40 protein-coding genes and 3 tRNA genes (2 of these 43 cut by a window edge) are annotated in these 57,671 nt (G+C 37.4%); 27 read left to right on the top strand and 16 right to left on the bottom strand.

Annotated elements, in window-relative coordinates:
• The 5 genes in view from GQR87_RS12175 to GQR87_RS12155 are tightly spaced (at most 48 nt apart) and all read right to left on the bottom strand, a layout consistent with a single transcriptional unit that may run on beyond the window.
• Nucleotides 1–312, bottom strand: partial view of a GGDEF domain-containing protein gene (locus GQR87_RS12175; RefSeq protein WP_158969662.1) — the 5' portion only. Its footprint begins 774 nt before the window's first position; only the first 312 of its 1,086 coding nucleotides appear in the window; its start codon is at nucleotides 310–312; its stop codon lies off the left edge, out of view.
• Nucleotides 313–320: 8 nt separating this feature from the next.
• Nucleotides 321–902 (bottom strand): membrane integrity-associated transporter subunit PqiC, encoded by a 582-nt coding sequence (locus GQR87_RS12170; RefSeq protein WP_158969660.1) that lies wholly within the window; start codon nucleotides 900–902, stop codon nucleotides 321–323.
• A 1-nt stretch (nucleotide 903) separates the two neighbouring features.
• Entirely contained in the window at nucleotides 904–2,565 is a 1,662-nt protein-coding gene (gene pqiB, locus GQR87_RS12165; RefSeq protein ID WP_158969658.1) for an intermembrane transport protein PqiB, read from the bottom strand.
• Complete coding sequence (locus GQR87_RS12160) at nucleotides 2,566–3,729, bottom strand: paraquat-inducible protein A (protein ID WP_158969656.1); 1,164 nt, start codon at nucleotides 3,727–3,729, stop codon at nucleotides 2,566–2,568. It lies immediately after the preceding gene.
• A gap of 48 nt (nucleotides 3,730–3,777) precedes the next feature.
• Nucleotides 3,778–4,446: an ABC transporter substrate-binding protein gene (locus GQR87_RS12155; protein WP_158969654.1), complete on the bottom strand. Its 669-nt coding sequence runs from the start codon at nucleotides 4,444–4,446 to the stop codon at nucleotides 3,778–3,780.
• 262 nt (nucleotides 4,447–4,708) lie between these two features.
• On the opposite strand from GQR87_RS12155, the gene modA reads away from it, so the two are divergent.
• From modA to GQR87_RS12130, 5 genes are all read left to right on the top strand, one after another.
• Complete coding sequence (gene modA / locus GQR87_RS12150; RefSeq protein ID WP_158969652.1) at nucleotides 4,709–5,488, top strand: molybdate ABC transporter substrate-binding protein; 780 nt, start codon at nucleotides 4,709–4,711, stop codon at nucleotides 5,486–5,488.
• Nucleotides 5,485–6,180, top strand: coding sequence for a molybdate ABC transporter permease subunit (modB, locus tag GQR87_RS12145; protein WP_158969650.1), 696 nt, complete (start codon nucleotides 5,485–5,487; stop codon nucleotides 6,178–6,180). The genes modA and modB overlap by 4 nt, the downstream gene beginning before the upstream one ends.
• Before the next feature lie 15 nt (nucleotides 6,181–6,195).
• Nucleotides 6,196–7,275, top strand: a complete 1,080-nt coding sequence (modC, locus tag GQR87_RS12140; RefSeq protein ID WP_158969648.1) for a molybdenum ABC transporter ATP-binding protein — start codon at nucleotides 6,196–6,198, stop codon at nucleotides 7,273–7,275.
• 251 nt (nucleotides 7,276–7,526) lie between these two features.
• Nucleotides 7,527–9,137 (top strand): solute:sodium symporter family transporter, encoded by a 1,611-nt coding sequence (locus tag GQR87_RS12135; protein WP_233267254.1) that lies wholly within the window; start codon nucleotides 7,527–7,529, stop codon nucleotides 9,135–9,137.
• A 61-nt stretch (nucleotides 9,138–9,198) separates the two neighbouring features.
• Nucleotides 9,199–9,969 carry a ThuA domain-containing protein gene (locus GQR87_RS12130; RefSeq protein WP_158969644.1) on the top strand — a complete coding sequence of 257 codons (771 nt, stop codon included), beginning with the start codon at nucleotides 9,199–9,201 and terminating at the stop codon, nucleotides 9,967–9,969.
• Nucleotides 9,970–10,044: 75 nt separating this feature from the next.
• Here GQR87_RS12130 and GQR87_RS12125 read toward each other — a convergent pair whose 3' ends face one another.
• Both GQR87_RS12125 and GQR87_RS12120 read right to left on the bottom strand, forming a co-directional pair.
• Complete coding sequence (locus tag GQR87_RS12125; RefSeq protein WP_158969642.1) at nucleotides 10,045–11,169, bottom strand: endo-1,4-beta-xylanase; 1,125 nt, start codon at nucleotides 11,167–11,169, stop codon at nucleotides 10,045–10,047.
• Nucleotides 11,170–11,443: 274 nt separating this feature from the next.
• Complete coding sequence (locus GQR87_RS12120) at nucleotides 11,444–11,839, bottom strand: DUF3718 domain-containing protein (protein ID WP_158969640.1); 396 nt, start codon at nucleotides 11,837–11,839, stop codon at nucleotides 11,444–11,446.
• Nucleotides 11,840–12,123: 284 nt separating this feature from the next.
• Between GQR87_RS12120 and GQR87_RS12115 the strand changes: the two genes are divergently transcribed.
• The 9 genes from GQR87_RS12115 to GQR87_RS12075 all read left to right on the top strand — a co-directional run bounded on the left by GQR87_RS12115 (nucleotide 12,124) and on the right by GQR87_RS12075 (nucleotide 23,541).
• A complete protein-coding gene (locus GQR87_RS12115) occupies nucleotides 12,124–12,423 on the top strand; it encodes a 4a-hydroxytetrahydrobiopterin dehydratase (RefSeq protein ID WP_158969638.1) in 300 nt (99 codons plus the stop codon).
• A gap of 192 nt (nucleotides 12,424–12,615) precedes the next feature.
• A tRNA-Met gene (locus tag GQR87_RS12110) sits at nucleotides 12,616–12,692 on the top strand.
• Nucleotides 12,693–12,728: 36 nt separating this feature from the next.
• Nucleotides 12,729–12,805: transfer RNA gene (locus tag GQR87_RS12105), tRNA-Met, on the top strand.
• Between the two features lie 439 nt (nucleotides 12,806–13,244).
• On the top strand, nucleotides 13,245–14,975 hold the full coding sequence (locus tag GQR87_RS12100) for a hypothetical protein (protein WP_158969636.1): 1,731 nt from the start codon (nucleotides 13,245–13,247) through the stop codon (nucleotides 14,973–14,975).
• A gap of 60 nt (nucleotides 14,976–15,035) precedes the next feature.
• Entirely contained in the window at nucleotides 15,036–16,517 is a 1,482-nt protein-coding gene (locus GQR87_RS12095) for an alpha-L-fucosidase (protein WP_158969634.1), read from the top strand.
• A gap of 429 nt (nucleotides 16,518–16,946) precedes the next feature.
• On the top strand, nucleotides 16,947–17,774 hold the full coding sequence (locus tag GQR87_RS12090) for a DUF1080 domain-containing protein (RefSeq protein ID WP_158969632.1): 828 nt from the start codon (nucleotides 16,947–16,949) through the stop codon (nucleotides 17,772–17,774).
• A 92-nt stretch (nucleotides 17,775–17,866) separates the two neighbouring features.
• A complete protein-coding gene (locus tag GQR87_RS12085) occupies nucleotides 17,867–19,354 on the top strand; it encodes an arylsulfatase (protein WP_158969630.1) in 1,488 nt (495 codons plus the stop codon).
• Complete coding sequence (locus GQR87_RS12080) at nucleotides 19,341–20,909, top strand: alpha-L-fucosidase (RefSeq protein WP_199271611.1); 1,569 nt, start codon at nucleotides 19,341–19,343, stop codon at nucleotides 20,907–20,909. The genes GQR87_RS12085 and GQR87_RS12080 overlap by 14 nt, the downstream gene beginning before the upstream one ends.
• A 22-nt stretch (nucleotides 20,910–20,931) precedes the next feature.
• Nucleotides 20,932–23,541, top strand: a complete 2,610-nt coding sequence (locus GQR87_RS12075; RefSeq protein WP_158969628.1) for a c-type cytochrome — start codon at nucleotides 20,932–20,934, stop codon at nucleotides 23,539–23,541.
• Between the two features lie 211 nt (nucleotides 23,542–23,752).
• On the opposite strand, the gene rrtA is transcribed toward GQR87_RS12075, so the two are convergent.
• Nucleotides 23,753–24,358 carry a rhombosortase gene (gene rrtA, locus GQR87_RS12070; RefSeq protein WP_158969626.1) on the bottom strand — a complete coding sequence of 202 codons (606 nt, stop codon included), beginning with the start codon at nucleotides 24,356–24,358 and terminating at the stop codon, nucleotides 23,753–23,755.
• A gap of 319 nt (nucleotides 24,359–24,677) precedes the next feature.
• Between rrtA and GQR87_RS12065 the strand changes: the two genes are divergently transcribed.
• The 3 genes from GQR87_RS12065 to GQR87_RS12055 all read left to right on the top strand — a co-directional run bounded on the left by GQR87_RS12065 (nucleotide 24,678) and on the right by GQR87_RS12055 (nucleotide 30,512).
• A complete protein-coding gene (locus GQR87_RS12065; protein ID WP_158969624.1) occupies nucleotides 24,678–26,174 on the top strand; it encodes an alpha-L-fucosidase in 1,497 nt (498 codons plus the stop codon).
• A gap of 601 nt (nucleotides 26,175–26,775) precedes the next feature.
• On the top strand, nucleotides 26,776–28,818 hold the full coding sequence (locus GQR87_RS12060; RefSeq protein WP_158969622.1) for a sulfatase: 2,043 nt from the start codon (nucleotides 26,776–26,778) through the stop codon (nucleotides 28,816–28,818).
• Nucleotides 28,818–30,512 (top strand): sulfatase, encoded by a 1,695-nt coding sequence (locus GQR87_RS12055; protein ID WP_158969620.1) that lies wholly within the window; start codon nucleotides 28,818–28,820, stop codon nucleotides 30,510–30,512. The genes GQR87_RS12060 and GQR87_RS12055 overlap by 1 nt, the downstream gene beginning before the upstream one ends.
• Before the next feature lie 95 nt (nucleotides 30,513–30,607).
• Here GQR87_RS12055 and GQR87_RS12050 read toward each other — a convergent pair whose 3' ends face one another.
• A complete protein-coding gene (locus tag GQR87_RS12050; RefSeq protein WP_158969618.1) occupies nucleotides 30,608–31,339 on the bottom strand; it encodes an IclR family transcriptional regulator in 732 nt (243 codons plus the stop codon).
• Nucleotides 31,340–31,591: 252 nt separating this feature from the next.
• Between GQR87_RS12050 and GQR87_RS12045 the strand changes: the two genes are divergently transcribed.
• The 6 genes from GQR87_RS12045 (at nucleotide 31,592) to truB (ending at nucleotide 40,522) form a co-directional block, all read left to right on the top strand.
• Nucleotides 31,592–33,874, top strand: coding sequence for an FAD-dependent oxidoreductase (locus GQR87_RS12045; protein ID WP_158969616.1), 2,283 nt, complete (start codon nucleotides 31,592–31,594; stop codon nucleotides 33,872–33,874).
• A 485-nt stretch (nucleotides 33,875–34,359) separates the two neighbouring features.
• Nucleotides 34,360–34,818 (top strand): ribosome maturation factor RimP, encoded by a 459-nt coding sequence (gene rimP / locus GQR87_RS12040; protein WP_158969614.1) that lies wholly within the window; start codon nucleotides 34,360–34,362, stop codon nucleotides 34,816–34,818.
• A gap of 65 nt (nucleotides 34,819–34,883) precedes the next feature.
• Entirely contained in the window at nucleotides 34,884–36,377 is a 1,494-nt protein-coding gene (nusA, locus tag GQR87_RS12035; RefSeq protein ID WP_158972995.1) for a transcription termination factor NusA, read from the top strand.
• Nucleotides 36,378–36,402: 25 nt separating this feature from the next.
• Entirely contained in the window at nucleotides 36,403–39,012 is a 2,610-nt protein-coding gene (gene infB, locus GQR87_RS12030; protein WP_158969612.1) for a translation initiation factor IF-2, read from the top strand.
• Nucleotides 39,013–39,110: 98 nt separating this feature from the next.
• Nucleotides 39,111–39,551 carry a 30S ribosome-binding factor RbfA gene (rbfA, locus tag GQR87_RS12025; RefSeq protein WP_158969610.1) on the top strand — a complete coding sequence of 147 codons (441 nt, stop codon included), beginning with the start codon at nucleotides 39,111–39,113 and terminating at the stop codon, nucleotides 39,549–39,551.
• An 11-nt stretch (nucleotides 39,552–39,562) separates the two neighbouring features.
• On the top strand, nucleotides 39,563–40,522 hold the full coding sequence (gene truB, locus GQR87_RS12020) for a tRNA pseudouridine(55) synthase TruB (protein ID WP_158969608.1): 960 nt from the start codon (nucleotides 39,563–39,565) through the stop codon (nucleotides 40,520–40,522).
• Between the two features lie 84 nt (nucleotides 40,523–40,606).
• On the opposite strand, the gene GQR87_RS12015 is transcribed toward truB, so the two are convergent.
• The 4 genes from GQR87_RS12015 to GQR87_RS12000 all read right to left on the bottom strand — a co-directional run bounded on the left by GQR87_RS12015 (nucleotide 40,607) and on the right by GQR87_RS12000 (nucleotide 47,514).
• On the bottom strand, nucleotides 40,607–42,103 hold the full coding sequence (locus GQR87_RS12015; protein ID WP_158969606.1) for a tryptophan halogenase family protein: 1,497 nt from the start codon (nucleotides 42,101–42,103) through the stop codon (nucleotides 40,607–40,609).
• Between the two features lie 92 nt (nucleotides 42,104–42,195).
• The gene (locus GQR87_RS12010; RefSeq protein WP_158969604.1) at nucleotides 42,196–45,033 is read right to left on the bottom strand and encodes a TonB-dependent receptor; all 2,838 of its coding nucleotides are present in this window, start codon (nucleotides 45,031–45,033) and stop codon (nucleotides 42,196–42,198) included.
• A gap of 530 nt (nucleotides 45,034–45,563) precedes the next feature.
• Nucleotides 45,564–46,643 (bottom strand): 6-bladed beta-propeller, encoded by a 1,080-nt coding sequence (locus tag GQR87_RS12005; RefSeq protein WP_158969602.1) that lies wholly within the window; start codon nucleotides 46,641–46,643, stop codon nucleotides 45,564–45,566.
• 256 nt (nucleotides 46,644–46,899) lie between these two features.
• Entirely contained in the window at nucleotides 46,900–47,514 is a 615-nt protein-coding gene (locus GQR87_RS12000; RefSeq protein WP_158969600.1) for a GntR family transcriptional regulator, read from the bottom strand.
• Between the two features lie 464 nt (nucleotides 47,515–47,978).
• Here GQR87_RS12000 and GQR87_RS11995 point away from each other — a divergent pair, with 464 nt between their 5' ends.
• The 3 genes from GQR87_RS11995 to GQR87_RS11985 all read left to right on the top strand — a co-directional run bounded on the left by GQR87_RS11995 (nucleotide 47,979) and on the right by GQR87_RS11985 (nucleotide 52,883).
• Nucleotides 47,979–49,058, top strand: a complete 1,080-nt coding sequence (locus GQR87_RS11995) for a family 43 glycosylhydrolase (protein WP_158969598.1) — start codon at nucleotides 47,979–47,981, stop codon at nucleotides 49,056–49,058.
• Nucleotides 49,059–49,280: 222 nt separating this feature from the next.
• Complete coding sequence (locus tag GQR87_RS11990; RefSeq protein WP_158969596.1) at nucleotides 49,281–50,492, top strand: DUF6786 family protein; 1,212 nt, start codon at nucleotides 49,281–49,283, stop codon at nucleotides 50,490–50,492.
• Nucleotides 50,493–50,519: 27 nt separating this feature from the next.
• On the top strand, nucleotides 50,520–52,883 hold the full coding sequence (locus GQR87_RS11985; protein WP_158969594.1) for a beta-galactosidase: 2,364 nt from the start codon (nucleotides 50,520–50,522) through the stop codon (nucleotides 52,881–52,883).
• A gap of 258 nt (nucleotides 52,884–53,141) precedes the next feature.
• Here GQR87_RS11985 and GQR87_RS11980 read toward each other — a convergent pair whose 3' ends face one another.
• Complete coding sequence (locus GQR87_RS11980) at nucleotides 53,142–55,508, bottom strand: alkaline phosphatase D family protein (protein WP_158969592.1); 2,367 nt, start codon at nucleotides 55,506–55,508, stop codon at nucleotides 53,142–53,144.
• Between the two features lie 325 nt (nucleotides 55,509–55,833).
• On the opposite strand from GQR87_RS11980, the gene GQR87_RS11975 reads away from it, so the two are divergent.
• Nucleotides 55,834–55,925: transfer RNA gene (locus GQR87_RS11975), tRNA-Ser, on the top strand.
• Between the two features lie 802 nt (nucleotides 55,926–56,727).
• On the opposite strand, the gene GQR87_RS11970 is transcribed toward GQR87_RS11975, so the two are convergent.
• Entirely contained in the window at nucleotides 56,728–57,102 is a 375-nt protein-coding gene (locus tag GQR87_RS11970) for a prepilin-type N-terminal cleavage/methylation domain-containing protein (RefSeq protein ID WP_199271610.1), read from the bottom strand.
• Nucleotides 57,103–57,606: 504 nt separating this feature from the next.
• Nucleotides 57,607–57,671, bottom strand: partial view of an NAD(P)/FAD-dependent oxidoreductase gene (locus GQR87_RS11965; RefSeq protein ID WP_233267253.1) — the final stretch only. Its footprint extends 1,180 nt past the window's final position; 65 of the gene's 1,245 nt are visible here — the last part of the coding sequence; its start codon lies off the right edge, out of view; it ends in the stop codon at nucleotides 57,607–57,609.

Raw genomic sequence — 57,671 nt, 5'->3', positions numbered from 1 at the left:
TGCATAAATTAAATAAATCATTAACAGCATTAGAGATAAAGTGAGCAAATTAGCTGAAATTCTGTATGGAGAATAAAACCAATTATTTCGAATTATTAGGTGAGCATAAAAAAAGAGAAAACTGATTGACAGTAACATTATGCCTAAATAAATATTACTGTTAGTACAGGCTATGACACCAAAAATTAATGTTAACAGGCTACCAACGGTACTAAATATATTGGCAACTACGATCTTTTGATTGGATTCAGGATCGTTATTATCCTTAACGCCTGTTTTTAAATATTCGACTAATAAATCTCTATATTTCATAGATGTTCTTATTTAAGTAAAAAACTTGTGTCAGACTCAACTAGTTTGGCTGTTAATGTGACTAAATTTCTTAATTGTAATACTGAGTGAGTAAAACCATCTTCAACTAATTCTAGCTCAAAATAAAAGCCTTTATTAATAATGCCCTGATGATTTTTCTTATTGTAGATTGAATATACGCCAGAAACGACAGCCTTTGAACTACCTGTGCTGTGAAAATGCTCAAGTTCTATCAATATGTGCGTTTTTGCAGTGTTTGCAGCAACAGATTTTTTAGAACGGAAGTTATAATGACTATTATTATTTAAATCTTGTATTAATGCTTTGTGGAAGTCGCTAGATAAATCTTCAGCCCACATGTTTGTTGGAGAATAATAGAGTTGATGTTTATCAAGCTGTATGACTAAATTTGTGGGTTTTAGATAATCTGCAACCATAATTGGCAGTAGTATTATGGTTTCCAGTTTTTCTTTAGCAATAAAATCAACAGGTTTATTTGCTGTATATAAATTGTAATAACGCACATCTAAAGGTTGGGATGTACAACTAACTAATAGATAAAAACTAAATAACAGAATTATAACTTTCATCTTAATCAGCTACTCCTCTTTTATTTTTTTGTTTTGCTTTGGGAAATAGCCCAGCAGGACGACTTCCTGTAAAGATTAGACTGTTTGGCGTGTTGTTAAGTTGCAACAATATAGGTCTAAGCTCTTTCATGGTTTGTTGTAGATCTGTCATGGTTTGATTAATTCGTTGATTGGTTTCAGAGTCTTCTGAATATGAACGAGTTAACGCGTTAATACTTTCTAAGGTTAAGCTCATCTTATGGGCTACTCTTTCTTGTTCAACACGGCTGAGTAAAGTATCTATATTTGTACCTGTTAGTTGCAAAGACTCGGCAGCTTTAGTTATTTGCAACAACATTTTATTCGTGTTTTCAGATAAATCTTGAAGTTTTAGAGCATTAATATTATCTAAAATCGAAGAAACCTTGTCGGTAATTTGGGAAAACTCGTCTGATACAAAGGGGAGTACTTTTAAATCATCTATTTCTGTGTTTTTTATCGTCGCTAAATTATCATAATGTTGTAAGTCGACAAATAAAGAACCAGTTAATATATTGCCTGTTTTTAACGTCGCTCTAAGTCCTTTTGTTATCCAATGGTCTATTTGTTGGTGCACAAACTTTAATCCTTCGTCATCATCTGACTCGCCAACTCTACCTGGTTGAATACCGATTAGAATTGGGATGTCGTAGCTATCTTCAAGCAGTCCTTGATGACTTGATAAAGGTATATTTATAGCCAGTACCTTGCCAATCACCAAACCTCTATATTCCACTGGTGCACCAACTTGTAAACCTCTAACCGTATCTTCGACTAATAGAATGTATTTAGCGTTATGTACAAAACGTTCTTCGGCTGCCAATTCATATGAGGAATGAATATCAAAGTAGGAACGTTCAGTAATGATTTCACCAGCAGGCATTTTGTCAGGCACACCAAAGGTAACCCCATTGGTTAATATAGTTTCAATACTCCCTGTATTTACTTTTACTCCATTGGCATTGAGTTCCATTTGGAACCCACTGATATCCCAAAATTTAGTATTGGTTGTAATTAATTCATGGTAGGGGGCTTTAATAAAGGTATTGTAATAGACAATTCTTTCATCAAAATTGAAGTGGATATCTTCAAATTCACCTACTTGAATACCTTTATAAATAACAGGGTCTCCTTTTTTATAAGCAAATTCACTATTGCTGTTTAAAGTCACGTGTAAACCTGGGGTGACGGGAGGGGCGGCTAGGGCAACAAATTCAACACTTGACTGGGAGCTTAAGCCTAGTTCCATATTAATGTAGGGGCCGGATAATATTGTACCTAAACCGGATACCCCGCTTAAGGTGATTCTTGGTGAAACGATCCAAAACTGATTATCGGCATGTAATATAGATTCAACGTTACTGTTCAATCTAGCAGTAACCAATACACCTTCTAAGTCAGAAGTTAATTCTATTGTTTTGACTATGCCTATGTCTACATCACGGGTTTTTATTTTTGTTTTTCCCGCTTCTAATCCTGTGGCCGTAGCAAACTCTATAATAATTAATGGACCTTGATTGCTCCACTGGTGATAGACCATCCAAAGTCCAATCAATAAGGCCGCTATTGGAAATAGCCAAATTTTTGAAATAGTTCTAACAGGTTGTATAACCGCGTCAGTAGCCGCTGTTGTTTCAATAGCCATTTATTGATTAACCCTTATCACTTTAGTTTGTGTATGTTGCCATATTAGCTTTGAATCAAAAGTCATGGCCGCTAGCATGGTGGTTATGACTACACCACAAAATGCTATTGCTGCGTGGCCAGGCATTATATTCATGATATTACCTAATTGAATCAAGCTGACTAAGATTGCCACAACAAAAACATCTATCATGGACCACCGACCAATAAACTCAGTTATGCGATAGTAAAACATTCTTTCTTGCAAATTATGTTGTTGCTGAGTTTGAACTGAATAGTTTAACCAGCAAAGAATAACTAATTTGGCTAATGGAACCATGACACTTGCGAAGAATATGATAATAGCGATAGGGTAGGAGCCCATTTGCCACAAAATAACTACACCACCTAAAATTGTACTCGATTGGCTATCACCTAAAACATTGGTGTACATTATCGGTAGAGTGTTGGCTGGAATATATAACAATATGGATGTAGCGATTAAAGCCCAAGTTGTCTGAATACTTTGCGATGGGGGGGCGGGCATCTTCGTTTGGTTTTCGGATAAATTAATCATCTGTTTGAGTTGGTATTTATCTACATATAATAAACAAATAGTCATGAAAATAATAAACAAGACATATGCATAAAACGATAAACCAATATCAATATCGGCTATCGACATAATTTTAATCAAACTTATTAATACTCCAATGAGGAAAACTTCTGCCATTGCCCAAGGCAGCAATTTAAATATAGCATTTAATATCAGACGGGCTTTAGGTGGCGAATAGCCAAAATGGATAGGTATCAGTAAATAAAGCAAAGATAATAGTATGCAAGCCGGAAGAATTAACATAAAAATCGCTTCTATCAAGGCAAGTAATGCATAATCTTGTTCAACTAATATTATAAAACTGCCTAATAATTCGATGGATTGGGATTGACCATTAGCACTAAAAGACAAAAATTTGAAACTAAGTGCCGCGACTAAAAAAATTAAAGCGCAAAGGGCTAGAGCAATTATTTTCTGTCCAGCATTATCATGGTAAGTGGTTAAGTTAAATCTACATCTTGGACATAGGGCCGCTTGTTTATGACGAAGTGGAGGTACATTTACTAAATAATCACATTGGTGACAATATATTTGCTGACTAGTTGGAGAGGGGTTGTTTGATACTGACACGTTACCCCCTAAATAATATTAATTAATCACAGTTAATGCATAGCTAACTTACTTCTTTTTGGGTGAAAGATCTTTGTTTTTAATGGTTAACTTTAATTTTCTTAGTAGTTTCGTATCTATATTTTTGTTTGCAGCAAGATAACCTGTTAATTCTAATTCCGGAATCGCTATGACATATTCGGCCAAGTTTGTTGGTAATGAATATTTAGCAAGCATACTATCGATTAATTCTGGGGATTCGACTATAAAATCTACTTTGTTTTTTAGTAATAATTGCCAAGAACAACCAATATCTGAACATATAATTAAATGTTTCCCTTCTTCTAAACCCTGTTCTATCGCCCAGTGATGAGCAATGTCATCTCGCTGTACTGCAAGGACAAAGTTTGACAATTGATTTAAATTCTTTATCTTCAAGTCAGCTCTTGCACTCATTGCAACTAAACCAAATTTATAGTGAGCAACAGGAAATAACCAATGAAATAATTCACTGCGCTGCGTTGTTTTAGCCATCGAATAAATTAGGGTGTTGGGTTCATTTAGAGCTTTAGCATAAGCTCTTGCCCAAGGGTACATGTCAAATGATGCTGGGATCTCAGCTGCAGACAAAATATCTTTCACTAGTTGTGTTGCCGAACCAGATACTTGGTTTTTTGTTATTGTTTGATAAGGTGGAGATAACTCAGTCACGACTTGCAGTGATTCATTTTCAGCCAAACAATTTGCTGAAAATGATAAAATGCCTAAAACTAAATAACGAGTAAAAAAAGATATTAAACAACAGTGCATTGTAGAGAAAATTTATAATTTTTAAATTGTCGCTATGATAATAAATTGTTATCTATTTTACCAATTTAACCCAAGTTAGTTTTACTAAAACCATTATTTATCTAATCAAAACTTGTGATAATAGACTGTATAATTCACTATAGGTCACAATAACTTATAATTAATCCTTTGCCTGTTTTTAAGTCCTAAAATGTTTCTAAAAATAATACCTGCCTTTATTTTCCTGTTTATTATCAGCTTTGATATTAATGCTGAAAAGGTGCATATTGCAGTTGCGTCTAATTTTACTCAAACAATGAAAGTGTTAGTAAAAGAATTCGAAACAAACTCAGAGCATACAGTCAGTTTATCTTTTGCTTCGTCGGGTAAATTATATGCACAAATTAAGCATGGAGCTCCTTTTGATGTGTTTTTTTCTGCGGATTCAGATAAACCTTTATTACTTGAAAAAGAGGGGCTAATAGTAACGGGAAGTCGGTTTACTTATGCTTTAGGTCAGTTGATTTTATGGTCTAATAAGCATGATAAATTATTAAATATTAAACAAAAGTTAATGCAAGGGAACTTCACTAAATTAGCGATTGCCAACCCTAGACTTGCCCCATATGGTTTAGCTGCACAACAAACAATTGAAAATCTAGGCTTAACAGAACAAACCTTACCGAAGTGGGTTCAAGGAGAGAATATTATGCAAACGTTGCATTTTATTAGCTCAGGAAATGCTGAATTAGGTTTTGTTGCCTTGTCCCAATTAAAGGATCCAAAAGCTTTGTCCGAGTTTAGTATCTGGCTTGTTCCCGCTGCTTTGTATCAACCAATTCGCCAAGATCTGGTGTGGTTAAATCGAGCTAAACATAATCCGGCTGCAGATGAATTTATGCAATTTATCCATTCTGCTAAAGCGTCTTCTATTATTGCTACTAGTGGCTATAAAATAGCTAAAGATAGTCAGTTGGATACTGATTTATGAATTTAACCCATGATGACTTACAAACTATTTGGTTAACTATACAATTAGCCAGCACAGTAACCAGTTTGTTACTGGTAGTCGGTACTCCTTTGGCATGGTGGTTAGCAAAAACCTCATCTTGGTTAAAAGGCCCCATTTCTGCTGTTGTTGCTTTACCGTTAGTCTTGCCGCCAACTGTTTTAGGTTTTTATTTGTTAATGACAATGGGGCCAAATGGTGTAGTGGGGCAATTCACTGAGTCATTAGGATTAGGCACACTACCTTTTACATTTTGGGGATTAGTGATTGCCTCTATGGTTTATTCGTTACCCTTTGTTGTACAACCCATTCAAAATTCTATTGAAGCCATAGGTAATAGACCGTTAGAGGTTGCCGCTACATTGAGAGCTGGGCCTATAGACCGATTCTTCAGTGTGGTTATACCATTAGCCAAACCTGGGTTTATTACGGCGGCGGTATTAGGTTTTGCTCATACTGTTGGCGAATTCGGTATTGTATTAATGATCGGGGGTAATATTACTGGAGAGACAAAAGTGGTGTCTGTACAAATATATGATCATGTTGAAGCTCTCGATTATTTAAAGGCCCATTCATTATCTGCAGTTATGCTTATTTTTTCTTTTACGGTTTTGTTAGCACTTTATTGTTTTAAAAAAGATGCCAGTGCTTTAACAGTGTGGGATGGCAAATGAAAATTGACTTACATTATGAAAAATTCACAAATAATCGTTAAATTTACATTAGGTGAAGATAAACCGTTTTTAGATATAGATGTCAGCATCCCTTGTCAGGGAGTTACCGCTGTAATAGGTGACTCTGGTTCCGGGAAAACATCTTTTTTACGTTGTATTGCCGGCCTAGAAAAAGCAAAAAATGGTTATTGTTCAGTTAATGGAGATATTTGGCAGGATAATCACACTTTTGTGGCTACCCATAAAAGAGATATTGGTTATGTATTTCAAGAAGCTAGTCTGTTTTCTCATCTTAGTGCGAGACAAAATCTTGCTTACGGACAAAAACGTTCTTTATACAAACATAAGCAAAGTTTTTTCGATAAGGTGATTAATGTATTGGGTGTTGAAGCTGCGCTTGATCAATACCCTCAACAACTTTCTGGTGGAGAACGTCAGCGTATTGCGATCGCGAGAGCGATATTGATGCAACCAAAACTGTTACTGATGGATGAGCCTTTAGCGTCCTTAGATAAAAGTAGAAAACAAGAAATTCTACCTTATTTAGAGCGGCTTGTTATTGAGTTTAAACTACCTATTTTGTATGTCACACATGCAATAGATGAAGTAATACGTTTGGCTGACTATATAGTTGTTTTAAAACAAGGATGCTTAGAAGCAAAAGGTTCTGTGAGTGAATTATTTTCACGTATAGATTTACCATTTGGTATGTCTGAAGAAGTGGGAGTTGTGATTGAATGTAAAGTGATCGAACATGAGCGAAATTGGGATTTGGTTCGCTTCGCATTTGATGGTGGTGTTTTATATGCAACTGATAATCAATATGTACTAGGTGAGAATTTACGTATCAGGGTTTTATCTAGCGATATCAGTATTAGTATTAGCCGCCCTGCGGATTTAAGCGTACTTAACGTCTTTGAATGCAGTGTATTAGCACTTTCAGATGCTCAGCATCCTGCAATGCAATTAGTGACTTTAAAAGTAGGGAATAGCCGATTGATCGCGAGTGTTACAAAAAAATCTGTGCAACAACTAAAGCTTTGTATTAATTCTCGGGTATGGGCATTAATCAAATCTGTCGCTATTGTTCGTTAAGTCCACAATAAATATAAGCCGTTGTCTAGCGAGGTAAATACAATGAGTTAGTTTAGTGATGTATTTGTTTTAGATGAAAAGCTCAGCTTAAATTAATAACTTTATACAGTTTTATCATCATAAAACGATTTTTATATTTTACTTATGCTTGGTTGTTTTTCATATTTGAGATGTTAATATGCTTAACAATAATATTAACCAATGCTTTCAATCTATTAACGTAGATTTTAACAAATTATATAGTGCTTATTATGACGATAGTCTCTTTTTTACTTTTTACACTTTTTGCTGCTGGCCTTACCTGGTATTTAACTCGAAATTACGAAAATAAAAGTAGCGAAGGCTACTTTTTGGGTGGCAGAAGTTTAACCTTCCCAATTATTGCAGGCTCTCTTCTGCTGACCAATTTATCAACCGAACAAATGGTTGGTTTAAATGGTTCTGCTTATAAAAACGGCTTAAGTGTAATGGCTTGGGAAGTTATTGCAGTGCTTGCTTTAGTATTAATGGCCGCATATTTTTTACCTAAGTTTTTACGTTCAGGTATCACCACTGTTCCTCAATTTCTAGAGCAACGTTTTGACGGACGTACGCAAACATTAGCTAACTCAATTTTTCTTGCCGCTTATGCTTTCTTGTTAATTCCTATTGTTTTATACAGTGGCGCCAAAGGCCTAATTAACATGATGGATTTACATAATCTAACAGGCATTGAAAGTGAGTTCACTTTATTAACCGTTACCTGTATCGGAATTGGCCTAGCTGGCATGATGTACTCGAGATTTGGCGGCCTTCGCACATTAGCTGTACTTGATACCATTAATGGCATTGGTTTATTGATTGGTGGCTTCATGATTGCAGCATTTGCACTATATGTATTAGGTGGGGATGGCGGGATCATGGGCGGTTGGGATACTCTAAATACAGTTCACCCTGAGCGTATGGATTCAACAGGCGCTGAAGGATTAGATTCTGAAGTACCGTTTTCAACAATCTTCACAGGGGTTGCTTTACTTAATTTGTTTTATTGGTGTACTAACCAGCAAATTATCCAACGTACATTTGGAGCAAGTAGTTTAGCTGAAGGTCAGAAAGGTGTGCTGTTGACCGGAGCATTAAAATTACTTGGGCCTATTTATTTAGTATTGCCAGGCTTAGTTGCTTATCATTTATACTTTGGTCAAGGTGTAAGTAACGATGACGCTTACGGTAAATTGGTTGCTGATGTCCTTCCTGCTCAATTAACAGGCTTTTTTGCCGCAGTAATGGTTGGCGCTATTTTAAGTTCATTTAACGCTGCGCTTAATTCTACCTCTGCGTTATTCTCGATAGGATTATACAAGCATGTGATAAACCCAACGGCCAGTGATGAACAAACGGTTAAAACCGCGAAACTATTCGTCACAATCATTGCCATTGCAGCTATGTTTGGTGCGCCGTTATTATCTAAAACATCAAGTATTTTCAGTTACTTACAAACTATGAATGGTATTTATGCTATTCCAATCTTTTCAGTAGTTGTAATGGGAATGCTAAACAAACGAGTCCCTTCTGTAGCCGCTTTTTACTCTATGGTAATAGGGTTGGTTGTCATGATCGGGTTATTAATCGTGTACCCAGCTTTAAATGAAGGTGCCAATACCTCACAGTTGACAGGTATTAGTAATTTTCACACTATGGGTATTGTATTTGGTGTTTTAATGTTAATTATGTTTGTTGGCTCTAAAGTTGCTCCACGGGAAGTTGAGTGGGAAATTACTACCAATACACCAATTGACATGACACCTTGGAAAGGCACTAAAATAGCAAGTATTATCCTTGTTATTGCTGTTGTGGCAATCTACGCAGCATTTTCTAAGTAAAACTTAAGTTTGTTATTTATCAGGGTTAACAATTTGTTAGCCCTTTTTTATGGAGAAAATTATGTTGAAAATATTTACTAGGATCCGAATGCTTGTTTTAGTTACTTGCTTATTAAGTACTAGTAGCTTTGCAGAACAGTTTAAAGTGCTTTTGTTTACAAAGTCTGCCGCTTGGCATCATAAGTCAGTGAATGAAGGCGTAGACGCAATTAAATTAATTGCCCAAAATCACCATTTTGAAGTGGTATGGCATGAAGATGCCAATCAGTTCAAACCTGAAAATCTCAAGCAATATCAAGCTGTTATATTTTTACAAACGACAGGTGATATTCTTAATGATCAACAACAAGCGGCATTAAAAGGCTTTATTCAAGCGGGTAATGGTTTTGTGGGTATTCACAGCGCCAGTGATACTGAATATGGCTGGCCCTGGTTTGGTAAATTAGTGGGAAGACGTTTCCATATTCACCCTCAGATACAAACTGCACGTATGTCTGTTATTAATAATAGTTTTCCTGGGTTAGAGTATTTTCCAGAATCAGGTTTATGGACTGAAGAGTGGTACGAATTTGGTGAAGAATTGAGCCCTAACTTACAATATATATTGTCAGTAGATGAGTCTACCTATGATCCTAAGGTACAGTGGGGAGACAAGATCGGTAAAGGTTTAGGCGATTTTCATCCGGTTGCTTGGTATCAAAATATCGAAGGGGGCCGTTCGTTTTACACTGCTTTGGGGCATATGCCCGCTACTTATAGTAATAAAGCCTTTCAAGAACATATTTTTGGTGGAATTTACTGGGCTGCAACAGGTAAAGGCATGAAAAAATAGTGTGATTTCATATCATCAATAAGATAAAAAAATACCGGATTGGATCCGGTATTTTTGATTTAAGAGACGGTTTTGTTATTTTTCTTTATAATTTAAGCCAACATTAATGACTTGTGTTAATGCTTCTTTAGGGCTTGCATCTCGATTAAATAGCAGTGGATAATTTGTTCGACCTGATACCGGCCAGCTATTAAGCCAAGAGTCTGCATCTGTTACTCCCCAAAACGTCACTCTATCGATATTTTTATGGTGTTTAAGAAACATACCAAATATAGCGGCATATCTTGCACCTAAAGCTTTATCTGCGCTGGCAGGGAAATTTCCGTCTGGATACGGATTATTTTCTTTATTCGCAACTCGCTTTTTAATATCTACATTTGCGCCCCATAAGTTTTCGCGGCCTAAATAGTCAATATCTAGTTCAGTAATATGCAGTTGCAAACCAGTAGCAGCCAATGCGGTAAAATTAGCATCGATTTCTGCTAAACTAGGACTGGTCATTGACCAGTGACCTTGAATACCAATTGCATCGATTGGAATGTTTCTCGCTTTAAAATCATTAACCATTTTGATAACTGTGTCTACACGGCCCTTACGAGTCATGCCATAGTCGTTGTAAATTTTTGTTGAGCCAGCGGGTAACTCCTCATTAGCAATAATAAACGCTTGTTCTATGAAATCGTCACCAATGATTTTATTGTAAAGTGAGCGGCGTAAACTGCCGTCATCCTCAATTGCTTCATTTACCACATCCCATACTTTTATTTTATCGCCAAAATTCTCGGCCATAAACTTTGCTCTTTCTCGCATTCTTTGTAATAGAGCTTCTCGCGTTAGAAGGTTGCCTTCACTGTCTTTAAACACCCAATCTGGAGTCTGACTATGCCAAAACAAAACATGTCCTACAGGCGTAATTCCATTGTTATGGGTGAAATTGGCAAAATTCTTTGGCCCAGTTAAGTTATAGACATTTGGCTCAGGATTAAATGGTCCCCATTTAAATGAGTTATCCATAGTGGCAGAAGAAAAGTGATCTTTTACTATTTGAGTATTGGCTAGGGAATGGTCGGCTACCATGTCGTTGTTCATGGTTGCACCTATTAAAAATTTACCTGCGTAGGCATCTTTCAGACTCATTTCAGAGGCCGTATATTCAGATTTCATGTTACATGATGAGGTCATTAAAGTGATTAATGACATAGCTATAATATTTCTTTTTATGTTTGATGATGGCTTGTTGTACATACTTCAATTCTCTTTTTTCAAGTGGAATTCAGTATAACAAGGGGATGAATTCCGTCATCTGCTTTGAGAAATAAAGTAATACCTTTAACTAATTGTTAAAAAAAACGGTATTTTTTTGTTGCGCAAAAAAAAACGGCCTCAAATGAGGCCGATTTTTAAGGTCGGTAGGTTAATACCAACCACCATGTTGAACGGTTTGAAACCTAGGATTAGCTAAGTCTTTGCTCAATTAGATACGATCTTTTAATACAGCGGCAATAGGGGAATTCGCTAGGCCATTTTCGGCGGCCCATGCAGTAATAGTTTTTCCATCATTTTCTGGTGCACTTAAGTCACTTTTAGGCATTTTTTTCACCATTAAGGTACCTGTTTCTACTGCATTGTTAAGCATAGCGGTGCGAATTAAGCTGTTACCACCACAAGAAACACCTGAATAATAATCTTTAATACGTAGGCTAAAGTCAGATTGCACACGTTTCATTTTTTTACGTAGTTCGCCTTTATCGTCTGCTTTAACGATAGTGCAAATATTTTGTAATGCTTCGCCAACATCAGCTTGTGCGTTGCCAGCAAAGATTAAAGAAGTAGTCGCGATTACGATAGATGTTTTAACTATTTTCAACATGGTTAAATTCTCTCTGTTAAATGAATGTAATTTATTTTGAAACTTGACTCAGATGGGAGTTGCCGTTTCGATAGATGTATTAAACACCCATTTAGTTGAATAAAAAATCTACAGGTCGATACTTAGGTATCAGTCTCAATAACTAACTTATCCTCTTAGCGAATGAATTTAGGTAAGCTCCCTAACTAAAAATTAATTAGAAATTTTATTTTGTTTATGTAGGAAGCGAAGGCCGATCCTTTTATGATAAATATGTATCAAGTGATTAACGCGAGGGGATTGTGATGCAACAAAAAACTGAAGCACAAATTATAAAGCAGTTAAATTTACTTAATCAGTCATCTGACAATCAAAATGAATGGTCTTATATTGATGGAAAATTAGTCAAAACGTTCAAGTTTGTAAGTTTTGAGGACGCCTTGAGTTGGATGAATGATGTAGCAATATATATTGAACAGTTAAACCATCATCCTGAATGGTTAAATATTTATAATAAAGTAGAGGTTAAATTAATCACTCATCAAGTGAATGGGGTTACTAGTTTAGACTTTGACCTAGCAGAAATTATGCAAGATCTTGTTTGATAATATTCATTATTCTCGGGATTGGTTGATTAAAATACAAAACCTGTATGTTAATTAAACATAAAGATTTTTTTCTCACTTTTATGCTAAATATTTGCAAGTTAACCTTGCGCCACAGTAATGGCTATGTATAATACGCCCTCCTTTGAGAGAGGGGCCGAAATAAGCCACTAACTTAAAAGAAAATTCAGGCGCGGGATGGAGCAGTCTGGTAGCTCGTCGGGCTCATAACCCGAAGGTCGTAGGTTCAAATCCTGCTCCCGCAACCACTTGAATTTTCAACAGTTTCAAAGGACGATTTCAGACGCGGGATGGAGCAGTCTGGTAGCTCGTCGGGCTCATAACCCGAAGGTCGTAGGTTCAAATCCTGCTCCCGCAACCATATATTAAGACCTACTCATTTGAGTAGGTCTTTTTGTTTGTGCCGCTTAAAAAGTATGTTTATCCAATCCCGATTTATACCTTAATTTATTTCATAAATAACTTCACTGTGCGCTGTTAGCTCAGTTCAAACAGTATTCCTTATAGCCATGATATTCATCTTACTCAAAGTGGAATTATCGGTTTTTACCTATTGCTAACCTCCACAATATATTTTGGTTTCTTATATTTAATTGTACTTCTTTTTTTCGGCGGTACTTTTTTGGTTGTAGGGTTTTTGTGTTTCGTATGTTAAATTTTGTTGCTATTATGAAACGGAATTGTAAGTTGAATAACAATTTGTCCATAAGAACAGGGGTTGTTATTAATTAATAATTATTGATTAATGCAAGTTAAAGCTAAATAACAAGATCACTGTAAATAAATGTGTGGGTTTGATTATGTATAAAATGCCTCTTTTGTTTTTCGCTTGCTTGTCTGCATGCTTAACTAGCATTGCGCAAGAAAACCTTAAAGCTGATGTGTTTGGGCTAACTACGTTAGCTAATCTTGATACTCACGTTTCCTACACAAAGGCATTTACTAATTCTACTTCATACTTTTCATCGTTTACAGATTACCTTGAGCCAACGGTTTTTAGCAGTGAAATTACTTATGCTGGTAGTACTGCCAATGAGTCTTATGTAATGAGGATCGGCAAGGGTGGGCAAATATATTCTTTAACCAGCGCTTTTGGTGAATCGGTTCCTCCACAACATGACAATAACAGCGATGATAATGGTGGACTGACGCTGCGACCCTTTATTGATGAAGTGTGGCAAATGGTTGCTGTAGATGGAACACTAAACGATCGTGATGGTGATAAGTATTTCATTCACCAGGCTGGGGTTTATGTACAACACTCTGAAGGGCAAATTGAACCTTTTTATTCACCTATGTTGGCTGAATATTTTAATTCTAGTGATAACTCACTTACCGTTGTGAACTGGGGACAGCAAGCTCATACATCGGATAACGCTGATATTCTTCATGATGCCAGTGTAATGTATTACACCAAGTACACTAACCTTGGCAAAGGTATTATCCAAGTTGATAATATGATGTATAACTTTGGTCCTGATACTATGAATCATCTGAATGTGCCATGGGGTGGGGTTAGAAATTCAACATTAGGTAATTTCTTTGTATCGAACTCTGATAATACTTATTCAGCAAGTCCTGGGCAATGGGGCTCGGTAAGTACCATTCAAGTTGAGAATACTGGAGGATGGGCTGCTTTTTCGTCAGCAGAAGACGGTACCGGGCCAACATTGGGATTAGTTTTTACTAATGACGAACTAGCGGCAAATGGGATTATTAATTGGGGGCGAGTAGGTAGTAGCACAAACCCAAGAGATTATTTTGTTTTCACTATGATTAAACAACCCTACGACGATATTGATTTTGGTGAATCAATGCAGTTTCGTCACTATTATGTGGTTGGAGCCAGTGTCAATGATGTTAAATCTAAAATTGATACCTATAACTTAAACGATGAAGTATTTGATGTAGGCACAACAACTGTTAAAAGTGATGCAGTAGATATTCATTATCTTATTAGCCAATCAGGAAATATCATTTCTGCGGAATTCAGTACAAGTGCTGAAGCAAACTTCACTATCAAAGCAACGCCTTATGAAAATAGTTATCCCTTAGCTTTAATTACTGGTAATGACGGTTCAGCAGTTATCACCACCAATTTATATCATTATGGAACAGAGCCATTTCGCAGTGCTACAAGCAACTGGAAATTATTAGGTTATGTGGATGCAAAAACAATTGTAAATACCATATATGCAACGATTGATGCTGGTGATAGTTATACTTTTGTCGATGGTTCGACACAAACAAATATAACTGCTAATACTTTTTATAAGTCCAATAGTCAGAGTGTGATTGAGGATACGAATTTTAATGTCATTACTTACACCTACCTAACTGTGACTGCAGAAGAACCTGTTGAAGTCCCTGTTGTGCCGATTGAAGAGCCGGATCAACCTGTAGTCGAAAGCGATTCTAAATCTAGTGGTGGGGCATTGTCATTGATAGCGTTAATACTTCTGTTCATGTTTATATGCCAGCGGCGCTTCGTATGTCATTTGTTTAACAAGGCAATGTTCTGCAATAAATAGTTCAATAAGAAATAATTCTGAATAAAAATAATTTTTAGTAATTTATAGGTAAGTAAAATAATGATAAAAGTTAATAAATTTTTGGTGCTTATGTCAACCGTCATAATAACTGGAATGGGTTTATCAATTCATGCTGTTGCTGCGCCAGTGGAAGAACCATCCTTAGCGGAAGATCCCTTCGCTGTTGCCAGGCAATCCCATAAAACTGTTGTAGAGCGCCCATGGGCTAATCGTTCACCAGAAGAGATGCGTTCATGGGTTAGAGAAAACCTTCATTTTAAACTAAGAGCTAAAACTATTATTGATGAAAAAGAACATCCTGAATGGGCATGGTTTAGAAAATCAGGACTAGGATTGTTTTTACATTGGGGGCCAACTAGTGTGCCACCAAATAATGGTGATGCTTGGGCAATGAAATGGTCTGCCACAAAAGCCAAACATAATCGCAAAATGATGCTGCCTGAAGATATGTTCAAGGTTGCCGAAACTTGGGTTCCTGAACAATATGATCCTGAAAAATGGATGGCTGCTGCAGCTAAGGCTGGTTTTGGATACTCAGTCTTAACCACCCGTCACCACGACGGCTATGCCTTGTGGCCAAGTAAACATGGCACCTGGGATACTGGTGATCACATGGGCGGTAAAGATCTTGTGAAAGGTTATGTTGAGGCTGCTCGAAATAATGGCATTCGTGTGGGTTTATATTATTCAGGGCCGAATTGGCATTATGACTATAAAAACAAAGATTTTTCACAACCTGCAGTAGGGGTTAACTACAAGCACGAAAATGTCGGTCATAAAATTGCGCCATCAAAAGAAAGTGCTCGATTAGAAAAACAAGAATCTGCCAACCAGGTACGTGAGTTAGTCACCAACTACGGAAAAATCGATATGATGTGGTGGGATGGTAACTCCATCATGACAGAGCAAGAACTCGCAGAATATCAACCTGAGATATTTGTCGCCCGTGGCAATATTGCTACTCCCGAAGGAAGTGGTCATGGTAAAAGTGAACATGTAAAAGCCACTAACGAAGCCGGATGGTGGTGGGAGCTGTGCATCAAATCTGAGGCAAAAAACACTCCATTTTGGCATTACAACAAGGCCTTAGAAACCAATCATTGGGATACCAATACACTGCTAACTGAGCTTGTCCGTGTGCGTTCGTTAGGGGGGAACTTGTTAGTTAACATAACTCCTCGTCCTAATGGTGAGATGATGGATTGGTATTATGAAATGACAGAAGAGTTAGCTTTATGGATGGAGCATTCTCGTGAAGCTGTTTACGATGTTGATTTAAATGCACCATTACCTACCTTGGATAAAACCCAAAACTTCACGACTAAGCGAGGAAATACTTGGTATTCAATGGCTGATGATAGCAATACAATTTTTATAACTGAAATCAGTAAGCCAAAATCAGTCACACTGTTACGTACCGGTGAAAAAGTCGCGTCTAAATTTACTGAAGGTAGCTTACATATTGTTTTACCTAAAGGGATGCAGACAACCTTACCTGATTTAGTAAAAATTGTATTTTAGAAGGGCGTTAAATTACTACGGTGTTCTGTTTCTAGCGCCTCTCTATTTCTAGTGCCTCTCTATAGAGAGGACTTTTTATAGATTATTTTTGTTTTCATCCTAAATAGTCTCTACTTTTTAATATAGACAATCGTTTAGTCCACCGGGTTGAGTGAAGTTAATCCTCGTTTCTGTATTTGTGTATATAACTTTATTCTTTATTGGTGTGTCTTGTACCTGGAAAAGAATGAAGTTATTTACGGGGTTAATCTTGATGTTTTTATGGCATCAAGTATTTACAGCAAATAATTGTGTTAAAAATTAAACATAATATATCACAAATATTTACAATTACCCTTCGTTTACTATATAGTGTTTTGTTTTAAATATAAAATAATATATCTTCCTCGTTATGACGAATAAATATGGAAGCTTAAGGAGTGAAACTCTATGCATTATCAGTTAAATAAAGTAATAGTTATGGTATTAGGTTTATGCATTTTTAATGTGCAAGCGAATGAAAAATATTCTGATTTTAAACCTTTATTTAATGGTAAAAACTTTGATGGCTTATATTTAAAATTACGCAGTGGTGACGAAGAAATGGCGAAAAAAGTCTTCGCCATCGAAAATGAAACTATTCACGTATTTAATGATGAATTCCCCCAAGAATACAATCTAAATACTGGTGCCAATGATACCCATGGTTTGTTTTACACTAAGAAAAAATATAGCAAGTATATTCTTCGATTTGATTATAAATGGGGCACTAAAATAGCCAATAATTTTAAACAATGGCAATATGACGCTGGGGTTTATTATCATGTCACCAAAGATAATGTTTGGCCTACAGGCATTGAATATCAAATTCGTTATGATCATAGAACAGATAAGAATAATACCGGAGATTTAATCAGATCAGGTAAAGGTATTGATTATTTATTGTATACCGATCCTAGCAGTCAAGAGAAGAAGAAGACTTTCTTACACCCAAATGAAGGCGGCGTGGCATCAACAGTAAAAGGTTGGTGGCATTTAGCTAAAGACACTCGCAATTTTAATGCCCTTAATGATAAATGGAATCACTCTGAAATTATCGTAATGGGCAATGAATACACTATTCATAAGTTAAATGGTGAGATTATTAATATGGCGACCAATTTAACACCATCAACTGGAATTATAGGGTTTCAGTCTGAAACAGCTGAAATTTTTTATCGCAATATTGAAATCAAAGAAATTGATGAAAGTATTCCCATGGCAGAATTTCTTAAATAGCTTTGGCGTTTGAGACACATTTTTTACTGCAAATAACTAACCAAATATAAAGTCTGCTTTTTAAAAAAAGTAAATTATTAGGAGCCAAAATAATGATAATAAAAAAGATTTTTTTACTTATTTCGCTGATATTAACTTTTGGGGGGGCGAGTGCTAAACCACATGTTAATGAGTTAGCAGGCTCTCGACCCAATATTATTTTAGTGATGACCGATGACCAAGGTTTAGGGGATTTTTCTCATACCGGAAATGAAATATTAAAAACCCCTCATATTGACGACTTTGCTAAAAATGCTGTGCGCTTTAAGGATTTCCAAGTCAGTCCTACTTGTGCTCCTACAAGAGCAGCATTAATGAGCGGTAAAGCACCTTTCAAAGTAGGTGTCACTCATACCATTTTTCAAAGGGAGCGTATGGCACTTGATGTACACACTATGCCTCAGGCTCTGAAATCTGCGGGATACGCAACCGGTTTATTTGGCAAGTGGCACCTTGGAGATGAAGAGGAATACCTACCTCAATCACGCGGTTTTGACGAAGTATTAATGCACGGTGCTGGTGGTATTGGCCAAAGTAATCTTGGGGATTTCCCACCTAATAAAGACAACCTGTATTTTGATAATGTATTACTGCATAACGATACAATAGTGCAAACCCAAGGTTTTTGTACTGACGTGTTTTTTGATTCTGCCTTGGCATGGATAAAGAAACAACATGATGCAAAAAAACCTTACTTTGCTTATGTTTCACTTAATGCGCCTCATGGTCCTCCAGTAGCCCCACAAGAGTATAAAAAACGTTTTTTAGACGAAGGATATGATGACCTAACGGCTGCTCGTTACGGCATGATTGAAAATATTGATGACAATTTAGGTGTTCTAATGAAGAAATTAGAACAATGGCATGCATTAGACAACACTCTAATTATTTTCATGACTGACAATGGTATGTCGATGAAACCTATTGTTAAAGATGGCGTTAAAATAACGCCCTATAATGCAGGTTTAAAAGGCAGAAAAAATTCACCATATGAAGGTGGCTCACATGTTCCTATGTATTGGCAATGGCCAGGTGTACTTAACAAAAATGTCGATATCAACACCCTTACGGCTCATTTAGACCTATATCCAACTTTCAGTGAATTGGCTGGTGTTAAGTTACCTAATGACATGCAAACCTTTGATGGACGCTCATTACTGCCATTACTCAATAATCCTGATGTAAAATGGGATGATCGTAAATTATTTTTTCATATAGGCCGTTGGAAAACCGGTGAAAGAGATGCCGCAAAATACGGTAAATATGCAGTACGAACTCAGCAGTGGCGCTTTGATAATAATAACGAATTGTACGATATTAGTATCGATTCCGGTGAGAAAAATAACCTAGCGGATAAACACCCTGAAATAGTAAATAATCTTCGCAGTAGTTATGAGCAGTGGTGGGATACTGCTGTTCCTTTAATGGTGAATGAAAACCTTCCTAAAGTAGGCAAGGCTGATCAACCCTTAGTTAAACGATACTACAAACAATTAAAAGAGACTGGGATCCCCAACTGGAGTCCAAATGAAGTTAAGTAAAGACAATACTATGCAATCAAAGCTAGCTTATGTAGTGGGGGCGTTATTGCTTACTACTAACGTTCATAATATTTATGCAAAAGATATTACTCGTCATAAAGAGGACGGGAAAATTGCAGCTAACTGGGAATCGATGGCTGAAAACTATAAAGTGCCTGAATGGTTTGTGGACGGTAAAATCGGTATTTGGACACATTGGGGAGTACCTTCCAGTATCGATGAAAACCGTCCACACGATGGCTCTCATTACGGTCGCAGAATGTATGGTACTGAAGGTTTTTTAACGCCTTCAAAAACCCCTGAAAGAGATATGCAGACTACGGCTACCTTAACTGCATGGCATACCAAACGTTATGGCCATCCTTCTGTATTTGGCTATGAAAAATTTATTCCTGATTTTAAAGCTGAAAAATGGGATCCAGATGGCTTAGTTAAGTTTTTTAAAGACAATGGCGCACGTTTTGTTATGCCTGTAGCCACTCATCACGATAACTTTGATATGTACGACTCTTCGCATCCATGGAATTCTGTGGATATGGGGCCGAAACGAGATACTATCCAAGAGTGGAAAAATGCCACACAGAAGTATGGACTTAAATTTGGTGTATCTACCCATTTGTATTGGTCGCCACGATTTTTTAATGCCGCTCGTCAATACCAAAAGCCTAATACTTTAGAATGGCAGCTGTTTAATATGGATTATCATCCTACCGAATTTGCTTCTCAGGAATCTTGGAATAGACATTGGTATCAGCGTAGCTGGGAATTAATAGAAAAATACGACCCTGATATGTTTAACAATGACTCGCCATATCCAGCAGATAGTTTTGGTGAGGTGTCTGGGGTGGGATTATTTTCAGATTTCATCAATAAAGATTTATCAGAGCATCAAGGTAAACAAACTAAGGTGTTGTCGTTTAAAGATTCAAAAATGAATAAAGCGGCGTTTACTTATAACCTTGAACGGGGCATGTTTGGAGAAATACAAACACACCCATGGATGTGGGCAACTGATATATCAGGTAACTGGTTTTATCGTAAAAATAAAATGACGCGTATGAGCGTGCCTGTTTTGATTGGTAACGCAGTAGATGCAATTAGTAAAAATGGCATAGTCATGATGAACGTAGCTTTACGGGGAGACGGTACATTACCAGAAAAGCAAGCTGCATATCTTACCGCGTTTGGTGATTGGATGAAGATTAATGGTGCTGGTATTTATGGCACTCGCCCTTGGAAAACTTTCGGTGAAGGGCCATTAGAAATTGTCTCTAGACGTACCGGAGAAAACTTGCTGGAGTTTTCTGCGCAAGATGTTCGATTTACTCAAAAGGAAGGCCACTTGTACGCTTTTGTTTTGGCTGCTCCTTCACAAGACATTCAAATCAAGACTTTAAAAACTGATGGGCTATTAACTAAGGATATAACCGCTATATCAATGCTGGGCTCTAGCGAGAAGTTAACGTGGCAACGAGATAAGAATGGCTTAACCATAGTGTTGCCTAAAAACATACCTGAACAGCCTGTCATCGGCTTTGATCTTTCAGTTAATTAATATTGTAAAAAGAGATTTAAATATGTTTTTTCAAGCAGCAAAAAATGGTGTGTCATTTTGTGTGATTTTGGCCATGTCATCGGGCTTGGTTAGTCCATTTGTCTTAGCTAAAGATTATGACCCCAAATTGCATGAGGCAATATTGCCTCTATCCCCTGAGGAAAGTTTACAAACCATGGTAGTACAAGATGGCTACTCCATGGAAATTGTAGCTGCAGAGCCTTTGATTGAAGAGCCCGTTACTATGGCTTTTGATGGTAATGGCCGAATATATGTGGCAGAAATGTTAACTTATATGCAAGACGCTGATAGCAGTGGTACTTTTAAACCCACCAGTACAATTAAACGTTTAGAAGATAAAGATGGCGATGGACTTTTTGAAAGTTTCAGCATATTTGCCGACAAGCTATTATTGCCTCGTATGATTTTACCCCTAGATAATGGCCGTATTATTGTTCGTGAAACCAATACCTTAGATCTTTTATTATTAACAGATACGAATGACGATGGCGTTGCCGATTTAAGGGAGATTATCTATACAGGCGGTGCACGTGGCGGTAATCTCGAACATCAACCTAGCGGTCTTATTTATGGAATAGATAATTGGCTTTATGTAACTTATACAGCTAAACGTTATAAATTCATTGATGGTAAAATTATTGCACAAGATATGAAGTACGGTGGTGGCCAATGGGGCTTAGGACAAGATCACCTCGGTCGTTTATATTATTCTGCAGCGGGTGGACAAAATCCAGCTTTTGTCTTTCAAGCACCAAGTGTATATAGCCCTGTCAGCGTAAAAGGAGAACAAGCTGAAGGCTATCGCGAAGTCTTTCCTCTAGACAATACTCCCGATGTACAAGGCGGTTTAAAAATGCTACGTACTGACAACACCTTAAATCATTTCACAGGGGGAGGCGGTCAATCGATTTATCTTGGTGGTATCTTTGATGACATGCAAAATGACTACATTATTGCTGAACCAGTAGGTAACTTAATTCGCCGCTCTAAAGTCACTCGTGAAAATGGTCATACTGTGCTAAGTAATCGTTATCAGCCACAAGGTAAAGAGTTTATTGCTTCAACTGATGCCAACTTTAGACCAGTCTGGACAACTACCGCACCAGATGGCTCATTGATGATTTTAGATATGTACCGAGGCATTATACAAGAAGGTAACTGGACTAAAAAAGGCTCGTATTTACGAGGAGTAATTGACAACTATGGGTTTGATAAAATAATTGGTCGAGGCCGACTATATCGCGTTAAAAAGGAAGGTGTACCTTTAAGTAAATTGCCAGAAATGTTCGCAGCTAAGCCACAACAACTTGTCCAATACTTAGGTCACAGTAACGGTTGGTGGCGTTTAGAAGCACAAAAGCTTTTGGTATTAAGTGGGGATAAATCGGTAGTACCAGCACTTAAAAAGCTGGCAGATGACGAGAGTAATGCTTTGGCGCAAGTGCATGCACTTTGGACACTTGAAGGTTTAGGTGTACTGGATACCAATCTTTTAACTGAACTATTTAATAGTAAAAACAGTGATGTACGGGTAACGGCTATTCGAATTTCTGAACAATTAGTCGCTAAGGGTGATAAATCTATTGCTCAGCAATGGCTTGTTATGGCTTCTGATAACGATGTTGAAGTAGCACAGCAAGCTATATTGTCAGCTTTTTATGTGCTTAGTGATAATAGACATGCTGTATTAAGCAAAGTCAAAAATAATCATGGTCAAAAGAAAGGCGTGTTAGCAATAGAAAACTCTATGATGCAACTAGAAGCCGTTATTGAAAAACGCCATAAATTAGCCGAAGGAAATAAAGAGCTCGCAGCGGCAATTATTGAAGGTGAAAAGTCTTATCAAGCTTTGTGTTATACCTGTCATGGTGATGATGGAAAAGGCGCTAAAGCAGGGAGTAATTTAATTGCCCCTTCGTTTCATAATAATAAGACAGTTCAAGGGAATAGCGCAGCATTGATTAACTTAGTGATGCACGGCATGCAAGGTGAGATTGATGGTGTTGCTTATACAGGTGGCATGATGCCTTCTATCGCATCTAATGGTGATGATTATGTGGCTAATGTGTTGACGTACATCCGTAATGATTTTCAGAATGAAGCTAGCTTGATAACTACTGAAGATGTCGCAAAGGTTAAAGAAATAAATAAAGATCGAGAGCAGATGTGGACTCAAAAAGAACTCCAAACAAAATTTTCAAAAGAACTTACTAATAAACCTAAATGGAAAACTACGGCTAATTTTGAGTCACATAGAAGACTTAACCTTGATAAGTTAATCGACGCAAAATTTGGCCCGCCTTTTAGTACTAAAGGCTTTAAGGAAAAAGGCCAAGCAATCACAATTGAGTTACCAAACATAGCCATTATTTCTGAGGTGGTTATTGATTCTAGTCAAGTGAAAGTTTTCTCTTCCCTGTTTTACAATATTGAGTTTTCCGAAGATGGTGTGAATTGGTATACAGTGATTAAAACCTTAACTGCAACGGAATTCGACCGAAACCAAACACTTGGCCAACAGGCAAAGTTTATTCGAATTACTAATATGCAAGATAGTAATGTCCACCCATGGCGAATAAACGAAATTAGTTTATTTGGTAGTTATTTGTAATCAAATCGGGTTCATTTCGTACACTTGGTTAGGTGATGTGTACGATTTTTAAAAAAGGTAGTAGATAGCACTTACTTGTAGCGCCTAATGGAAAATTTTAAACTGACAAATCAATGGTTAATTGGCTGACAGATGAAGGTTTAGCGAAAATATGGCGAGACTTCGGAAAAATTCAATATGTTAGATTCGCTGACTCTCTTAAGCCGTTTAATCAATTAACGGCTTTGCTTATTTTGATGGTTTGATATAGCCACAGTAGCAAAGAAAATAATAGACCTGAAATAGCTCCCCACATATGTGCATCCACTGCTACAGGTGCTTCAATCAAGGATTGTATGTTTTCTTCAGCCCCGTAAATTTGCTCGTATAAAACTTTTGCTATCACAGCAGTTAATAATACATATCCACCTGGTACTTTTTTGCGAACGTCATAAATAACACCCCAAATAAAGATCCCGTGCAAAACACCTGATAGGCCTACATAAGAATAAATCTTAGGAGAAAATATATAGAGGCATACCCCGGTAAATAGCGCTGAGAAAATGAAAAATATTAAATATTCTACTGTTTGATAATGTTGTCCATGTAGTGCCCAAAGTAACACTAAACCAGCTAGGTTAAGCAATAAATGGTTTAGATTTGAGTGGAAAAAATGGCCTGTTAATAATCGCCAAAGTTCACCTTCGCCAATATAGTTACGTTCATACACTAAAATACCAATTAAGCTGTCTTCATAAATATAAGCAAGCAGAGAAATAATGACTATACAAATCATGACTATAATTTGATGTGGGGCAGTCGGTAGCTTTTTGAACATAAATTATTTTCGTTTTCTTTGTTGAATTAATGATAACTGTATCGGTTAGATATTCTAATATTATTCTTAAATTAGGGCGTTATTAATCCCTTCTTTCTAGATTACATCTCAGCGATTAAAAAACATAGTTTTAGATAAAAACATTTAAATAATAGCATTCAGTAGTTTGAAATTCCTTTTATTGAAAGGGGTTGTTTTATATGTAACTATACTCATTATGGTTTTGTAATTATTAACCTGAATGTCCAATATTTGATAATTCATTTTTTAATAATGTTAAGCATCATTAAGAAATGATTTTACTTTGAATGAGAAAAATATGAAAAAACATATAACACTTTTAAGCAGTTTGTTGTTTGCCACAGCTTCATTTTCAGTTTTTGCTGTGGTCGAAAGAACATGGCAGTCGATGGCGGAAAACTATCAAGTACCGCAATGGTTCGTAGACGGTAAAATTGGGGTTTGGACGCACTGGGGCGTGCCATCAGCAGCTGATGAAAATAGACCGAATGATGGCTCTCATTATGGACGTAGAATGTACGGACCTACAGAAGGCGATAAACCAGGGCAAGTAAAAATGAATGAAGAACTGACTGCATTTCATACTAAGCGTTATGGGCCACCGTCAGAATTTGGTTATGAAGATCTTGTGCCTTTGTTCAAAGGAGAAAACTGGGATCCCGAAGGTTTAGTCAAATTTTTTAAAGACAATGGTGCTCGTTTTATTATGCCTGTTGCTACTCACCATGATAATTTTGATATGTATGATTCTTCTCACCCATGGAACTCAGTAGATATGGGGCCAAAGCGGGATACGTTGCAAGAATGGAAAGATGCGGCTTATAAACATGGTTTAAAGTTTGGGGTATCCACCCACCTTTATTGGTCACCCCGTTTTTTTAATAATGCTCGACAGTATCAAAAACCAGGCACTTTAGCGTGGAAGTTATTCAATATGGATTACGACCCTAAGAATTATGCATCGCAAGATTCATGGAATGAGCACTGGTTTCAACGCTCTTGGGAGTTGATTGATAAATATGATCCAGACATGTTCAACAACGACTCGCCATTTCCAGCAGATAAGTATGCTGATGTTTCAGGATTAAAATTGTTTTCGGATTATATTAACCGTGATTTAACAGAAAATAATGGTAAACAAACCACTGTTTTATCCTTTAAAAATGGAAGAACGAATAAAGCCGCATTTACCTATAACTTAGAGCGCGGCAGTGCCGGAGAGATTAAACCTGAACCTTGGATGTGGGCCACGGATGTTTCTGGAAACTGGTTTTACCGTAAAGGAGCTAAAAACAGTATGACTATACCTGTGATGGTAGGCAATGCAGTTGATGCGATCAGTAAAAATGGTGTGGTTATGTTAAATGTAGCGTTACGAGGTGATGGTACTCTGCCAGAAAACCAAGCAGCTTATATCACTGCTATTGGTGATTTTATTAAAGTGAGTGGTGAAGGTATCTACGGTAGCCGGCCTTGGAAAATTTTTGGTGAAGGTCCTTTGAAAATGAAGGATGGTCGCCAAGGCGAAAACAAAAAGAATTTTACTCAAGATGATATTCGTTTTACTCAAAAAGACGGCAACCTATATGCTTTTGTGCTTGCTCCACCGAGTAAAGATATCAATATTGAAGCGTTAGCTAGTGGTGGTTTGTATAAAGATAAAATCAAAAATATTAGTATGTTAGGTAGTGATGAAGTGCTCGTATTTAAACGTAATAAAGATGGTTTAACCATTAAATTACCTAAGACGTTACCCAAAAATCAATATGTCATCGGTTTTAAAATAAACTCCTAAGCCATTGTTTATTTTAATTACTCCGGTTATTTGTCCAGAGATTCAAAGTCTTTAAAATCTTAAATTTAAAAACCTGACCAATATTGAATTGGTCAGGTTTTTAATAAAGCCGTACCTCAGCTTTTTTTGATAGGGTAGATCTCTTTTTTCATCGTTTTATTTACCCATTCTTTAGTTCTTAAATTTTGCTGCCCAGCATCATTTTGTATCTATATTGAGTCCATTAGTATGTCACTAATAGTGTTGTTTGTTTAAATGAACTCAATGTTTCAGAGAAATAGTTTTGCGGGTGATGCTAATTTGAACAGTTGGAAGTTAATTATATTGTCATCTTAAATTATTCAAATATGTAAATTCCCTGTAAATAGTTTCTATTATAGATACGTTTGTGTTATTTTATTTACCAATAAAAAACAATGTTAGCCAGTACAATATATTGAGTATGGTTATTTAATTATTTTAAAGTTGTTTTAGAAAGCAGCCGTTTAAACAACATAAAATTTTAAATCTAGCCTTATTTAATATTCAAATGGTCCTGAATATAAAAAGCTATTTCAAAAAAATGTTATCTGAATAATGAGTTTACATGTGGAATATTAATATGAGCTGTTCTCGTTATATTAAAAGCGCTAATTACCAATCATTTATATTGATGATAGCTTTACTGTCTTTAGTTTCATGTTCTGCTGTTCCAGCACAAGTAAATAGTACTGATAAAGTACTAAAACCAAATTTTGTGTGGATCATTTCTGAAGACAACTCGCCCCAATACTTACGTTTATATAACCCTGAATTTGGGGCCGTTATGCCTAATGTTGAACAGATGGCAAAACAGGGGATTACCTATGACAATGCCTATTCAAACGCCCCCGTATGTTCTACTGCTCGTAGTACTTTAGCTTTAGGTGTTTATCCTGCTCAAGCTGGCACTATGCATCACAGAGCATTTGTTAAGGCCAAATACAAAAGTGGCCTAAAATCCATTTATCAGTTAATGAAGGACGCTGGCTATTATGTGACTAATAATGCTAAAACTGACTTCAACTTTTCTAATTTCGACAGCATTGATTTTTCGGCATCCAGCCCCTCAGCCAGCTGGAAAAATCGGAAAAATAATCAAGCCTTTTTTCATATCAAAACCCTAAACACTACCCATGAGTCAAAACTTATGTTTCCTGCCTCTGATATGGTAAACAAACCTACACAACATGATCCGTCTAAAGTGAAGTTGGCTTTGTTTCATCCCGATACAGAATTGTTTCGTTATATGCACGCTCGCTATCTAGATCTACATCAAAAGTTAGATGAACAAATTGGAGAAATACTCACAGAGTTAGAAGAGGCTGGGGAGTTGGAAAATACTTTTGTATTTTATTTTGGCGATCACGGAGGGGTATTGCCCGGCTCTAAAAGTTTTGCCAATGAATCGGGTATAAAAATTCCTTTAGTCGTGCGGATCCCAGAAAATTACCAACATCTAGTGACTAACTCCACAGTAAAAAACTCGCGCTCTGATGATTTTGTCAGCTTCGTTGATATGGCGCCTACTTTATTGCATCTGTCTGGTTTGAGAAAATCAAACCTGCACAGTGGCCAAGCCTTTCTAGGAAGAGATCTTGCTGCTAAGAATAAATATGTGTTTGCTTATGCTGACCGTTTTGGCGAGCGATATGATTTAGTGAGAACCTTACGTGTGGGTGATCTTAAATATGTTCGTAATTATTTGCCGATGAATCCTTTGGGATTAGAGCAAAATTATCGTTACAAAAATGTGGCTTATCAGCAATGGCGAAATTTATATAAATCAGGTCAACTGAATGGGATTCAATCTGCTTTTTTTCAACCAAAGGATACAGAAGCACTTTATGATTTATCTAATGATCCAGAAGAGTTGCACAACTTAGCGAAGGAGCCTCAGTACCAAAAGGATTTACGAAATCTTCGTCAGCAATTGCAGCAACAGGTAAAATCAATTGCTGATTTAGGTTTTGTGTCTGAGGCTCATCTTGAACGCTATGAATATCTTGATAGCTTACAGTTAGGAAATGATTTACATACCAAAATCAATAAAATGATTGAGGCGGCTGATTTAATGTTACTGCCATTTGACCAGGCTAGGTCACAACTGATGAAAAATATAACTATTGGCTCTGAAAATGAACAATACTGGTCATTAGTTGCATTAAGTTATTTTGCAGAGCAAGCCAATGAATTAACCCCTCAGATTAAACTTTTATTAAAACAACCTAATACCAGTGATTTGGTGAAAGCCAGAGCAATAGAATTTATGACTCGAACTGGACAAATGGATCCAGTCTCTGCTTTAACTTCATTGATTGAAAATTCACAACAGCAATTAGAAGCGCTAGAAATAATGAATATAGCTGCCTCATTACACGATACTTTGGGCTATGAATTTGATATTTCTGCTCGACCTGAGTGGAGTAGTTTACCGATTAAATCAGCTGTTGATTACACTACTAAATCCTATCAAAACGGCTCAGTTAAAGCTCGAATCGAATATTTAAAAACACCATGGAGCAGTGACTTGGTGAAGCTAAAAAATAAAAACATTAATAAGAATCCGGTACAAGATCCCATAGATGTTATTCCTTCCAATTCCCAAGTTGAGGTGTCGTTATAATGAGAGCAAAACAAAATAGACAAACTTTTCAGTTGTCACTCAAAATAATTGTATTACCCCTGAGCATATTCAGTTTGTCTGCATGTTCATTATTATCATACGTAACTGCGACCAAGTCAGTTACAACGCAAAAAAGACCCAATATATTATTTATTATGTCAGATGATCATGCCTATCAGGCAATTAGTGCTTATGGCTCAAAGTTAATAGATACTCCGAATATAGATAGACTTGCCAAGCAAGGCATGCGTTTTACTAACGCCAGTGTGACCAATTCAATATGTGCACCTTCAAGAGCCACTATACTGACAGGCAAACATACCCATATAAATGGCAAGATAGATAACCGCATGCCATTTGATGACAGTCAGCAAACCTTCCCACAAATTTTTCAGAAAAATGGTTATCAAACAGCTATGTTTGGTAAGTTACATTTTGGTAATAATCCGAAAGGTGTCGATGACTTTATGATTTTGCCAGGGCAGGGCGATTACATTAATCCTGACTTTGTGACTAAACAAGGTACTGTGCGAAAACAAGGTTATGTTACAGACATTATTACTGATGAAACGCTAAAATGGTTGAAACAAGACAGGGACGAATCAAAGCCTTTTATGTTGGCCTATCTGCACAAAGCCCCTCATCGTTCTTGGTGGCCTAGAGCGGATAAATTTGCAGAGTATTATGGTAAACAATTTCCTTTACCAGAGACTTTGTTTGATGATTATGCAACTCGCGGTGCTGCCGCTAAAACTGCAGAAATGACCATTAGTCATTTTATGTTGCCAGTAAAAGATACCAAAGTTTCTGCTGACCGTTATGATCCTCGCTACGAGCCCTATGTTGATGCTAGAGATAACATAGGCGTATTTGAAAGACAATATACCAATAGGGCAACCCCCGAACAAAAAATTGAATACGAAAAAGTACTGAGTCAAATCGCCAAAGACTATAACCAAAACTGGCCTACTATGACCGATAAAGAAAAGACCATATGGAAGTACCAAAGGTACATGCAAGACTATTTAGCCACTATTTCATCTGTAGATGACAATATCGGTAGGGTTTTAGATTATTTAGATGAATCTGGATTAGCCGAAAACACCCTAGTAGTTTATACATCTGACCAAGGATTTTTCTTAGGAGAGCATGGTTGGTTTGACAAACGTTTTGCCTATCAAGAGTCAATGAAAACTCCTTTATTAGTACGTTGGCCAGCAAAAATTAAAGGCAATCAAGTCTCTGATGAATTGGTGCAAAATTTAGATTATGCGCAAACTTTTTTAGACGCTGCAGGCATAGCACAACCCAGTGATATGCAAGGCCAAAGTTTTTTGCCTTTGTTAACCGGTGAAACACATAAGTGGCACCGTAATGGGGTTTATTATCATTATTACGAATACCCTGGTGCCCATGAGGTGAAACGCCATTACGCTATTATGACCAAACAATATAAGTTGATTCATTTCTATCATGATGTGGATGAATGGGAATTATTTGACTTGAAAAAAGATCCAAGTGAGCTGGATAACGTTTATCAGCACCGAGATTATCAGCAAGTAGTGAAGTCTCTTAAACAAGAGTTAAATGAATTACGCAACGAATATAAAGATTCAACGGAACTCGCACAGCAGTTTATTCATAAAACTAAAAATTGGACCAATAATAAAAATAAAAAATCATCAAAACATTGATTTTCAAAGGTAATAATTAGCCATTAAGATCCCCAATAACAGTGTTACTACAAGCAATACTGTTATAGGGATAGCTTATTTATGATTTTTAGAAATTAATGGGTGAGATCACTGATCTCATCAGCTACTTTTTTCAATTCAGTATAAATCTCTTTTACTGATGCTTCCGGGATCCAGCCTGATATACCAATCGCACAAAAAGCCGGTTCGCCTACAGGTATAGCCACAGTAAAATGATCTTTATCTAAGGTTTCAACAAAAGCATAACCATTCGTTCGGATTTTATTTATTTGGATCATTAATTCTTCTATACCATCAGGGTAAGAAGGAATGACAGCATGATGTTCATAGGTTTCTTGGATTTTTTCATCACTTAATGTTGATAAAATAGCCATACCAATACCACCAGAACTGGCCGGATATAAACCTATTCTACCTAAAGCTTGTTCCGAAGGCATACCTGGCAAAGCATGGTATAGATAACTGACGTGGTCACGCCATAACATACCTAAAGCAACAATATGGCCAAACTTTTTTAAAGACTCTAATGGGTCTATAGCATGATTAATGAGACCAGATGCAAATAAACTTTGTGCTGACAATACATGCATGCCGGGACCTGGCGCATATTTACGTTTAGCTGTTTTACGGGCAATACCAATATATTCTAGGGTTTGTAATAAACGATTTACCCTAGTTGGATCCATTTTAAGTCGCCTTGCAAGTTCACGACAACCTATGGGATCACTTGATAAAGCAAGCTCTTGCAATGTAGCTATACCATCTATAAGACTTTGATTTAACTGAGCTTTGGGGGCACCGGACATATATTGTAATTTTACCCATAAAAATAATATTATGCGGGGCACTATATTAAAGTAAGGCAATATTAGCAATGTTTGTGAGGCTGCGTATTACTAGAAAACTTAGCAGATCCTGAGCTTGAATTAAAATAGTGGTTTAACGATGGATAATACAACTGGTTTATGTTTCAATAATAGCTACAAAATTTAATTTTTGACTTAATATTAAGTAAACTCTATTAACGTATTACATTTTGAAGGTTGTTAAAAATCGTTATGTACCAAGAAAAAGTAAGTAAAAATACCCGCACAAATAGACAAGTAACATTAAACACTGATTTTGTCGTTGTCGGTGGTGGCTTAGCCGGCGCTTGTGCCGCTATTTCTGCTGCTCGATCTGGAGCAAAAGTAGTACTTGTCCAAGATCGTCCTGTCCTAGGTGGAAATGCATCTAGTGAGGTTCGTCTGTGGGCTTTAGGCGCCACTTCTCATATGGGCAACAACAATCGTTGGTCTAGGGAAGGTGGGCTTATTGATGAAATCATGTTAGAGAACTTAAGAGCCAACAAAGACGGTAACCCTCTAATATTTGATGCCATCTTATTAGATAAAGTAGTATCTGAAGAAAATATTACTTTATTACTCAATACAGCTGCATATTCTGTGTCTAAAATCGATGATAATAATATTGAAAGTGTGCATGCATTTTGTAGCCAAAACTCTACCCATTATTCTATTTCTGCTCCAATCTTTTCTGATTGCAGTGGGGATGGAATCATTGCCTTTAATGCAGGAGCCGCTTTTAGAATTGGCAGTGAAGGTAAAGATGAGTTTAATGAATTATTAGCACCTGACCAAGCCAATGCCGATTTATTAGGCCACTCATTATTTTTTTATAGTAAAGATGCAGGCACACCTGTTGAATACAAAGCCCCTTCTTTCGCATATAGCCAAGAAGAAATTGCAGCTATCCCCAGAAGCAAAAATATTGGCGGTAAAGACAGTGGTTGTAAGTTCTGGTGGTTAGAGTTTGGTGGTATTTTAGACACCATCCACGAAACAGAAGAAATAAAATGGGAGCTATGGAAAATAGTTTACGGAATTTGGGACTATATTAAAAATAGTGGCAAGTTTGAAGATGTTGAAAACCTTACCCTTGAATGGGTAGGTACAGTTCCTGGTAAGCGTGAAAGTCGTCGTTTTGAAGGTGAATATATGATCACACAAAATGACATTGTCGAGCAAACACAGTTTGACGATGCTTTCTCTTTTGGTGGCTGGGCTATCGATATTCACCCTGCAGAAGGGGTATACAGTCAGAAGCCGCCTTGCAGCCAATACCATTCTAAAGGTGTGTATCAAATACCTTACAGATGTTTTTTAAGCCGTGATATCCATAATTTATATTTAGGTGGACGTATTATTAGTGCCACACATATGGCTTTTGGTTCGACACGTGTGATGATCACTTGCGCTCATGGCGGTCAAGCCATAGGTGAGGCTGCCGCTATGTGTGGTGAGCTAAACCAAACTCCTAAGGCATTGTTAGCTCCTGAGTTAATGACACAACTGCAAAATAGACTGAATGCTAAAGGTCATGGTTTAGCTGGTATCCCTTTAGCTAAATCTAGCTGTTTATTAGCGGCCGACATAAAAGCTTCTAGCAGTTTGCTGTTGCAAGAATATACAGGCGAAGGTGATTGGTTAAGTTTGGCTCAATCAGTTGCCCAGCTGTTACCTTTCTCTGCTGGTTTTGCGCCTAATTTTACCGTGCAATTACAAGCCGAGCAGGACACTACTATTAGTTGTGAGTTAAGAGTTAGTTCGAAAGCTGAAAATTATACGCCTGACGTGATCTGTAAAACCTTGACCCTTGAGCTAAAAGCCGGAGAACAAACTGTCACACTGGATTTCTCAAATATAAAACTGGCGGATCAATATGGGTTTCTAACATTCTTAGCCAATGACAAGGCGCAAATCAAAACCTCTAATCAATTAGTGACAGGCACTATGAGTGTATTTAATAAAGTACACAAAGCTGTTTCAAATAATGGAAAACAAATTGCACCTGAAAATAGTGGGGTTGAAGAGTTTGAATTTTGGACACCAGAACGTCGTCCTAAAGGACAGAATTTAGCGATGCAAATTTCACCTGGATTGAATGGTTTTGATGTTGCAAATTTAACTAATGGTCATTTGAGACCTTGGTTGAAAAGCAATGCTTGGGTAGCAGATTTATCTGATAAGGCACCTAAACTAACTTTATCTTGGTCTGAAAAACAAACATTGAAAGGAGTCAAGCTACATTTTGATACTGATTCTGATCATGCTTTGGAAACGGTATTAATGGTACATCCAGAAAAACGTATACCTTATTGCGTGGCAAATTATAAAATCACACTTGATGATGGTACGGTATTATTTTCGACTAGCGATAATTACCAAAGTATAAATGTAATTGAATTTGACCAGCCCGTATCCACTGATAAATTAGTTATAGAATTATCTCATCCATCACAAAACGTACCTGCCAGTGTGTTTGAAATTGAGGTGCTTTAACTTTTTTGTAAGAGCTTAAGTTTTATTGAAACGCCGCTTGATCATAGGATTAAGCGGCTTTTAATATTATTGAGTCGATATCAGCAAACCTGATACTCTATTTTTAATCTGTAATCTTACATTCGTGTATTCGCAACAATAAATACCGGAGTTAGCCTTGCAAACAATACTGCTCCTACGTATAATGCCATCAACTTTAGAGACGAACTCCCTCATCCTTCTTAAATGAAGGTTTAATGAAAGTAACGTCTTCTCTGATGTAAAAATATTTTTTCATATTGTATCTATGCAATTTCAAATTAAATATTTTTACAGATTACTTATCAATTATTTAAAACCATATCGGATTTGATATTTAATAAGTAAAATAGGGTCCAGAATTCTGAAAACCTCGCTTGTACGGGGTTTTTTATTATCTATTTTGCAATATATATACATGATTTATTCTGGGCATTTGGCCCTTTTTTTGTTTTTGGAGCAAAGCTTTGTCGCAACTCGAACAAAAGCTGACAGACATGTTAACCGCACCTGTAGAAGCATTAGGCTTTGAAATGGTAGGCGTGGAATTTATCCGTGCAGGTAAACATTCAACTTTACGTGTTTATATTGATCACCCAGATGGGATAGCGGTTGAACATTGTGTAGAAGTGAGTCATCAAGCAAGTGCTGTATTGGATGTTGAAGATCCAATTAGTGTTGAATATAACTTAGAAGTCTCTTCTCCAGGTATGGATAGGCCTTTATTTAAAGAAGCCCATTATGCGACTTGTTTAGGTGAGATAGTTTCACTTAGGACAAGAATGCCTATCGGCGATAGACGTAATTTTAAAGGAAAAGTGTTGGCTTGCGAATCAGGCAACTTAACATTAGAAATTGATAACCAAACACATGTTTTGGCTATTGCAAATATAGAGAAAGGTAATCTAGTCCCGTCTTTTGATTAAGGTAGCTTATATCAAGACTGAGACCTGAAATGGACTTTCGTAAGAAAGCAATGAGTGAGGCAGTAATGAATAAAGAAATTTTGTTAGTGGCAGAAGCTGTATCAAATGAGAAGCAGGTTCCAAGAGAAAAAATCTTTGAGGCTTTAGAATTTGCCATCGCCAGTGCCACCAAAAAGAAAAATGAAGGCGAAATCGAAGTACGTGTTTGTATTGATCGAGACACAGGAAGTTTTGATACTTTCCGTCGTTGGTTAGTTGTACCTGATGATCATGAACAAGAAAATCCAGTTGCTGAAATGACAATTTCTGCTGCTCAAATAGATGAGCCAGATATTCAATTAGGCGATTATGTTGAAGATCAAATTGAATCAATTGCTTTTGATCGAATCACTACTCAAACGGCTAAGCAAGTTATTGTACAGAAAGTACGTGAAGCTGAACGTGATCAAGTTATCGCTGAATATCAAGATAAAGTAGGTGAGTTAGTAACAGGTACAGTTAAAAAGGTTAACCGTGATAATGTTATTATTGATTTAGGTAATAACGCTGAAGGTGTTATTTATCGCGATGATATGTTACCCCGAGAAACATTCCGTCCAGGCGATCGTGTGCGTGGTTTGTTATACGTTATCCGTCCAGAGGCTCGTGGTGCACAATTATTTATCAGCCGTACACATCCAGATATGTTGGTTGAATTATTCAGAATCGAAGTGCCAGAAATTGCTGAAGAAACCTTAGAAATTAAAGCAGCTGCACGAGATCCTGGTTCTAGAGCAAAAATTGCAGTGAAAACTAACGATAAACGTTTAGATCCTGTTGGTGCTTGTGTAGGTATGCGTGGTTCACGTGTACAAGCGGTATCCGGTGAATTAAGTGGCGAACGAGTCGATATCGTACTTTGGGATGATAATCCAGCTCAATTCGTAATTAATGCTATGGCACCTGCTGAAGTATCATCTATCGTGGTTGACGAAGATAAACAGTCAATGGATGTGGCAGTTGAACCAGATAATTTAGCTCAAGCAATTGGTCGAAGTGGACAAAATGTTCGATTGGCAAGTCAGTTAACTGGCTGGGAATTGAATGTTATGACGACTGAAGATCTTAAGTCTAAACATGAAGAAGAAAACGCTAAAGTGTTAAGTGTTTTCACTAGTGGTTTAGATGTTGATGAGGATTTTGCTTCTTTATTAGTAGACGAAGGTTTTACTACTCTAGAAGAAATAGCATACGTGCCAGTTAACGAGTTGTTAGAAGTAGAAGGTTTAGATGAAGAAACCGTTGAAGAGTTACGTAATAGAGCTCGTGCAACCTTAACCACTCGTGCCTTAGCCAATGAAGAAACACTTGAGTCTGCTGAACCCAAAGAAGAGTTATTAAATCTTGCGGGTATGGATAGACACGTAGCGTATATGTTGGCAAGTCGTGGCATTACAGATCTCGAAGGCCTTGCAGAACAAGGTACAGATGAGATTTCAGATATTGAAGAACTAAGCGAAGAAAAAGCGGGAGAGCTAATCATGGCTGCTCGTAATATCGTTTGGTTTAATGAAGAATAAATAGGTCACCAGGAGGAATACCAATATGGCAGAAGTATCCATAGAAAAACTCGCCACTGATATAGGCACTTCAGTTGAACGTTTGGTTCAACAATTCAAAAGTGCAGGTATTACTAAAGTAGCTGGTGCGGATGTAACTGAAGATGAAAAACGTCAGTTATTAGATTTTTTAAGTAAGCAGCATGGTGGTTCAGGTTCTGAAGCTCCAAAGCGGATGACATTGCAGCGTAAAACAACTAGCACGTTAAGTGTGGGTAAATCTAAATCTGTAAACGTTGAAGTACGTAAAAAACGTACTTACGTTAAACGTACAGATGTTGAAGAAGCCAAAATGGCCGAAGAAGAAGCTAAACGTCTGGCTGAAGAGCAGCAAGCTAAATTAGAAGCTGAACAAAAAGCCGCTGAAGCAGCAAAAGCTGCCGCTGAAGAAAAAGCTAAAAAAGCCGCAGAAGCAAAAGCGAAAGCTGATGCAGAACGCGCAACACGAGCAGAAGAAGCTAAAAAAGCGGCTGAAGCTCGTCAAGCTGAAGAAAATTCTTTAACGCCAGAAGAAAAAGCGGAACAAGAAAAAGCCCAAGCTGAAGCTGAAAAAATTCGTAAAGCTCAAGAAGAAGAAACGCAACGTAAGCTTGAAGAAGATGCAAAAAAAGCAGCGGAAGAAGCTAAAAAATTAGCAGACGAAAACTCTATTCGCTGGAAAGAAGAAGAAGAGCGCCGTAAGAAACAAGAAAAAGAAGAAGTGCATGTTCATACAAATCGTTATGCTCAAGAAGCAGAAGATGTTGATGATATTAAATCTGAACGAGGTGGACGTAGACGTAAGAAGTCTAAGAAAAATGCTGGTTCTGATCTGAAACATGCCTTTAATAAACCTGCTAAAGCTGTTGAGCGCATTGTTAAGTTAGGCGAAACCATTACTGTTGGTGAATTAGGTAGTAAGTTGGCAATTAAAGCCACTGAAGTTATTAAAACACTGATGAAAATGGGTGAAATGGTAACTATTAACCACGTTCTAGACCAAGAAACTGCTGTCTTAGTAGTTGAAGAAATGGGTCATAAATATGAACTTGTTAATGATAACGCATTAGAAGATGAGTTGATTGCAGATGCAACTGGCGGCGAAAAATCCAGTCGTGCACCCGTGGTAACTATCATGGGTCACGTTGACCATGGTAAAACATCTTTACTTGATTATATCCGCCGCGCGAAAGTTGCTGACGGCGAAGCTGGTGGTATTACCCAGCATATTGGTGCTTACAGTGTTGAAACTGATAACGGCCGTATTGCATTTTTGGATACTCCTGGTCACGCTGCGTTTACAGCTATGCGTGCTCGTGGCGCAACTGCGACTGATATCGTTATATTAGTTGTAGCCGCTGACGATGGTGTGATGCCACAAACTAAAGAAGCGGTACAACATGCTAAAGCTGCTGGTGTTCCGTTAATTGTTGCGGTTAACAAAATCGATAAAGAAGCTGCTGACCTAGACAGAGTGAAAACTGAATTATCGCAAATAGAAGTGATTTCAGAAGAGTGGGGCGGCGAACACCAGTTTGTTAACGTTTCTGCTAAAACAGGTCAAGGCATCGACGAATTGTTAGAAGCCATTAACCTACAAGCCGAAGTACTTGATTTACAAGCCGTGCCTTCTGGCCCTGCCAAAGGTATAGTGATTGAATCTCGTCTTGATAAAGGGCGTGGTCCAGTGGCTTCTGTTCTTATCCAAGAAGGTGAGCTTAAGCTTGGGGATATCATGTTATGTGGCGAAGAATACGGGCGTATTCGAGCTATGCGTGATGAAAATGGTAAAGACGTTAAAGTTGCGGGTCCCTCAACTCCAGTTGAAATACTCGGTTTGTCTGGTGTGCCAAATGCGGGTGAAAATGCATTAGTGGTTCAAGATGAACGTAAAGCTCGTGAAGTAGCGACTAAACGTCATACTAAACAGCGTGAAGTAAAACTAGCCAAGCAACAAAAAGCTAAACTAGAAAACATGTTTGCTAACATGGAAGCTGGTGATGTAAGCGAATTGAATATAGTACTTAAAGCTGACGTACAAGGTTCGATTCAGGCCATATCTGATTCTTTGACAAAACTGTCTACTGATGAAGTTAAAGTCAATATTGTGGGTAGTGGTGTAGGTGGTATTACCGAAACCGACGCAAGTCTAGCCGCAGCGTCTAGTGCAATTGTGGTTGGTTTTAACGTTCGTGCTGATGCTTCAGCTCGAAGAATCGTTGAAACTGAAGAAATTGACTTACGTTATTACAGCATCATTTATCAATTAATTGATGAAGTGAAGCAAGCCATGAGTGGTATGTTGGCGCCAGAGTTTAGACAAGAAATTATAGGTTTGGCTGAAGTACGTGATGTATTTAAGTCACCAAAAATTGGCGCAATCGCTGGTTGTATGGTTACTGAAGGTATTGTTAAACGTAGCAATCCTATTCGTGTATTACGTGACAATGTTGTTATTTATGAAGGTGAGCTTGAGTCATTAAGGCGCTTCAAAGATGACGTACAAGAAGTCCGTAATGGCGTTGAGTGTGGTATCGGTGTTAAAAATTACAACGATGTTAAAGCCGGTGACCAAATCGAAGTATTTGAAATTGTTGAAGTTAAGCGCGAGCTATAATTTAGTTTAGATTAACTAACAATATTTAAGTAGATTTGACGGAGGCTTAGGCCTCCGTTTTGTTTGTAAAGCCTTTAGGGCTGCCAGGAGAAATTAAGATGGCTAGAGAATTTTCAAGAACTGACAGAGTTGGTCAACAAATTCATAAAGAAATTGCCAGTATTTTACAGAATGAGTTCAAGAACCGTGACCCTAGATTAGGTATGGTTACTGTTTCTGCAGTAGAAGTATCTAGAGATTTGGCCTATGCCAAAATTTTTGTCACTTTCTTCGAGAATGATGAAGCTCAAATTCAAAATTATCTCGATATTCTAGTGGATAATAAAGGCTATATTCGTACTTTATTAGCAGGACGTATGCGTATGCGTGCGGTGCCAGCCATAAAATTTGTCCGTGATGGTTCGTTGGCTGAAGGTATTCGTATCTCTAATTTAGTAGACGACACAATCTCTAAAGATGTTGAGCGGGCTGAACGTGCTGGTCACGGTTCAGAAGAAGCTCCAACACAAAATGATGCTGATAAACTGTCTGACGAGTAGTAATAATATCTATGGCTAGAAAAAGAAAAGGCCGTTTAGTTAACGGCATCATATTATTAAATAAACCTTTAGGCGGCTCTTCAAATCATGCCTTACAACAGGTTAAGCGATTATTTAATGCTGCAAAAGCTGGGCATACAGGTGCACTAGATCCTCTTGCTACAGGTATGTTGCCAATTTGTTTAGGTGAAGCCACTAAGTTTTCTCAGTTTTTATTAGACGCTGATAAAACCTATTCAGTAACTGCCAAGTTAGGTGTAAGAACCACCACGTCTGACGCCGACGGTGAAGTGGTAGAAACTAAACCCGTAGAGGTTAGTGAAACTCAACTTCAAACAGCATGTGAGCAGTTTAAAGGCTCAATTAAACAAGTTCCTTCAATGTTTTCTGCCTTAAAACACCAAGGTAAACCTTTGTATTTTTATGCCCGTCAAGGCATAGATATTCCTCGTGAAGCTCGAGATATTGTGATTTACAGTTTATCTATTGATCGCTTTGCAGGTGATGAAGTGGATATGACGGTACACTGTAGTAAAGGGACTTACATACGCTCATTAGTTGACGATTTAGGCCAAGTTTTAGGTTGCGGTGCTTTTGTTAGCCGTTTAGATCGTACTCAGGTAACTGACTATCCAGTTGACAAAATGTTAACCTTTGAACAGTTACAAGCCTTAAGAGATAAGATTGATCCTGAACAACAAGACTTGTTAGATGATGCAACCTTTGCAGAACTGGATCAATACTTAATCCCTATGGATTCAGCGGTAAAAACTTTAGGTTCAGTAGAGTTAGAATTGATTGCTGAGGGGTACTTCAGAAATGGCAATCCTGTTAATTTTATGGGGAATAATTCCCATCAAGAACAGGCTTTAGTCAGAGTATATAGTCAAGACAGCGGTCGATTTTTAGGTGTGGGTTTTATTGACGAAGATGGAAAAGTTGCCCCCAAACGCACTGTAGTTTGGGAGTAAAGTACAATGCGCTAGCTATGTTTATACTAGCGCCCAATTCTTTTAATCTACAGATCATTTCTTGTAAGCCATGAATTGCGTTTTCTATGCCTTAATCCGCTTTAGGTAGGATAAGTGGTCTAAGGTTTTTGCGGCATTATTATCAAGCGCGATTTTTGAGCTCATGAATGCCTTTTCAATTTTTGCAAAGTCTGACGAGTCAATCACTGGATCGTATTCTGAGGGGCGTACACCCATTCCTTCCAGTACAGAGTACCAACTATCTGAGGCAAATAAATCATCGGTATCGTGATATAACTGACCTTGAGAACGAAATAATTCAAGCTTAGTTTGTAAAGAGTCTGGGATCTCAAGATTTTGCCACATACGCCAAAACTCAGAATCTGTGCGTTTGGTTTCGCTGTAATGCAATATAATAAAGTCTCGAATACAATTATATTCGTGATCCATTCTTCGGTTGAATTCGTTGATCGGCGCTTGATATAGTTTTTTGCTGGGTATTGTCTGCACAAAATTCAACATAGCTTTCATGATCAAATAAATACTAGTTGATTCAAGAGGCTCTAAAAATCCAGACGATAAACCAATCGCTAAACAGTTCTTATGCCACATTTTTTTGCGTTTACCTGTGTTAAATGAAATCACTCTAGGTTCAGTAATGAATTCGCCCACATGTTTGGCTAATAATTCTTTTGCTGCAGAATCAGAGCAATATTGATCACAATATACATAGCCATTGCCTGTTCTATTTTGTAAGGGAATTTGCCATCTCCAACCATGCTCATGGGCCGTTGAACTAGTATAAGAGGGCAGTGGGCTTAATATTTCAGATTGTGCAGCTACGGCTTTATTTACCGGTAAATAGTGCTGCCAGTTTTCATAACCGATACGCATGGCTTTGCCCATCAATAAAGATTGTTGTCCACTACAGTCAATAAAAAAGTCTCCATCTACTCGTTGTCCATCTTCCATAATAAGATGACTAATCTGCCCGTCAGTATTTAGGTTAACCTGCTGAACATGACCTTTGCTGTGTTGTACTTTTTTATTTTTACAGTAATTAGTTAAATATTGTGCCACCAAAGTGGCATCAAAATGAAGTGCGTATGTAGACGATGATAAGTTGCTGGGTTGTTTCGGATCGGGAATAAAAAAACGATTTTGCTTGGATAAGGCAATCGCTGGAGAAAAGTCAGTGAACTCTGTATCACCGCCGTTCATTTTATGTTTTAGCCAATGTTGATAAAACGGTCGTCCATCTATTTTACTACCGACATACCCAAAAGGATGCCAATAATCCTTGCCTATAGTCTGCCAATCACAGAATTTGATACCTAATTTAAAACTAGCGTTAGTTTTAACGACAAAATCTGCTAAAGGAATTTTTAAATATTCCAGCATATCAACAATAGAAGGAATAGTTGCTTCGCCTACACCAACAGTGGGTACATGGGGTGATTCGATTAAACGAATTGTACATGGAAGATGAGCTAAGGCTCTTGAAAGTATTGATGCAGAAATCCAACCTGCAGTACCGCCTCCAACAATGACAAATGTTTGTATTTGTTGCTCAGTTGACATTTGTTTCCTCTATATCTTTTCATGGGGTCTAAACAAAACAGGCTCTATATTAACACATAGAGCCTGTTGAATTGTTTACAGTACTAGCTTGTTTAGAACTTAGCGGTTAAACCTAATTGATAACGAACACCTGAATATTGAACTAATGTTACACGTTCACGAACGTCTGCATATTCAAGAATATTTTCGTCAGTTAAGTTAATTGCTTCAAAGTTAACGGTGAAACTTTCGTTGATATCATAAGAAGTACTGAAGTCAAATTGACCATAGGCTTCTACATGTTCAGCTAAAGTACCATTTGAACGCGCACCTTGACGAGCGGCTAAGAAACTATCACGCCAGTTATAAGCTAAACGTGCTTGGAAGCCATCTTTTTCGTAAAACGCAATAACGTTATATGAATTTTCAGAGAAACCTTCTAAGCCACTACCAGCAGCTTTTACGCCATCTAGGTCAAGTTGCTCGGCTGCGGCATCTTTGTCTTCACTTGATGTATAAGTATAGTTAGCTTGGACACCGAAACCGTCCCAGAATCCTGGTAGGTAATCGAAGTAATGCAAACCAGCAATTTCGAAACCAGTTACCGTACCACCAGTACGGTTGCCTTTTTCAGTAATGGTTTCGATTAAGTCTCCCCAGCCTTCAATATCAACACCTGTATCTTCTTGATAAGTACGAGTGGAGATAAAGCTAGTGATGTCTTTATGGAAGAAGTTTAATGAATAGGCACTACCTGAATCATGATAATACTCAAACGATAAATCAAATTGAGTGGCTTTATAGGGTTCTAAGAAAGGATTACCACCTGATTGACTGAAGCTTTCTGCACGGTCATTATTGTAACTTTTATTTACCCCTGTGTCAGCTAGAGAAGGACGTGTAATAACCTGAGCGGCTGCACCTTTTACATAAAATCCATTACGGTAATCAAGGGCCACGTTTAAGCTAGGTAATAAATGATTGTAGTCATTGTTTTCAGTTACGGGGCGAGGATCTGTATATTCTACTTCAAGCACTATACCATCACCTGTATCAGGGCGAGTTGGGTCTACAAATTTTTCAACACTAATTCGATCTTTACGATGACCTGTAGAAGATACATCAGTTTGCACATAACGAGCACCAAAGTTACCGGTTAAATCGAAGCTAGAGAACTCAGTTTCAAAATTAGCTTGAGTGTAAAGCGCTAATACTTCTTCTGTATTTTCTACTGAAGCCGCTTCATCTAATAATTCTTCAGCCCAATCTGGTTCGCTACGCAATGTACCAATATCTGTAATAAATTGGTCTAAATCATTAATTATGACAAATTCACGAGGGAAATTTCCAGACACATCGGATAGAAAGCCACTGTCTTTATTGATTGAGAATAAGCCATCAGACATCAAGCGTGAAGTACCACAAGTATTGGTTGCCGCTTTTGCTATTTCGTCTTCAATATTTTGGTTTGAGCAACCATTTTCATTTTTGAAAGTAATTTGTGATTTTTTACGATCAGTATATGAAATACCGAAATCAACAGATTGAATGTAATCTATATCACCTTCGAAATCATAACTAGCATCAAATTTTGCTTCAAATACTTCATCTTTTAATTCATTGTGACGTACATCGTTCCAGTGAGCACGTACACTGCGAGGGTCGCCAACATCAATAGTTGAATCGATAGCAATGACATCACCTTGGGTTGCGTCAAATTTGATGTAATCAGCATCGGTTAATCCCAATTCTTGGCCAGGGATGCTTTGATCAACTGTATGATTAATGTAGTGAGGTACAAAGGTGTTTCCTTTGGGATCTGATGTCGCTTTAGAATAGGAAAGGTCACCTTCAAATGCCCAACGATTTGCGAATATTTCACTATTAAAACCAAACACTTCAGTCGTTGAGTCTTGTCCAACTTGTTTAAATAAACCATCGATTGGGCTACTTTCTTTGGTAGCTGATAGTGCTGTTTGGTTTTCTGATATTACTACATCTGTCCAACCTGAATATTGTAATGGTACTTGCATACCATTACTAAATTCTTGGCGACTAAGATCTGAATACAAGTAATCAAATGTATGAGTAACGTCTGAACTAGGTGCCCATTGTAATGTTACGTTGGCACTGGTACGTTCACGTTTTTCTTCTGATAAATTGTACTCAGCACGACCAGGATAAAAAATAGAGCCCGATGTTACTGGCGCACCGTTAACATCACTAATTGGACCTGGTGCATATTCAGTATTATCGGCTTGAAAACTTGCCCATAAGTTAGTGGCAGCTGAGTCAATACGGCTGGTTGATTGAACTTGCGATAACCCCACTAACACACCAAAAGTATCATCATTAAAGGTGTTACTGAATATACCTGAAAATTTTGGATCTAATTCTTCAGATAAATCATTGTATTTCATGTTGACTGAGCCAACAGCATGCATGCCTGGATTATTTAAAGGACGTGCAGTACTGACATTAACATATGCGCCTAAACTACCTTCAGCAATATTCGCTCTAGAAGCTTTAATTACATCAGCACCAGAAATAAGTTCAGATGGTAAAACTTGGAAATCAAAATCACGACCACGATCTGTAGTAGCAATCGTTCTGTTGTTTACTTTAACTGCATTAAATTTTGGACCAAATCCACGCACAGTTACTTTAGAACCTTCACCATTGGTACGAGAAATCATCACACCTGAGATACGTTGCAATGATTCTGCAACGTTTTGATCAGGGAATTTACCAATATCTTCAGCCACAATGCTGTCTTGAATAGAAGCTGCGTTTTTCTTTATATCCATTGATTCAGTCAAGCTGCTACGAATACCTGAAACTTGAATAACTTCAGTGTTATCTACTTCTTGTGAATAACCTAGGTTGGAATATAAGGCACTAGATATTGCTAAACTAATAGGTAGAACTTTAGAGTTGAGTGTTTTTTTCATGTGTAATCCTTTGATGTTGTATTTAAAACCAAGTTTTTATGTTTTGTTTTTTATAATTTGAATTTTTTCACCAAATAGTAATATTGAAACAAAGTTATATAGTTTTTATACAAACCTCTAAATGTGTTATTAAAATAATAGAAGCTTTAAGTTTCTGTTATTAATCATTTTTTCTTTATATTTTTTATCATTTCACTACATGATTATGAATAATAGTGAACTTAGCCAACATGTTATTTTTGAGTTGTTGAAATGTTAACAATGTGATTTAAAGTGAATGCGGATAGTTTTGCAAGTAAAAACGTTATTAATATGTGAAAAAAGATAATATAAACATCGTTAAACATAATTATGTGACAAATCTGCATTATTACACATAAAGTGGTGTGGTTTTTTTGTGTATTCTTGATTATTTTGTAATGAGGTTATTTCTGAAAATAATACAGGCAGTAGTATCTTGGGATGGCCATTAACAGATGTTATTAATGGCCTGCTATTCTTGGTAAATTGACTTGATGGGGTTTAAGTGATTATAGTTTTTCTAATTTAATAGGATAACTTTGATTCGCTCTCCATTGACCTACATATAGGTTGTCATTTTCATCAATACATACTGTATGACAATGATTAAAGACATCCCAAGTAGAACACATAGGTTGTAACACGCCATCAACATACTCAGGTTGGGTGCCACCTAAATTAGCAATCACTTTATTTTCTTTATCAAGAATACAAATAAAACCTGAATCTACTGCGTTAGTTTCATCTACATGAGACCAACAGACAGGGGCAAAACCATAGCTACCTTTTAAGACAGGTGCGCCTATGTATGCTCCAGGAGTGGCAATAGTTTTGATGTATTCGCCTTGCATAGTGAATAATTTTAAAGCTCTTTCTGCACGGGAGCTAATAATTAAATGGGCTTCACCAGCCTGTCGGTTATCAATTCTGATGCCATGGGTATTCGCTAGATTTAAGTCACTATCTTGATTATCGTGACCACCCCAATGACGAATGTAGCGGCCTTGTTTGTCATACTGTAAAACATAGTCTGAACCGTACCCATCTGTTACATATAGGTCGCCATTGTCGGCAATAGCGATATCTGTAGGTCGAAATGCTTGTTCAGGTTTGTACACTCCAATCGTTTGTGGATGACCAATTGTATATATTAGACGCCCTTCGATTGTGAGTTTAGCAATGAAGCCACTTTGTGATACTACCTTATTATAAGGCGAATCCCATGCATCTGTAGAAACGCCATCCCACTTAGGGTTTAGCAACCAGCCACTATCCACTACATATAAAAAATCTTGACCGTTCTCGTTGACGACTTTAAGTGAATGACCACCAGGAAATTCTGTACCCCATGCTTCTAATAACTCCCCCTCTTTGTTGTAGATAATAATATTGTTTTTTACATTGTCGGTGATCATCAAAATACGGCCTTGCGAGTCAATGGCTAAATCATGGCAGTTTTCTACAGGATACAAACTGGGATCGAGTTGTCCCCAATGCATGTCTATTCGGTACTGAAAGTTGCCAGCACCAACAATTTTTCCATGGGGATTTAATTTTGATTTAGGTAAAGTTGAAGGAGTTAAAGTCATAGATTTCTCTTGTTTAGGTTTCTATATTCAGAACAAACTGTATTGCGCAAAAGGCTAAATATGTATAAATAATATTTTGGGATTAATAAATAGACATGACAATTTGATCTGCTACATCAAATTGACTTAATAAGATTAAATAGTTTATAGAAAAGATTGTAGCAAGTTTGAAAAGCAAGTAAATAGTGAATTGTTAACAATGGGGTGGGTTATTAAGAAAAGCGTTTAGCAAAGGCTAAACGCTTCTGATAGTAAACTATCGAATGTTGGCTTTTAATGCTTTAGTAGCGTTATTACCATCACTGCTACGTAATGCGTCAACTATTGCTCTGTGCTCAGCTACACAAGCGTCACCAGATATTATACGTTTATAGTTTAAACGCATACGCATAACAAACGGGTACCATATGTTAACTAATTCGTCGCCGCCGGCTTTGTAGATTAAATACCGGTGGAAAGAGATATCTACTTTGGTTACTTCGGTGAAGTCATCTCGTTCAAAGGCTGCTTGTAGTTCATCAAGAATTTTATCTAATTCAGCAAAATTTTTGTCAGTTAGCGTGTTATGTAATCTTTCAATTGCATACACCTCTATATTACGTCTTAAACTGATCATTAGTTTTTGCATGTTTGGATCAAGAACACAATTAACTGAAGCACCAACGTTATTTTTAGAAATTAACAGACCTTCTTTAGTTAATTGTAAAATAACATCTCTAATAGGTCCCCTTGATAAACCAAAACGGTCTGCAAGTTCTTTTTCATTTAACTTAGTATTAGGCGCCAAATCACCAGAAATTATATCTGAACGCAATTGTTCTGCTATTTGATCTTTTACAGATAGAATTTTTGTTGGTCTTGTGCCGCTCATATTAGTTCCTATTATTATTTTGATTCTGGATTGTAAGGGGAATCATGGGAGGATTTCAAATGTTTTATGGTTTATTGTCTACAGGTTACAATTTTATTTATATATGTGCTGCAATATTCTTATATGAAAAAATACAGCCTAAATTTAAGATCAATTAGCAAAACATATCTAAAATTGATACATCAAAGCATTTTAACTTAATTAATGGTTATAAGGCAATAGACGTGTCTGTGTTGCTAACAGAGTAATGAACGCTTTAAATTTACCTGTCACATATTAATTGTTAACAATTGTTGTGGCTTGAGTTAATATGCCAATAAATATGTTAATTGTAAGTTAGCATGATTTTTGGTTTATCAAGGGTTGTTTGTTTTTTGAATTTATTAAAGAGTAATGATAAGCATAAGAATATTTAAAGTAATTTGACTCTGATTAATAAAAAGAATTCTCCGAGGTTATAAAATATGTCACAAAATAAAATGAGTTTAGCCACTAAGCGTGCGATTGAGCGTGGTTATGATCAACAAGGACCAGAATGGTTAACCGAATTTGATGTTATGGATTTAAAGGGGGATTTTGCCTTTGAAGAAGGTGTTATCCGTCGTGACCCAACCTCAGTAATCTTAGTTGATGGGGTTTATCATTGTTGGTATACCAAAGGCCAAGGTGAAACAGTTGGTTTTGGTTCTGATAATCCAGAAGATAAAGTCTTTCCTTGGGATTTAACCGAAGTTTGGCATGCAACGTCAAATGATACTATTACTTGGAAAGAGCAAGGCCCAGCAATTCAACGAGGTGAAGCTGGTGAATTTGACGATCGCGCAGTATTTACCCCAGAAGTATTAGTACACGACAACAAATATTATCTAGTTTACCAAACCGTTCAATTTCCTTATACCAACAGACAGTACGAACAAGTAGCTATTGCCTGGGCTGATTCGCCTGATGGTCCGTGGCATAAAAGTACAGCCCCAATCCTAAGCCCATCAAAGAACGGAGAGTGGGACGGCGACCAAGATAACCGTTTTCATGTTAAGTCTAAAGGAAGTTTTGATAGCCATAAAGTACATGATCCATGTGTCGTTTTCTTCAACAATAAATTTTACCTTTATTATAAAGGAGAAACTATGGGTGAAGAGATGAACATGGGCGGACGTGAAATAAAACATGGTGTAGCAATAGCAGACAATATTCTAGGTCCATATATCAAGTCTGAATTTAACCCTATTTCTAATAGTGGACATGAAGTGGTTGTGTGGAATTTCCAAGGTGGGATTGCCTCACTTATCACCACAGATGGTCCGGAAAAAAATACGGTTCAATTTGCACCTGATGGCATTAATTTTGAAATTAAAGCCCATGTTAAAGGAGCACCTGAAGCAGTGGGTTTATTTCGTGACGACAAAGAAAATGCTCTTCCTGCGCCGGGTATCACTTGGGGATTAACTCACAAGTATGATGCCAGCTGGAATTGGAATTACATCTGTAAATTTGTTCCACGTAAACAAGTTTTAGATGCGGGAACATTTCAAAACTCTCACTAATTATAGTTAACAGCTCTTTATTATTCAGTTGATTTATTTCAACAGAGGTATAAAAAGTTGTGGCTGCCGGGAGATTCTACATCAATTGTTTAATCTCCCCATTTTTAGTCAATAACTCAGTAAATTGCAGATACCAGTTATCGGCAAAATGTTTTTATAAAAGCTTGGATTAGCAATTATTAGAAATATATATCGCCAGACCCATTTATTAAGTTGTGTGAGATGAGTATGTTTAGCATGGTGCGTAAGGACATAAATTGGTTCGTTCGATTACTGATTACCACTAGTCTGGTTGCTTATCCTGTGGCAAGTAAACAAACTTTTAATCAAGCGATACAACAACTATCGATTCAGCATAAACCAATTATACTTAAACAAGGCAAATCTCGGGCCGCTGTGTTAGCTGAATTTCAAGGCCGAGTGATGGTCACCAGTGCCGATGGAGAGTTAGGTCAAACGTTAGGCTGGTCTAATTTTGAATACTTAGCAACACCTAATACAGATAACAATTCAGTTACTGGTGGGGCTTCTCGTTTATGGTTTGGTCCTGAAACGGGCCCTTATTCGGTTTTTTTTAAACCAGGAAAACCTAGGACCGTCAACAATATTCAAGTGCAAGACGCGGTTTCTTTGCAACCTTTCACTTTGATAGCACAATCTGATTCTGTCGCTAATTTTAAACAAAATATCTCCATTCAAAATCATTTTGGTTTCACCTTCGAATTATCTGTAGAGCGTAAAATTGAATTATTTGCCGCCACTAAAATAGCCGAAAATTTGTCAATTGATCTTGATGATAATCTATCTGTTGTGGGGTTTTCAGCGCGAACTGAAATTACCAATATTAGTCAACATGATTGGCGAAAAGGGACAGGTTTGTTATCAATTTGGGAGTTAGGTGCTTTTGAACCGAGTGATACCACAGTTATTTTTATACCTATTAAAGGTCAATTGGCTGAGGTAACCAGTTACTTTACGCCGACTAAAACGTCGCATGCTCAGATCAAAAATGGAGTGGTGTATTATAAAGCAGATGCCCATTATATGAATAAAATTGGTATCCCAGCGGCTAATGCTACTGATCTTATGGGCAGTTACGATAAAACTGCAAAACTACTGACAATATTTGAATTTCAACTCAATTCTGCTAATGAACTTTACAACAATTCAGTCTGGTATGAAGAAAATTACCACCCTTATAAAGGTGATGTAATTAATGTCTTTAATGACGGACTAGTCGATGGAGAAGGGCCTTTTGGACCTTTTTATGAGCTAGAGACATCATCAAGTGCCCGTGAATTAAAAGTGGGACAAAGTCAGCAACATTTTCAAAATACTTATCATTTTCAAGGTGATGAAAAACACCTTAATAAAATAACTAAGAAACTTTTTGGATTGTCACTAAACACAGCTTTGACTGTATTTAGTGATTAATTTTAGTTGAATATCTAGGAGATATGCATGTTTCAAAAACGCACTAAAGCGTGGGGTATATTACTCTCGACTATCGCCAGCACATCATTAGTTGTCGGCTGTAGTGGTTCAGATTCAAATGAATCGCAGTCAAAAAAAGACGCTAATAGCCAAGTTCAGATTGAACAACTAATGCTTTTATTTGATTTTGAAAATGCGGAACAACTTTCTAAGATCAAATTTGAAAATGTAGATACTGAGTTTGTTACATCTGGAAAAGGGGTAACCCAAGGCAAACAAGCTCTAGCACTAACCTTAAAAGCTAAAGATAATTACAAAACCTCATTTGCCTTTACGCCAAAAGACAAATGGGATTGGAGTGACAAAGGGCCGTTCAAAGTCGCGTTAGATATTGCTAACCCATTGGATTTATCAGCCCAAATTTATGTCACTGTGGCTGATGGGAAAGGCCAAACACACAACCGCAGTGTGATAGTACCAGAGCAGTCTAATGGCACATACAGCATAGAATTAGCCGGCGGCGACTTAGGTTTTGAAACGGGTATTCGCTCTAACCCTAAAAGTGCTGATGACCCAACTACACCCGTTACTTGGCGCTGGGGCGTGAAAGAGCTCGACTTAACCCAAATTACCAGTATCAAGATTTCAATGACCAGTTTGTTGCACGATAGAAAATTAGTTATAGATAACGTACGCCTTATTAAAGGTGGTCAATATGATCTGGATAATTTAACACATGTGGTGGACCAATTTGGTCAAAACGCTAAGGTCGAATTTCCGGACAAAGTACATTCTCTTGCCGAGCTATTAAGCAATAAAGAACAAGAAGAAAATACCTTAGACGGTAAACTCATGGCTGACCGCTCGAAATTTGGTGGTTGGAAAAATGGCCCTAAATTAGATGCCACAGGTTATTTTAGAACCACCAAAATTGACGGGCAATGGTCTTTAGTTGACCCTGAAGGTTATCTGTTTTTCTCTCACGGCCTTGCTAATGTCAGAATGTCGAATACCTCAACCATAACAGGTTATGATTTTGATAAAAGTATGATTGTGCAAAGGGATAAAAATGATTTAACCCCAGAAGACTCCAAAGGGTTAGGGTCGATTTCAGGTTCTGCTTTATACACTCGCTATCAGGCATCATCTTTGCGTAGTAATATGTTTACTTGGTTGCCGAGTTACGATGACCCTTTAGCTAATCATTTTGGTTATCGTCGAACAGTACATGTTGGTGCTGTTGAACACGGAGAAACATACAGTTTTTACAGAGCAAATTTAGAGCGTAAATATGGTGAAACCACGACTGAGTCATTTATGCAAGATTGGCAACAAACTACATTAAATCGAATGAATAACTGGGGCTTTACTTCTTTTGGTAACTGGATAGATCCCAGTTTTTACGCCCAACAACAAGTCCCATATTTTGCTAACGGCTGGATCATTGGTGATTTTAAAACTGTCAGTAGTGGCGACGATTATTGGTCAGCACTGCCTGATCCTTTCGACCCCTTATTTGTAGTACGTGCTCGAGTAACCGCAGAAGCCATTGCTGAAGAAGTACAAGGTAACCCTTGGTGTGTAGGGGTGTTTATTGATAATGAAAAAAGTTGGGGCCGAGAAGGTAGTTTGCAAAGTCAGTACGGTATAGTGATTAATACTTTGTCTAAAGCAGATGACGAAAGCCCAACTAAAGCGGTATTTACCCGCTTGTTAAGAGATAATTATGCAAATATTCAGGCATTGAATAAGGTATGGGGAACTGACTTTTCTAGCTGGCAAGATGTTGCTCAAGGTTTTGAATTAACAGGAGTTATTGATGCAATGCAAAGTGATTTTGCTACCATGTTGTTTACTTATGCGGAGAAATATTTTGCAGTAGTAAACGCAGAAGTGAAACGTGTAATGCCTAATCATATGTATATGGGGGTTCGCTTCGCTGATTGGGGTATGACGCCTGAAATTGTAAAAGCTGCGGCAAAACATGCAGATGTGGTGAGTTATAACTATTACAAAGAAGGATTACAAAAGGACCATTGGGCTTTTTTAGCTGAAATAGATATGCCAAGCATTATTGGCGAATTCCACATTGGTGCTACTGATACTGGTTTATTCAACCCTGGATTGGTGCATGCACAAAGCCAAGCGGATAGGGGTCGTATGTATCAGGATTATATGAATTCTGTGATTGATAATCCGTATTTTGTTGGAGCACATTGGTTTCAATATATAGATTCGCCTCTAACAGGTCGTGCTTATGATGGTGAAAATTATAATGTCGGTTTTGTCAGTGTTACCGATACGCCTTATACAGAGATGGTTAAAGCAGCAAAATCTTTTAATAGTAAAATTTATACGCGAAAATTTAAAAAATTAGCGGATAAAAAATAACAAACTTAAAGTCATTTTTTAAATTCATATTGTTAACTCAATCTAACGTGCGGCTTTGTTTCTGACTAAGCTGCACTTTGTTGAATATCATTATTTAATTCTAGGCCCTTCTGTCGTTTGTCTTTATAATCCTTAAAAAGTTATTGGTGCTTAAACCTTAATCATAGGGCGCGTTTAAATTCAGATAAGCATATTTTTCGGTACAAAAAAACGGCCTTTAAAAGGCCGTTTTTGTTTGATTCGGTTTAATAATATTAATTAACTTAGAATATTATTACCTTTGTTTTCTTGTTGATGAATAGTGACAGGCCAACCTGGATATTGGTTGCTTGCTTTACCATCAGTTACGTCCACTAAGAATTTATAAGCTTGCATTGTGTAAGTACGTTTTTCAGAATCAAAGGTGATAAAACCAAAACCACTGCCTTTTTCATGGGCTTGAACATATCGATTACCTGATTTACCTACCACTGGATTACCGACCGCATAGACATAAATCTTATTGCCAAAACTATCTTTATATTCACCTGTTTCAGCTAAGCCGTGAGCTGGACGGTTTTTATGAGGCATATTCATAGAGTCAGGTTTCCACCAACGTGGCCATCCTGCTGAAATGGCTGGGGTACAAAAGGCCCAGTTACTATCTCTTTGTTGATGCACTCCATATTGTGATAACGAACCTAAATGTGTATCGCCGCAAATGTGTAGTGCCATAGAGTCGCGCATGACATCTATTGCGCGGTCTCGGGCTGATGCCGGCCAACCACTTGAATCAAAATCGTATTTTAAGAAACGGTTAGGTAAAGGTTGGTGAGTAGAAATTCCGGCGAATACAGTTTGGCTTAATACTGCTTTTAAAGTGTGTCCACGCCAATCATTCCCCCATTGAACCAGAAAGTCTTCTTGACGTTTACCTAACAAATCTAATCCCGGTGGATTAAATGCAGGGTTATAAGATAGAGGATCTTCATCCTGACCGGTTTCTCCCACAGCCACACCAATACGCTCAGGGCCGCTCTTCCACTGTCTGTCAGCTATGATGGCAAAACTCACTCCGCCATATAACATCTCGCCATAATATGAGCTTATACCATTTGTTGGGGTTGGATCGTAGGGATCAGGGTGATGATTAAGTGTAGTTCTATGTACCATGTTTACCACGCGCGCAGAGTCTATATAACCGCCTAACACACTTGCAGTGGGATCTTTCTCTATATTTTGCATTTTGGCGCCACCTTCACCCCACAAGTTACCTTGTAGAACATCGTGATCGTCGGGTAAACAAATAGTCGGTTGATTACGCATGACTTCTTTAAAAGACCAACCAAATTGATAGAACTTGCGCAAATAGTTGAGGATAGCTAAGTTGTCAGGACTCCGCACAATACCGAAACCACCATGACTTTCATAAATTTGGTCTCCGGAGAAAAATACAATATCTGGGGTTAGTTTCTCGACATTTTGCGCAACAGGTTCATAGGGGAATCCATAGTCATTTTGGCAGGTTAGGGCGGCCATACGTAGCTTGCTACTAGTAGGGTTAGCTTTTATATTGCCCGTATATATGTCTGGTGTTGCTGTACCATCTGAATGTTTTTCAAGGTATACCACTCTGAATGGGGTGTCTTGTTTTTCGCTCCAGTTGGCAATCCGGAATGTTGCTAACCAGCCATCATGATTGATAGTTTGTTTACCAAGTGATATCCATTGGTTATTGCGTTGAACCTGTAGCTCAATTTTTTGATTGTCTTTATTGCCTATTGGACCTGTATAAGCGCTTAGTTTCATTACAAAACCTTCAGCTGCTCGGGAATCACTTAGGGAATACATGGTCCAGAGAATAGGACCAAATTTTCGCTCATCATGAACCGATAATGCATCACCTTGCATAATCCAATTACTAAAACGATATCGACTACCTAATTTGTTTTCTGGGATTTGTTCTAGGGTCACTGATGGGATTGAAAAATTACTCACTAGGGCAATATTACCTAATAACTCTGAGGCCGGTACCAAGTGAGTTAAACTGCCAATCACTCTACCAGAGTCACTTAGTTTTGCTGTAAGTTCTAATGACATTGCACCTGATTGAGGTGTGCCGACTAATTCTAATGTGACAGCTTGTTTATCGAGTTGTATGTTTAAAGGTGTAGTATTGCCACCTAACATCAGGTCATTATTTTTAATCCCCAGATCGTAACCTTGTTGCACAAAACAATTACTGCGGTATTCATTTAACTCACTTTTGACACCTAAACGTAGACCTGCACCACCATCATTATGGTGCTTTTCCAATCGAGCTAGTTGTACAGAAATAGAAAACGTTTGATCTACATAGGTCAGTTGATGAGTAAGAGAATGAACACTTCGATTGCCACCTCTAGATAAACATTCTGCACCACCATCGATTACACGCCAATCTTCCATTGGGTTTGCCCAATATTCACCACCTAACCAAACTCTATCGTGAGTTTTATGCCAACTATCACGGTTGGGATTAGTCGCGGTTTTGACAATTGCCGATGTCATTACTTTGGTATTAGTTTGGCAGCTAGAAACACCTGTTGCTACCACACCGGCAGCAAACATTTTTAGAGCAGAGCGACGAGATATGTTTTTATCCATTATTTATCTACCTGTATCTTTGGTAATTGTTAACAATATTCATTTGATAACTATAATGAATTTTTATCTAAAGGTCATGTATTTGTTGCTTTTTTTAAATAACTTTAGTTTTTTTGTATAGTTATTGTAAAGGCCATATATGACCTTTACAAACTGTGGTAGATAAGGCTTTGTAAATAGTTCATTGCGTTTATCAGTTGGGGTTGATTTAATTGGAATAGCTTAAATTTCATCAATTTGTTCAATTATTCAGCGGTCAGTAAACTAGGTGATGATTGCTGCTTTACATCTAATAAAAACGTCTTTAGAATGCGCATCTCAGTTCGGATAGCTGGCAGAGCTCGGTTTAATGCACCTGACTTGAAATCAGACGTACGGTCAAACGTACCGGGGGTTCGAATCCCTCGCTATCCGCCATATATGAAGAACCCGCACTTGTTGCGGGTTTTTTATTGCCTTGAATTTAGTCATTTAATTCAACTAGCGAGGGTGAGAAGCCCCGCGGTTCGACAAAATGTCTGGAACATTTTGTACCGCCTCTGGCGCCCGAAGGGTCAGGCACACGGACGTGCCTGAGTACATCCCTCGCTATCCGCCATATATGAAGAACCCGCACTTGTTGCGGGTTTTTTATTGCCTTGAATTTAGTCATTTAATTCAACTAGCGAGGGTGAGAAGCCCCGCGGTTCGACAAAATGTCTGGAACATTTTGTACCGCCTCTGGCGCCCGAAGGGTCAGGCACACGGACGTGCCTGAGTACATCCCGTTCAGTTATCTGTAACTTTTCAATAATGACTAACTTCAAATTGAGACTTTTTTGCTATTCAACGTTGTTCGTTGGGCCTTTTTTATTTATGGCGAAGCGTCGGGATGAGAACCCCCGCGGTTCGACAAAAACTTCTGGAAAGTTTTGATTCACTACGTCCATGTTTTTCACCTGCTTCGCAGGCCAGCTAAAACTGTTCTAATTTGTTCCAATAAACTGGTTCACTTTATGCATTTCGTCCTTGAATAGGAGGTAGTTAATCAGTCTATTTTTTACTACTTTCGTTGTAGTTGATTAACAGTCAGAGGTGATATATTCAATTGTTGGTGTGTCACCTGCATGAGCCGCTCTGTTATAAATCAAATAACAATTAGTTTCGATTATAGTTTTTTGTTTATGTAAGCACCTGAAGTCCAAGTAAAAGAAGCTTTGGTTAGGTAGAAAATACTACCTTAATTGTTAGTTGACCAAATCCAATCCGTGGCAAAATCATCGCTCATGGCTTTGGAAATACCATTGTTTCGCGAACCACTAGGATAGCCATATCTAGTTTCTATGTCAGACGTTCCGTCACCGTCTAAGCCTACATTGGCAAGTTCCGTACTATCCAACCCTTGTATACTTGCTTTGGCATAGACTAATTGACCAGATGATTTAATCGCACCACCGACACTTTTTAATATTGCTATATTAGCTTCACCACTCATATCGATAAATTTGGGAGCGGCAGTGACAGCCAATATACCCAAAATAATAATGACGATTATTAATTCAATTAAAGTAAATCCACTTTGTTTGTTTATTTTCAATGGTGTGATGGCAGCCATGTTATTCTTTTCTTCTGCATATATTTCAGCTAGCTTTTAAAGTAAAAAAGCCAGTTATTGTGAAAATTGTATCGAGATTTCAATTCTGATAAAACTATATTTCAGTCTAAATAGTTAACCTGAATACTGGATAAGCAGAACCTCTCGATAACGCTCTTTTTGTGCCTAGCGACATTGGATTGTCTAGCAATAACACGTTATTACTTACGACAATCTCCCTTGCTATCCACGAAAAATTTCGTCACCGAGTGAGCATTCAAGTGAGGTGATTTGGACGAACGTTATTATATTATTGAATTATTTCGTTAGATTTATCTTGAACGATACTTCTTATCCAGAACTCAGGTTAGTTAATTTTAGTAAAAAATATGTACGGTAAAAAATATAAGGTATTGAATTAACGTTGGTATTTTGAGGAGGAATTTGAATGTGACTGCTGAATATTATCAGTTGCCATAAAAAAGGCTCGGAAATCGAGCCTTTTAATAAGAATGATAAATACGATTAAACGAGTAAATTAGCAGGTTTAAATTCTACTTCAGGGTCAACAAGTTTAGCTTGATCTACCT

It is taken from the genome of Paraglaciecola sp. L3A3 (assembly GCF_009796765.1).
In the GTDB taxonomy this organism is placed as follows: Bacteria; Pseudomonadota; Gammaproteobacteria; order Enterobacterales; family Alteromonadaceae; genus Paraglaciecola.
This window is presented reverse-complemented; position numbering and strand designations above follow the sequence as displayed.

Excerpts from the sequence above, each read along its gene's own strand:
- GQR87_RS12170 (WP_158969660.1), bottom strand. The coding sequence starts at position 902 with ATGAAAGTTATAATTCTGTTATTTAGTTTTTATCTATTAGTTAGTTGT.
- pqiB (WP_158969658.1), bottom strand. The coding sequence starts at position 2,565 with ATGGCTATTGAAACAACAGCGGCTACTGACGCGGTTATACAACCTGTT.
- modA (WP_158969652.1), top strand. The coding sequence starts at position 4,709 with ATGTTTCTAAAAATAATACCTGCCTTTATTTTCCTGTTTATTATCAGC.
- modB (WP_158969650.1), top strand. The coding sequence starts at position 5,485 with ATGAATTTAACCCATGATGACTTACAAACTATTTGGTTAACTATACAA.
- modC (WP_158969648.1), top strand. The coding sequence starts at position 6,196 with ATGAAAAATTCACAAATAATCGTTAAATTTACATTAGGTGAAGATAAA.
- GQR87_RS12135 (WP_233267254.1), top strand. The coding sequence starts at position 7,527 with ATGACGATAGTCTCTTTTTTACTTTTTACACTTTTTGCTGCTGGCCTT.
- GQR87_RS12130 (WP_158969644.1), top strand. The coding sequence starts at position 9,199 with ATGTTGAAAATATTTACTAGGATCCGAATGCTTGTTTTAGTTACTTGC.
- GQR87_RS12125 (WP_158969642.1), bottom strand. The coding sequence starts at position 11,169 with ATGTCATTAATCACTTTAATGACCTCATCATGTAACATGAAATCTGAA.
- GQR87_RS12120 (WP_158969640.1), bottom strand. The coding sequence starts at position 11,839 with ATGTTGAAAATAGTTAAAACATCTATCGTAATCGCGACTACTTCTTTA.
- GQR87_RS12115 (WP_158969638.1), top strand. The coding sequence starts at position 12,124 with ATGCAACAAAAAACTGAAGCACAAATTATAAAGCAGTTAAATTTACTT.
- GQR87_RS12100 (WP_158969636.1), top strand. The coding sequence starts at position 13,245 with ATGTATAAAATGCCTCTTTTGTTTTTCGCTTGCTTGTCTGCATGCTTA.
- GQR87_RS12095 (WP_158969634.1), top strand. The coding sequence starts at position 15,036 with ATGATAAAAGTTAATAAATTTTTGGTGCTTATGTCAACCGTCATAATA.
- GQR87_RS12090 (WP_158969632.1), top strand. The coding sequence starts at position 16,947 with ATGCATTATCAGTTAAATAAAGTAATAGTTATGGTATTAGGTTTATGC.
- GQR87_RS12085 (WP_158969630.1), top strand. The coding sequence starts at position 17,867 with ATGATAATAAAAAAGATTTTTTTACTTATTTCGCTGATATTAACTTTT.
- GQR87_RS12080 (WP_199271611.1), top strand. The coding sequence starts at position 19,341 with ATGAAGTTAAGTAAAGACAATACTATGCAATCAAAGCTAGCTTATGTA.
- GQR87_RS12075 (WP_158969628.1), top strand. The coding sequence starts at position 20,932 with ATGTTTTTTCAAGCAGCAAAAAATGGTGTGTCATTTTGTGTGATTTTG.
- rrtA (WP_158969626.1), bottom strand. The coding sequence starts at position 24,358 with ATGTTCAAAAAGCTACCGACTGCCCCACATCAAATTATAGTCATGATT.
- GQR87_RS12065 (WP_158969624.1), top strand. The coding sequence starts at position 24,678 with ATGAAAAAACATATAACACTTTTAAGCAGTTTGTTGTTTGCCACAGCT.
- GQR87_RS12060 (WP_158969622.1), top strand. The coding sequence starts at position 26,776 with ATGAGCTGTTCTCGTTATATTAAAAGCGCTAATTACCAATCATTTATA.
- GQR87_RS12055 (WP_158969620.1), top strand. The coding sequence starts at position 28,818 with ATGAGAGCAAAACAAAATAGACAAACTTTTCAGTTGTCACTCAAAATA.
- GQR87_RS12050 (WP_158969618.1), bottom strand. The coding sequence starts at position 31,339 with ATGTCCGGTGCCCCCAAAGCTCAGTTAAATCAAAGTCTTATAGATGGT.
- GQR87_RS12045 (WP_158969616.1), top strand. The coding sequence starts at position 31,592 with ATGTACCAAGAAAAAGTAAGTAAAAATACCCGCACAAATAGACAAGTA.
- nusA (WP_158972995.1), top strand. The coding sequence starts at position 34,884 with ATGAATAAAGAAATTTTGTTAGTGGCAGAAGCTGTATCAAATGAGAAG.
- infB (WP_158969612.1), top strand. The coding sequence starts at position 36,403 with ATGGCAGAAGTATCCATAGAAAAACTCGCCACTGATATAGGCACTTCA.
- rbfA (WP_158969610.1), top strand. The coding sequence starts at position 39,111 with ATGGCTAGAGAATTTTCAAGAACTGACAGAGTTGGTCAACAAATTCAT.
- truB (WP_158969608.1), top strand. The coding sequence starts at position 39,563 with ATGGCTAGAAAAAGAAAAGGCCGTTTAGTTAACGGCATCATATTATTA.
- GQR87_RS12015 (WP_158969606.1), bottom strand. The coding sequence starts at position 42,103 with ATGTCAACTGAGCAACAAATACAAACATTTGTCATTGTTGGAGGCGGT.
- GQR87_RS12010 (WP_158969604.1), bottom strand. The coding sequence starts at position 45,033 with ATGAAAAAAACACTCAACTCTAAAGTTCTACCTATTAGTTTAGCAATA.
- GQR87_RS12005 (WP_158969602.1), bottom strand. The coding sequence starts at position 46,643 with ATGACTTTAACTCCTTCAACTTTACCTAAATCAAAATTAAATCCCCAT.
- GQR87_RS12000 (WP_158969600.1), bottom strand. The coding sequence starts at position 47,514 with ATGAGCGGCACAAGACCAACAAAAATTCTATCTGTAAAAGATCAAATA.
- GQR87_RS11995 (WP_158969598.1), top strand. The coding sequence starts at position 47,979 with ATGTCACAAAATAAAATGAGTTTAGCCACTAAGCGTGCGATTGAGCGT.
- GQR87_RS11990 (WP_158969596.1), top strand. The coding sequence starts at position 49,281 with ATGAGTATGTTTAGCATGGTGCGTAAGGACATAAATTGGTTCGTTCGA.
- GQR87_RS11985 (WP_158969594.1), top strand. The coding sequence starts at position 50,520 with ATGTTTCAAAAACGCACTAAAGCGTGGGGTATATTACTCTCGACTATC.
- GQR87_RS11980 (WP_158969592.1), bottom strand. The coding sequence starts at position 55,508 with ATGGATAAAAACATATCTCGTCGCTCTGCTCTAAAAATGTTTGCTGCC.
- GQR87_RS11970 (WP_199271610.1), bottom strand. The coding sequence starts at position 57,102 with ATGGCTGCCATCACACCATTGAAAATAAACAAACAAAGTGGATTTACT.